Below are 57530 nucleotides of genomic sequence, written 5' to 3'. Positions count from 1 at the left end.
ACGCGGATATCCTGCGCCGCAAGAAGACTTAGAAGAGGAGACGGAAGAAGCACGGAGAGAACGGGGAGTAAAACAAGGCTCCCTCAACGGCTGGAGGTCTATGGCCCACCTTAGGAGGAGAAATGTCATGTTGAAAAGAAAACTGATCAGTGCCGTAATCGGAGTGGGCGCGCTCGTGGGCACGTCCAGCTTGGCCTATGCTGAGGAACCCTACATTCCGATCATTTCGAAGGGCTTTCAGCATCAGTTCTGGCAGGCCGTGAAATCCGGCGCGGAACAATCGGCGACGGCGAACAACGTCAGGATCACGTTCGAAGGCCCTGAAACCGAGGCCATGGTCGACAAGCAGATCGACATGCTTTCGGCCGCGCTCGCCAAGAAACCGCAGGCGCTCGGCATCGCCGCGCTCGACAGCAAGGCCGCCGTTCCGCTGCTCAAACGCGCGCAGTCCAGCAAGATCCCTGTGATCGCGTTCGACTCGGGCGTCGACAGCGATATTCCGCTCACGACCTGCGCCACGGATAACCTCGCCGCCGCCGCGCTCGCCGCCGACAAGATGGCAGAGATGATCGGCAATTCCGGCGAAGTCGGCGTGATCGTGCACGACCAGACGAGCCGCACGGGTATCGACCGCCGCGACGGCTTCGTCAACGAGATAAAGACGAAGCACACGGGCATCAAGATCGTTTCCGTGCAGTACGGCGCGGGCGACCACCTGAAGTCGGCGGAAATCGCCAAGGCCATGATTCAGGCGAACCCGAACCTCAAGGGCATTTTCGGCGCCAATGAAGGCTCGGCGGAAGGCGCGGCGATCGGCGTGAAGGAGTCGGGCAAGAAGCTGGTGCTGATTGGCTTCGACTCGGGCAAGGAGCAGAAGGAGGCCATCATGTCCGGCCTGATGGCGGGCGCGATTACGCAGAACCCGGTCGGTATCGGCAAGTGCGTCGTCGATTCCGCGGCGAAGGCGTTGAAGGGCGAATCACTGCCCAAGAAAATCGACACGGGCTTTTACTGGTACGACAAGACCAATATGAACGACCCGAAGATCGCGGCGGTGCTTTACAACTGATTGATATTGGTGTGAGTCATGTGCAGGGAGAAAGGAAGAGCCGAGGCTCTTCCTTTTCGTTTTACGCGTCTGCGGCGCACTTCACTCGGAAACCGCCGCCCCAGCCGGCGAGCGCCGGGGAGTACGCGAACCGTCTTTCGAAGCGAACACGTAGTAGGTCAGCGCTGTCGCGACGAGGCCAACCATCCACGAGACATCGGCGCCGCCGACGATCGACGCCAGCGGGCCGTGGAAAAAGCTCTCCGCCATGAACGGCACCTGCACCGCAATGCCGAAGAGATAAATCGCGATGGCCTTGAAGTTGAAGGAGCCATAGACGCCGCCGTGGCTGCTCACGATTTCCGCGACGCGATAGCGCCGGTGGTTGATCAGATAGAAGTCGACCAGATTGATCGCGACCCAGGGCGCGAGCACGATGCGCATGGCAAAGATCGCCGTCAGGAAGATCGCGATGAAATTGCTCGAGGCCCACAACGCCGTGACGGTAGAGGCGGCCAGCAGGGCAGTGGAAAAGACGACGCGCACCGTGCGGCCAGGCACCCAGTCGGGGCGGAAGGTCTGTGCGGCGGTAATGAACGACAGCACCCCGCCATACAGATTCATGCCGTTGTGGCCAATGATGTTGACCAGGAAGAGGAAGATCAGCACATAGCCGAACATGCCCGTTTGCGTGCGGATGGCTTGCATGGCGTCGATGGAATGACCGGTGCTGACCGCGAGCACGCCAAAGAGAAACGCGAAGATGGTGCCGAGCGAGGTGCCGAAATACGTGAACGCAAAGGTCTTCGCAAAGCCCGCCGAGGTCGGCAGGTAGCGCGAATAGTCGGACGTGTAGGGCGCGAAGCTGATTTGCCAGACGGCGCACAGCCCGAACATCGCGAACCAGTTCGACACGTCGAAATGACCCTGCTGCAGGATTTGCGCGTCAAGACCGGGGGCCATCATGATCATGCCGATCAGGAGCGCGCCGCCCATGAACCACGCGCCAATCTTGTTGAAGCGGTGAATGAAGTGATAGCCGATCACGCCGACGAGCGTCGCGAGAATCGCGCCGAGCACGGTGCCTACCGGCACGGGCACCGCGGGCGCGGCGGTGTGAAGCGTCTTGCCCGCGAGGATGATGTTCGAGACGAAGAAGCCGAGATAGATCAGCGTGGTGAAGCTGACCACGAGCAGCGAGCCATAGCGGCCGAATTGCGCGCGGCTTTGAATCATCTGCGGCACGCCGACGAGCGGGCCTTGCGCAGAGGTGAGGGCGTGAAAAATGGCGCCAAAGAATTGCCCGGCGACGATGGCGAGAATCGCGCTCATCACGTCGAGGTGAAAGACCAGGACCGAAGTCGCACCGGATATCACCGCAAGTGGCGCGACATTCGTGCAGAACCACAACGTGAACAAATCGACTGGCTTGCCATGCCGATGCTCGGGAGCGACATACTCGATCGAGTTGCTTTCAATGGTCAGAACGCTGTTGTCGTTCGCCGGGTTTTTCATAGTGTCTCCATCTTTATTGCACAGGCCGAGCCACGCCACGAAGGTGGCGCGTCATGGCCTTGAACGGCTTTGAAGCGGCTTTGGAACGGCTTTGAAGCGGTGCAGCGGGGAACGGATCAGCGCATCACGAACGGATCGCTGATCGGTTCGTCCGAGGTGCGCAGCCACACGGACTTCGTCGTCGTGTATTCGAGCGCGGCAGCCATGCCGCCCTCGCGGCCGTGCCCGGAAAGCCCGAAGCCGCCGAACGGCACGAGCGGCGACACCGCCCGATAGGTGTTGATCCAGACGATCCCCGAGCGCACGCGCCGCGAAACGCGATGTGCCCGCGTGAGGTTGGTGGTGAAGATGCCCGCCGCGAGTCCGTAGGCGGTGCTGTTCGCCTTCTCGATGGCTTCCTGTTCGGAAGCGAACGTATCCACCGAAAGCACGGGGCCGAACAACTCCGTCGTGATGCTGTCCGCGTTGCTCACGCCCGAGCAGTCCAGAATTGTCGGCGCGTAGTAGTAGCCGTCGCGCCCCAGCGCCTTGCCGCCCGCGAGCACCTTTGCCCCCTGGCTCACGGAACTCGCGACGATCTTCTCGATGTTGCGCAGTTGCCTTTCGGTGCAGAGCGGCCCGTATTCCGTCGTCATCTCGTTGGGCGAACCCACGCGAATGCGCGAGACGCGTTCGACAAGCAACGCGAGGAATTCGTCCTTGACGGATGCCTCGATCAAAAGACGCGAGCCCGCCACGCAGCTTTGGCCGCTTGCCGCAAAAATCGCCGCGACTTGCGCATTCACCGCGCTCTGGATATCGGTATCGGCGAACACGATGAATGGCGACTTGCCGCCCAGTTCGAGCGAGACCTTCGCAAGATTGTTCGAGGTGTTCCTGACGATATGCCGCGCGGTTTCGGGGCCGCCCGTGAAGGCCACCTTGTCCACCCTGGGATGGCTGCTGAGCACCGCGCCGCATTCCGGCCCGAAGCCGGTGATCACGTTGACGACGCCCGGCGGAAATCCGGCCTCGTGCACGAGCCGCGCGAATTCGAGCAACGGGCCGGGCGCTTCCTCGGAAGCCTTCAGAACGACCGTGCAACCGGCGGCGAGCGCCGGCCCGACCTTCACGGCGGAAAGAAACAACTGGCTGTTCCATGGAACGATGGCGGCGACCACGCCGACGGGCTGCCGTTCGAGCCAGACCTGCATGTCCGGCTTGTCGACGGGAATGTGGCTGCCTTCGATCTTGTCGGCAATCCCGGCGTAGTAGCGGTAGTACTCGGCCACATAAGCGATCTGGCTCGACGTCTCGCGAATGATCTTGCCGGTGTCGTTCGTTTCAATTTCAGCGAGTCGCGGCGCAGCCTTTTCGACGAGGCCGGCCAGCTTGTGCAGCAGCTTGCCGCGCGCCGAGGCCGTGAGGCCGGCCCACGCGGAATCGGTCAGCGCGCGGTTGGCCGCCTCGACGGCGCGGTTGACCTGCTCCGTGCGCGCTTCGGGCATTTGCGCCCACACGTTGCCCGTGGCCGGGTTCACGCTGTCGAACGTCGCGGCGCCCGGTTCGAACTGGCCGTCGATATACAGCTGAAAATGAAAGTCCATGGAATCGGCCCCTTACCTGAATGCAGGCATGACGTCGTTGATCATGCGCTCGAGTGACGCCTTCTTGCGCTCGAAGCTCATGCCCGTATCGATCCAGAACGAGTACTCGTCGAAGCCGAGTTTCTCGTAGGCCCGCAGACGCCCGATCACTTCCTCGGGCGTGCCGATGACGTTGTTCTTGCGCATCGCCTCGGGCGTATAGAACGGGTGAGCGGCGATCTCGTCCTTCGTGAGGGGCTTGATCATGCCGCGGCTCACGGGCCGCTCGTTCTTGAACCACGCACCGAAGTAGTTGTAGAACGTGTTCACTTCGTCGGCGGCGATCTGCGCGTCGTCCTCGCTGCTCGCCACGTACGTGTGGCGCAGCAGCATGATCTGCGGGCGCGGCACGTTGCTGAACTTCTCGCACGCGGCGTTGAAGTGGCCGACGAGCTTCTCGACCTCTTCGTCGCCGAAATGCAGCGGCGTGACTTGCACGTTGCAACCGTTGGACACGGCAAATTCGTGGCTGTTCGGATCGCGCGCGGCTACCCAGATCGGCGGATGTGGGCGCTGCAGCGGCAACGGCGACGACGTCGTCGAGGGGAATTTCCAGAACTCGCCTTCGTGCGCGTAATCACCTTCCCACAGCTTCTTCACGGCCGGAATGAGTTCGCGCATGCGCTGGCCCGCGCCCCACGCGTCGAGCCCCGGCATCAGGCGTTCGTACTCGAACGAGTATGCGCCTCGTGCAATGCCCAGATCCAGACGGCCGTTCGAGATGATGTCGGTCATCGCGGCTTCGCCGGCGAGCTTGATCGGGTGCCAGAAGGGCGCAATGACCGTGCCCGTGCCGAGCCTCACGTTCTTCGTCTTGTTGGCGAGGTCCGCGATGTTGAGGAACGGATTGGGCGCGATCGTGAAGTCCATGGCGTGGTGCTCGCCGGTCCAGATCGCATGCATGCCGCCGCGATCGGCGATCTGGCACAGCTCGATCATTTCGTCATACAACTGCTTCTGACTGGTCTGATCGGAGACGCGCTCCATGTGAACGAAAAGTGAGAATCGCATGATGGAACCTTTCAGGAATGAAGCGGGCGGACTGTGCCGTTGCTATGGTCGCCGAAGTACATCCCGTAGCTCTTCAGTTCGCTTTCCTTGCGGTAGCGCTGGAGCATGCTGGCAAGTGCGCTGTCCTGGAACGCTTGCGTTTGCACGTCTTCCAGACTAACGAATTGTGCCGAGGCGTCGCCCGCTGCGGCGAGTTCATCCGGCGCGCTGCACAGGAACGAGATGTACTGGTAATGGGTTTCGGTATTGTTGTAGACCGAATAGATGAAGCTTGCCGATGCATCGGGCTGGTACTTCGTGAAGATCTCGGCGAGCGCCTTGTCGGCGCCTTCCTTGCCGATCTCTTTCGAAGGCAGGCCCCATTTGCCGTCTGCGTTTTTCACGAGCAGCACCTTGTCCTCGCGCGCGATGATCGCGCTCACGATGACTTTCGGACCCGCGATGACTTCCGCCGATACCCTGGCCGGCGTGAAATAACCGCCGCGATAGTAGCCGAGGCCAGCGAACCCCGCGGAATGAAACGCCTCGACCCGGCCGACGATCAGCGCGTGGTCGCCCGCGTCGATCACGGCGTGCGTCGTGCAGTCGAACCAGGCGCTGACGTCGCCAATGAGCGGGTTGCGGTTGGCGCTCAATTGCCAGTTCACGTTGGCGAAGCGGTCGTCGCTCGGCCGCGCGAACGTGTTGGACAAATCCCTTTGTCCTTCCGCGAGGATGTTGATGGCGAAGTGGCCCGCAGTGGAAAACGTCTGGTAATTGCTCGACGTCTTCGCAATGCTCACCAGCAGCAGGGCGGGGTCGAGCGAAACGGACGAAAACGAATTGGCGGTGAAGCCGAGCGGCTTGCCGTCGTCCGTCGCGGTCGTCACGATCGTCACGCCCGTCATGAACGCGCCGAACGCGTCGCGCAGCTCGCGCGTGTTGATCTTCGCGGCTTGCGGGTGAACTACCTGGCTCGTGTCTTGGCTCATTTCACACTTCCACTTCGTGGTTTTCCGCCTGCGGCTCCGTCTGCAACCAGGCACGCAGCGCGCGATTGACTTCGTCGGGCGCGGTGAGGTTCACCATGTGGCGTTCGTTTTCGATCACCACGGCCGTGCCGTTGTGCGCGGCTTGCGCCATCTGTCTTGCCATCTGCGGCGTCGAGTTCGGATCGTCGGCGCCGGTCAGGACGAGAGCAGGGCAGCGAATCGTCTGCCAGCCGTCGGCGTACACGTCGTCGCCGCCCGCGAACGCCGTGTAGGCCGTCGCGTAGCCCGCAAGGTTCACCGACTTCAGCCACGACTCGACCTTTTGCGCCGCCACTTGCTGGGCTTCGTCCGCGTTGAACCAGCGTCGCAGCGGCGTATCCACGTCGATGGTGCCCGAGCGCAACTCGGCGGCGCGCTGCAGCACGGCTTCGCGCGCCGCTTCGGTACGCCGGTACACACCGTTCAGGACTGCCACACGCTTGACCAGATCGGGACGCGTGACCGCGACGCCAGCCGCGATCAACGAACCCATCGAGTGCCCCGCCAGATTGACGGGACCCACGTGCAGCGCCTCGACGAAACTGGTTGCCCACTCAACGAACTGCGGCAAGCCGGCACCCGCTTCGAGCGCATCGCTTCGACCGTGGCCCGGCATGTCGACCGAGATCACGCGGAATTCGGCCGAGAGGTCTTCGATCTGCGGATACCACGCGCTCGCCTGCATGCCCACGCCGTGAATCAGCACGAGCGGTTCGCCCGCGCCTTGCTCCAGATAGTGCGCGACGCGCTTATTTGACAGCTGCAGGGTTCTTGACGTCATTTCCGAGCTCTGCGAGGTCTTTGTAGCGATCGCCAATGCGGTGATGCGGACGGCCACCCGTTGCGGCGCCAATAGCGACCACGAGTTCGTCGGCGGCCGGTGCATCGGCAATCGAGAACTGGAGCGTGAGATAGTGCGAGCGGCGGCCTTCGTCGTTCTTGTCCATCATCGGGATGAGCAGCGGCGCATTGGCCGGGCCACGCGTGTTGTTGAACGCGAGATACGACTTCGCGCCCACCGCCGAGCGATAGATATTGCCGAAGTGCAGGGTGTGGATGAGCGCGGACGCATGCTCCAGTTCGCCCGCAAGACCGACGATGGCGCTCTTGCCGAACGCTTCGACCGCTTCGCCCGAACCGGCTTCGTCGAGGATGAGCTTCGTGAGGTGCTCGCTCAGTTGCGGCGCGATTGCGCGAATCTCGGGCGAGAGGTCTTCCACGTAACCGCGGCCCGCCCACGGGTTCTTGATCACCGCGACCGCGCCGATCATTTTCAGCGGCTTCGCAGCGGCCTTGTCGCCGTCTACGAAGACGTTCTCGACATGGAGGATGGATTTGCGAATCAGGCTCATGGCAACTTCCTTCGTACGTTGATTGTGTGAAGCATTTTGGTATACCATGTTACGGCATGCCATGAGTGTTAACCCGATAGCTCACGGTGAACCCCGTCTGCCAAGGGATTGCCGCTTTTTCTTGATGAATACGACGATGAAAAACGAGGAGGAGAGATGACTGCATACTGGATTGCACATGTCACCGTGCTGGACGCCGCGAAGTACAAGGACTACACGGACATCGCGCCGCTGGCGTTCAAGAAGTTCGGCGCCGTATTCCTCGCGCGCGGTGGTGCGGCGCAGGTGCTGGAAGGCGAGTCGTTCGCGCGGCACGTCGTGATCCAGTTCCCCGACATGCAAACGGCGCTCGACTGCTACCACTCGCCGGAGTATCAAGCGGCCAAGGCGAAGCGCGATGGCCATTGCGTGGCGCAGATCTCGATCGTCGAGGGGCTGGAGGACTGACCGGGCCGTTGCGGCGGGGCGCAAAAGGGGCAAAGCGCAGGCAGAAGGAAAGCTGGACGTCAGTTGCGTCATAATATGGCATTCCATGTCCGCGTCCTTGTGCGCGGGCTTTCGTCCTTCTCCTGTTGCCGCCTATGCAAGACCTCAAAATCGATCGCAATGCCAAGACCCTGCGTGAGCTCACGCTCGACAAACTGCGCGGCGCGATAGTCCAGGGGTATTTCCGGCCGGGCACGCGCCTCGTCGAACGCACGCTGTGCGACGAGCTTGGCGTGAGCCGCACGGTGGTGCGCGAGGTGCTTAGGCATCTCGAGACCGAGGGGCTCGTCGAGACCGTCGCGCGGCAGGGGCCGATCGTGGCGCGGCTCGATCCCACGCAAGTGGGCGAGATCTACGAGTTGCGCGGATTGCTCGAAGCCAATGCTGCCCGGGCCTGCGCCGAGAACGCCACGCCCGAAGTCGTGCAGCAGCTGCGCGCGATCCGCGCGATCATCGAGGATGCGTTCGAAAAGCGCGACCTGCCGCGCGTGGTGGAGCACACCGAGCGCTTCTATGAAACGCTGTTCGAAGCCGCCAACAAGCAGGTGTCGCTCACGGTCGTCAAAACGCTCAACGCGCGTATCAACCGCTTACGCGCGTTGACCATCGCGATGCCGGGGCGTGGCGGCGACTCCAATCGCGAAATGAACCTGCTGCTCGACGCCATCGAGCGGCGCGACGGCGAAGCGGCCTCCGCGGCGTCGTTCGCGCATATCAAGCGAGTCTCCGAGCTGGCGCTCTCGGCGCTTGCCCAGCAAAACGAAGGGCTCAGCGACGCCTGACCCTTTAGCTGACCCGCCAGCTAAAAAAGGCCGCCGGCACATGCCGGCGGCCTTTTCTTTTGTCTGCTCAATTCAGGTGATCGCGCGCGGCCCAAAGTGTGCCAGCGCGCCCGCGAGCGATCTCATGGTATTCCATAATACGCAATAGTTTGTTGTGGGCCATAAGATGGCATACCATAATCTCATCGAACGCGAACTCCGGCGATTTTCCGTATCGCCCGAGTTGCCGGATGGAGCCTGAATTCCATGAAGCCTGCTTTCGCCTCCGAACATGGCGTCTCGCGCGCGCAGCGCGGTCGAACCGCGGGCACGTGCTACAGCGTGTACGCGCCGCAATCGAGCGCCGCGTGCGAAACCGTGGTGCTGATCCATGGCGTCGGCATGAATCAGAGCGTGTGGGCGCCGCAGATCGATGCGTTGTCCGAATCGTTTCGCGTCGTCGCCTACGACATGCTGGGTCACGGCGAGAGCGCGCTGCCGAGCGCACAGCCCACGCTCGACGAATACGCCGCGCAGCTCGAGTCGCTGCTCGATGCCATCCAGGTCGAGCGCGCGCACGTGGTGGGGCATTCGATGGGCGCGCTCGTCGCGCTCGAATTCGCGCTGCTCAATGCGCCGCGCACGTTGAGCGTCGTTGCGCTGAACGCGGTGTACGACCGCACGCCGGCGCAGCGCGAAGCGGTGATGACGCGCGCGGCGAGTCTCGGCGAAGCGCCGGCCGCAAGCGGCGTGGACGCGACGCTCTCGCGCTGGTTCGGCCACCCGATCCCGGGGCATCTGACCCAGGCGGCGCAAGCGGTGCGTGCGCTGCTGCTCGCCGTCGATCCCGTGGGCTACGCGCGCACGTACCGTCTTTTCGCATCTTCCGACGCCGCGCACGTGGGCCGTCTCGCGAATCTGGAGGTACCCGCGCTCTTTCTCACCGGCGAGTGCGATCCGAATTCGAGCGCGCAGATGTCGCACGCAATGGCGTCCGTCGCGCCGCGCGCCCGCGCGGAAGTCATTGCGAACGCGCGCCACATGATGAACGTGACCGACCCGGAACGCGTCAACGCAAGCCTGCTCGCGTTCCTGGCCGTTGCGTCGGCGACGCAGGCAGCCAATACCGCAGCAAACACAGGAGAACGCCATGGCTGAGCCGATGACTGCCCAACCCGCGCAACCGGCTTTCGATATCGCCGAATTTCGCCGCGCGCTGGGCGCGTTCGTGACGGGCGTGACCGTCGTCACGACGATCCAGCCCGACGGATCGCCGCGCGGCTTCACGGCCAACTCGTTCACCTCGGTGTCGCTCGACCCGCCGCTCATTCTGGTGTGCATCGCCAAGACGGCGTCGAGCTATGCGGTGTTCTCGCAAACGGGCCGCTTCGCGGTGAGCGTGCTCGCCGAAGACCAGCAGCAGGTTTCGGGCGTGTTCGCCTCGAAGGCCGCCGACAAGTTTGGGCAAGTGCCCTGGAGCGCGCGCAAAACGGGTGCGCCCGTGATGGACGGCGCGGCGGCGAGCTTCGACTGCACGACGCATGAAGTCGTCGACGCAGGCGACCACATCATCCTGATCGGCCGCGTGGTGGACGTCGTGCAAACGAGTTCGACGCCGCTTGGCTACTGCCGCGGCGCGTACGTGAACTTCAGTCTCTCGCAGGATGCGCTGGCTGCAGCCGGCGTGCGCGCGAAAGTGGGCGCGATTCTCGAGCATCGCGACGGCCTCGTGCTCATCGACACGCCCGAAGGCGTGGCGTTGCCGACGGGCGTCAAGCTCGAACCGGCCAGCGACGCGGCGAGCCTGCGCGGCGTCCTCGCGAAGCTCGGCCTGCGCGCCCATCTCGACTTTCTGTTCGCCGTGTTCGAAGACGGCAGCGGCAAAGGGCCGAGCGAGCATATCTACTACCGCGGCCGCGTGATTCACAACGGCTCGCCCTGGCTCGACAGCAGCATCCGCATCGTGCCGCTCTCGCAGATTCCTTGGGACGAATTGAGCGACGACGCCGTGCGCTCGATGCTCGAACGGTATGTGCGCGAACGCAAGCAGGACGCATTCGGCATTTACGTGGGCGACAGCGAAGCCGGCACCGTGCAGCCGCTCGCCCTCGCGCATTGACGGCACGGCACCGAACACAACCATGAAGAAGCCGACGGGTCTTCCCGCAGCCGGCCTGACGAAGCGACAACCAACCGTATCCCCGGAGATAGCCATGAGCAGCAGAAGCACCTCGTTTTTCGCGCCGATGTTCATTGCGTGCGCAGCGACACTCGCAGCAGCACCCGCACTGGCCGCGGACCCCATCGTCTTCACGAGTTGGGGCGGCACCACGCAATCGTCGCAACAGAAGGATTGGGCGCAGCCGTTCACGCAGGCGAGCGGCATCACCGTGCTGATGGACGGCCCGACCGACTACGGCAAGCTCAAGGCGATGGTCGACAGCGGCAACGTGAGCTGGGACGTCGTGGACGTGGAGGGCGACTTCGCCTATGCCGCGCAGAAGGCCGGACTGATCGAGCCGATCGACTATTCGGTGGTGAAAAAAGACGAGCTGGACCCGCGCTTCGCGTCGCAGGCCGCGGTGGGCAGCTTCTATTACTCGTTCGTGCTCGGCTACAACAAGGCGAAATACACGGGCGCGCAGCCGCAAGCCTGGGCCGACCTGTTCGACACCAAGCGCTTCCCGGGCAAGCGCACGTTCTATAAGTGGTCGGCGCCGGGCGTGCTCGAAATCGCGCTGCTCGCCGACGGCGTGCCGCCCAACAAGCTCTATCCGCTCGACCTCGACCGCGCGTTCAAGAAGCTCGACACGATCAAGAGCGACATCGTGTGGTGGAGCGGCGGCGCGCAGTCGCAGCAGCTGCTCGCATCGGGCGAGGCGCCGATCGGCATGTTCTGGAACGGCCGCCTGCACGCGCTCGCGCAAACCGGCGTGCCCGTCGGCATTTCGTGGAACCAGAACCTCACCGCCGCCGACATGCTCGTGATCCCGAAGGGCGCGAAGCACCGCGACGCGGCGATGAAGTATCTCGCCGCAGCGACGAGCCCGCAGGCCCAGGCCAAATTCGCGGCCGATACCGGTTACGCGCCGATCAACGTGAAGTCGGCCGCGCTGATGTCGCCGGCCATGGCGAAGACGCTGCCCGATCAATACAAGGCATCGCAGATCAATCTCGACATGAAGTACTGGGCCGAGAACCGCGATGCGATTGCGAAGCGCTGGTACGCGTGGCAATCGAAGTAAGCGAGTCCCGTCGTCGCGAACCGGTTCAAAAGGAAACACCATGCCTAACGTATTGAGTACCGTCGCGCACCCGGCCGCGGCGGCCACGCGCAAACGGCGCGACTGGCGCAGCATGCGGCGGCTGGCGCCCGCCATGCTGCTGCTCGTGATCTTCTTCCTGCTGCCGGTGCTCTCGCTGCTGCTGCGCAGCGTGCTGGAGCCGACGCCGGGTCTGCACAACTACCAGCAGTTGCTCGGCTCGACCACGTATTTGCGCGTGTTCGGCAATACGTTCCTCGTGGCGACGGTCGTGACGCTCGTCACGCTGCTCGTCGGCTTTCCGATGGCGTGGCTGCTCGCCATCGCGCCGCGCAAGGTCAGCGCCGTGTTCTTCGCGATCCTGCTGCTGTCGATGTGGACCAACCTGCTCGCACGGACCTTCGCGTGGATGGTGCTGTTGCAGGAAACGGGGCCGATCAATCGCATGCTGATGGCGATCGGCGTGATCCATGAGCCTCTCTCGCTCGTCAACAATTTGACGGGAGTCACGATCGGCATGACCTACATCATGCTGCCGTTTCTCGTGATGCCGCTGCACGCCACCCTGCGCAGCATCGACCCTTCGACGCTGCGCGCCGCCGCCGTGTGCGGTGCGAGCCGCTGGCAGGCGTTCTGGCGCATTCTCGTGCCGCTCGCCATGCCGGGCGTCGCCTCGGGCGCGCTCATGGTGTTCGTGATGGCGCTGGGCTACTTCGTCACGCCCGCGCTGCTGGGCGGACCCTCGTACATGATGCTCGCGGAACTCATCGCGCAGCTCGTGCAGGAACTCTTGAACTGGGGCCTCGCCGGCGCCGCCGCATTCGTGCTGCTCGCCGTGACGCTCTCGCTCTATGCGCTGCAACTGCGCTTTACGCGCAACGCGCGCGCAAGTCTCGGAGGGCGCTGACATGTTGCTCGATTTCGATCGCCTGGGCGCGCTGCGCTGGATGTTGCTGGCCGTGGGCGGAGCCGTCGCGCTCTTTCTCCTGCTGCCCATTGTCTTTATCGTCGCGCTCTCGTTCGGCGACTCGCAGTGGCTCATCTTTCCAGCGCCGGGCTGGACGCTCGAGTGGTACCGGCAGCTCTTCACCGATGCGGGCTGGATCGACTCGTTGCTCACGAGCGCGAAGCTCGCCGTGATCGTCACGGTGCTCTCCGTCGCCATCGGTTTTCTCGCTTCGCTTGCGCTCGTACGCGGCAAGTTTCGCGGGCGCGGCGCGGTGCAGGCCTTCTTCATCACGCCGATGGTGCTGCCGGTCGTGGTCCTCGCCGTCGCGCTCTATGCGTTCTTCCTGCGCATCGGCATGAACGGCACGATGACGGGTTTCGTGATCGGCCACCTCATCATCGCCTTGCCGTTCTCGATCATCTCGATCAGCAATTCGCTCGCGAGCTTCGACACGTCGCTGGAGGACGCTGCGCTCATTTGCGGCGCCTCACCGCTGATGGTGAAGCTGAAGGTCACGCTGCCGGCCATCCGGCTCGGGCTCTACGCCGCGGCGATCTTTTCGTTCCTCGCATCGTGGGACGAGGTGGTCGTGTCGATCTTCATGTCGAGCCCGACGCTGCAGACGCTGCCCGTGCGGATCTGGTCCACGCTGCGCCAGGACCTCACGCCTGTCGTTGCAGCGGCGTCTTCGCTGCTCGTCGCGTTGACAACGTTATTGATGCTGGCGGGCGCTCTCGTGCGCCGCGGCCGCTAATCGAGGTGAACAAGCCATGACTGCTTTCCTGCAAATCCAGCGCCTGCGCAAGACCTACGACGACGTCGTCGCCATCGACCAGGTGTCGCTCGATGTGCGCAAGGGCGAATTCATGACCTTCCTCGGACCGTCGGGGTCGGGCAAGAGCACGACGCTCTATATCGTCGCGGGCTTTCAGGAGCCCACGGAAGGGCGCGTGCTGCTCGACGGCAAACCGCTGCTGGCGGTGGCGCCCAACAAGCGCAACATCGGCATGGTGTTTCAGCGCTATACGCTCTTTCCGCATCTCACGGTGGGCGAGAACGTGGCGTTTCCGCTGCGCGTGCGCCGCCGCCCCGAAGCCGAGGTCAAGGCGAAAGTGGAAAAGATGCTCAAGCTCGTGCATCTTTCCGAGTGCCGCGACCGCATGCCCGCACAGCTCTCGGGCGGGCAACAGCAACGCGTGGCGATTGCGCGCGCACTGGCCTACGATCCGCCCGTGCTGCTGATGGACGAACCGCTCTCGGCGCTCGACAAGAAGCTGCGCGAGGAAATCCAGCTCGAATTGCGCCGCATTCACCAGGAGACGGGCGTGACGATTCTCTACGTCACGCACGACCAGGAAGAAGCGCTGCGCCTCTCCGACCGCATCGCCGTGTTCAACAAAGGCCGCATCGAGCAGGTCGGCACGGGCGAGGAGCTTTACGCGAACCCGGCTTCGCGCTTTGTTGCGAGCTTCATCGGCAATTCGAATTTCCTGCCCGTGAAGGTGACGAAGACCAGCGAAGGCCGCATGAACGGCGTGTTCCCGAATGGCCATGAAATCGCATCGGACGCGTTCAATCCGTCACTCGCCGCCGGCGACGACGGCACGCTGATGATCCGCCCGGAGCAGATGCACCTCAGCTCGCTGCAAGGCGCAAACGGCACGACAGGCTTGCCCGTAACGGTGCGCGACGTCACCTATCTCGGCGATGCCATGCACTACGCGGTAGCCACGCCCTGGCAGCAGGAGATCTCGATTCGCATGCCGGCGGCGCATCGCCACGACGGCGGGATCACGATCGGCACGCAGGCGCTCGTCGACTGGGACGCGCGCGACGTGCGCCTGTTCGCGCAAGCGTGATGGCGGCTGTCATGAGTGACGCACTGCCATCGCTGCGGGTCGAACGCCCCACGGCCACCTTGCGGGAACTCGCGCTCGAAAAAATGCGCACGGCCATTCTGGAGGCGCACTTTCATCCAGGCGAGCGGCTGGTCGAGCGCTCGCTGTGCGAAATTCTCGGCGTGAGCCGCACCGTTGTGCGGGAAGTTTTGCGGCATCTGGAAACGGAGGGTCTCGTCGACTCGATTCCGAACCAGGGGCCGATCGTCGCCGTGCTCGACTTCGAGACGGCGGCGGAGATCTACGAAATACGCGCCCTCCTTGAAGGCGAAGCCGCCATGGCGTGCGCGCAGCATGCTGACGAGAGCATCGTCGCGGATCTCGCCGGCTTCATCGACCGGATTCACGCGGCCTTCGAAGCGCAGGACCATCATGCCGTGCGAGCACTCACCACGGCCTTCTACGAGCGCATGTTCATTGCCGGGCAAAAGCGCGTGGCCTGGGAGATCGTGCAGTCGTTGACGGCGCGCATCAACCGCTTGCGGGCCCTGACAATCGCTTCCGATGACCGCGGCCGCCAGGCTGTCGATGAAATGCACCGCATCCTGAGCGCCATTCAAGCCGGCAACGCGACCGGCGCACGCGAGGCCGCGATCGCGCACGTGGACAGAGTGGCCGAGATTGCGCGCCAGCTGCTGGCGGAGGGGCACGAGCACGCGTCGTGGCGCCAGGCAGGATAACGCAGCCTGGCTGTACTGACTATTGGCGTGCTCTGCCTGAGTGGGCCATCAACTTTTTATGCATCGAAGGAAAGTCACGTGGAATTGAAGACCCTGTTGAAAGACGCGGCGCTGTTGCGCCATCAAGCCTATATCGATGGGCAATGGTGCAAGGCCGACTCGGGCGCGAGCTTCGACGTGTTCGACCCGGCGACGGGCGCGTCGCTCGGCAGCGTGCCTTTGATGGGAGAAGCCGAAACGACGCGAGCCATTGAGGCGGCCAATGCCGCGTGGCCGGCGTGGCGCGTGCGCACGGCCAAGGAGCGTGCGGCAGTCATGCGCCGCTGGTACGACCTGATGATCGAGCACGCCGACGATCTCGCGCTGATCCTGACCGCGGAACAGGGCAAGCCGCTCGCGGAAGCGAAAGGCGAGATCGCCTACGGCGCGTCGTTCATCGAGTGGTTCGCCGAGGAAGGCAAACGCGTGGCGGGCGACACGCTAGCGACGCCCGCTTCGGACAAGCGGCTCGTTGTCATCAAGGAGCCGATCGGCGTTTGCGCCGCCATCACGCCGTGGAATTTCCCCACGGCCATGATTACCCGCAAGGTGGGCCCGGCGCTCGCGGCAGGCTGCCCGATCGTCGTGAAACCTGCAGAAGCCACGCCGTTCTCCGCGCTCGCATTGGCGGTGCTGGCGGAGCGGGCCGGCGTGCCCAGAGGCGTGCTCAACGTCGTCACTGGCGATCCCAAGGCGATTGGCGGCGCGATGACCAGCAGTCCCGTGGTTCGCAAGCTGTCGTTTACCGGTTCGACGGGCGTCGGGAGATTGCTGATGGCGCAAAGCGCGCCCACAGTGAAGAAGGTGACGCTCGAACTCGGCGGCAACGCGCCGTTCATCGTGTTCGACGACGCGGATCTCGATGCCGCGGTGGAAGGCGCCATCGCCTCGAAGTACCGCAACAACGGGCAAACGTGCGTCTGTACGAATCGCTTCTACGTGCATGAGCGCGTGTACGACGCGTTCGCCGCGAAGCTCGCGACAGCCGTTAAGGGGCTGAAGGTCGGGCACGGTACGGAGGGCGGCGTCACGCTCGGACCGCTCATCAACGAGGCAGCGGTCAGAAAGGTCCAAGCGCATATCGCCGATGCAGTGGGCAAAGGCGCGACGCTCGCCACGGGCGGCAAGCGCCACACGCTCGGCTACGGCTTCTTCGAGCCCACGGTGCTGACCGGCGTCACCGCGCAAATGGATGTAGCGAGAGAAGAGACGTTCGGCCCGCTCGCGCCGCTGTTCCGTTTCTCGAGCGACGAAGAAGTGGTGAAGCTCGCCAACGACACGGAGTTCGGCCTCGCCGCCTACTTCTACAGCCGCGATATCGGCCGTATCTGGCGCGTGGCCGAGCAACTCGAATACGGCATGGTGGGCATCAATACCGGATTGATCTCGAACGAGGTCGCGCCGTTCGGCGGCGTCAAGCAATCGGGTCTGGGCCGGGAGGGGTCGCACTACGGCATCGATGACTATCTCGTCATCAAGTACCTGTGCATGGCGGTTTGATCGCCGGATTCACACAAAAAAGAATGGGGACACGCCGCCATGAATACGTCGTCATCAAGCAGCGCCGAGGTCACGCTGGAACGCGCGCAAAGCGAAGCGGACTACCGCTTCGATCCCGCTTCCGTTGCGATACCCACTCGCGTGACGGTGCGAGTCGTCGCGATCTGCCTTGCGATGATCCTTGCCGAAGGCTATGACGTCGCGATTTACGGGGCGGTGCTGCCCATGCTCACGCACGGCACCGACTGGTCCTTGTCGGCGCTGCAACTCGGCGCGATCGCAAGCTGCTCGCTGGCGGGCATGATGATCGGCGCAATGGGTGCGGGCACGCTCAGCGACATGATCGGCCGGCGCCGCATGCTGCTCGGCAGTGCGGCGCTTTTCTCCGCGATGATGGCGGCCGCCGCGCTCGCGCCCACGCCAGCCTGGTTCGTCGTCGCGCGGATCGTGGGCGGACTCGGGCTTGGCGGCGTCGTGCCGACCGCGGCGGCGCTCACGGTCGAATACTCGCCGCCTGGGCGCCGTTCTTTCAACTATGCCTTGATTTACACGGGATATTCGCTGGGCGGCATTCTGGTCGCGCTGCTCGCGATGAACTGGTTGCCGACGCACGGCTGGCGGTTGCTGTTCGGCGTGGGCGCCGCGCCGCTCATCCTCGTGGCGCTCACGGCGCGCCATTTGCCGGAGTCGCTGGAGTTCCTGCTGGCGAGGAACCGCATCGCAGAGGCACGCGGCGTTGCACAAGCGCTCGGCATTCGACATTCGGCGCTAGAGAACGAAACCGGGGCGCGGGCCGTGCACGCTATGAATGCTGAAAAAGCCGCGCCGATTCGCGCGCTCTTCGACGCGTCCACCGTGCGCGCCACGCTGGCGTTCTGGATCGCGATGTTCATGGGCTTGCTCCTGCTCTACGGCCTGAGCACCTGGCTGCCGCAACTCATGCGCAAGGCCGGTTTCCCGCTCGGATCGAGCCTCGCATTGCTGGTGGTACTCAATTCGACCGCGGCTTTGGGCTCGCTGCTTGGTGGCGCGGTGGCCGACCGCCTGGGTTCGAAGTGCGTGGTCAACGTGCTTTATCTGCTCGCCGCAGCCAGCCTGTGCGCGCTGCCGTTCGCCCATGGCACGCTGCAAACCTATGTGCTCGTGGGCATTGCCGGGGTAGGCACGATCGGCAACACGATGCTGCTTGGCGCGTATATCACACGCTACTATCCGCCCCGCAACCGGGCGACGGGCATTGGCTGGGCGCTGGGAATAGGGCGTTTCGGCGCAATCGCCGGGCCGCTGATCGGCGGCGCGCTGGCACAGGCGGGCGCGCCGCTGCCGTGGAATTTCTACGCATTTGCGGGCGCGGGCCTCGCAGCGGCGTTTGCCGTGCTTGCCGTTCCCAGGCAGGTTGCAGATAGCGTGTAACTCGATGCTGAAATTGAAAAGCGGAGACCGGATTCCATATCCAGTCTCCGCTTTTCTACCGCTTCAATCGTGCGTGTTACGCCTTGCCTTATGCCGACGCCGTTCCGCTCGTCGCGGCAATCGCCCATTGCGGCGCATCCTGCAACGCAACGGGGCGCAGGAAGCGCTCGATGCCCGCATAACCGACCGAGGTGGTTTGCGGCTGCGTCGAAGCGGGCCACGGGCCGCCATGCTGCTGCGCATCGCACACGGCAACGCCCGTCGGCACGCCGCCGAACAGCACGCGACCTGCGATACGTTGCGCAGCGACTGCGAGCGCACGATTTTCCGGCGTATCGGCTTGCGCGCCCCACAGCGTGACCGTGAGCGAACCTTCGACCGCGGCGAGCACGTCGAGCGTCTGCGCTTCGTCACGCACCTTCACGATCAGCGCGGCCGGACCGAACATCTCTTCGTGCAGCGCTACGTTGGCGATGAACGTCTGCGCGTCGGTTTCGAACAGACGCGGCGCGGGCGCTGCGGATTGCTCGTCGTCTGCCGGTGCAGCGAGACGCACGCGCACGCCCGCCTGGCTCGCGATATGCGCAGCGGCGCTTTCGAAGCCGCGGCGCATGGCGGACGTGAGCATGGCATGCGGCTTTTGCGCGGACAACGCTTGCGCCAGCGCCTGTGCGAAGCGCTCGCCGTCGGCGTCGTCGCGCACGACGATCAACCCGGGGCTCGTGCAGAACTGGCCGCAGCCCATCGTGATCGAAGCGGCGAGGGTGGCGGCGGGCGTATCGACGCCTTCCGCAAGGGCTTGCGGCAGCACGACGAGCGGATTGATCGAGCCGAGTTCCCCATAAAACGGAATCGGCCGGCGACGCGCATTGGCCGCGCGCCACAGGGCCACGCCGCCCTGATACGAACCCGTGAACGCCACCGCCGCGACATCGGCGTGACCGACGAGATGCACGGCCGCTTCGCGCGACGCCTGATCGACGAACGCAATCACGCCTTCGGGCAGGCCTTGTTCGCGCAGCACACGCGCGGCGAGCGCATGCACGCGGCGCGACAGTTCGGGATGGCCCGAGTGCGGCTTGACGATCACCGTGCAACCCGCGGCGAGTGCCGAGGCCGTATCGCCGCCGAGCACCGAGAACGCGAACGGGAAATTGCTCGCCGAGAACATCGCCACCGGCCCGAGCGGCAGTTGCACGCGCGTGAGGTGCGGGCGGCCTGCTGGCGGCGCGCCGGGAACGGCCGCGTCGTCGACGTGGCGATTGGCGATGCCTGCTTCCACGCGCTCGGCAAAGCCGCGCAGTTGAAACGCGGTGCGCGCGAGTTCGCCATTCAAACGCGCGGCGCCAAGCGACGTTTCTTCGTCCGCAATGGCGACGAGCTGCGCGGCGTCGCGTTCGAGCGCGTCGGCGAGGCCGCGCAGCAGGGCGCTGCGCACGGCACGCGAAGCCGCGCCGTAAAGGGCCTGTGCTTCACGCGCGAGCGCGGCGGCTTCGTCGATACGCGCGAAAGACGCGTTGTTTTCTGTCTGCATTACGAATTCACTCCAGATTAAAAAAGACCGCGCTCGGCGAGATTGGTATAAAGGGCGCGCACGCCGAACGTCCACGGTTCGATTTCGGTGCAAAGGCGCACGGTGTTGACGATGGCGCCAAGCGGCGGCGCGCTGATCGTGACCCGGTCGCCGAGGTGATGCGTGAAGCCGCCGCCGGGCGCGTCGCGGTCCTTGATCGGCGAGAACATCGTGCCGAGGAACAGCATGAAACCGTCCGGATACTGATGGTGGCGGCCCCATGCCTGCGAAACGAGGTCGAGCGGATCGCGGCTGATTTCCTGCATGTGGCTCACGCCTTCGAGCAGGAAGTTGTCGTCGGCGCCTTCCACGCGAAGCGAGACGCTGGTGGTACGAACCGTGTCGAGCGTGAAGCCTTCATCGAACAGACGAATGAACGGTCCGATCGCGCACGAGCCGTTGTTGTCCTTGCATTTGCCGAGCAGCAGGGCCGAGCGGCCTTCGATGTCGCGCAGATTGACGTCGTTGCCGAGCGTCGCCCCGACCACCTCGCCGCGGCTGTTGACCGCGAGCACGACCTCGGGCTCGGGGTTATTCCACGCCGAGGCAGGATGCAGGCCGATATCGGCGCCGAAGCCCACGGAGGACATCGGCTGGGACTTCGAGAACACCTCGGCGTCCGGCCCAATACCGACTTCCATGTATTGCGACCACGCACCACGGCGCTGAAGTTCTTCCTTCAGCTTGATCGCGGCCTCGGACCCCGGCTTGATTTTCGAAAGATCGGCGCCGATCAGCTTCGTGATTTCGGTGCGCACGTCCTGGGCTTTGGCGGGATCGCCACCGGCCTGTTCTTCGATCACGCGTTCCAGAAGACTCACGGCGAACGTCACGCCACACGCCTTGATGGCCTGCAGATCACAGGGCGCGAGCAGCCAGGGGCGATCCGCGGGGCGATCGCCCGCGAAGCTGTGTTCGAGCAGGGCCTCGGCCGTGCCCAGCGGCTCGCCTGGCGTATGCCGCACGACATCGAGCAGATCGTCGTATTCGAACAAGTCGGCCGTGGTGGGGGCCACCTGCGAAATATCGAAGACCATGCCGCCGCGCACCACGACGACGCACGGCCCGTCACCCTCCGGCGTGGGCCGCCAGACACGGCCGACGAGCAGCGCGCTATCGAGATCGTGCGGGAGATAAGCGGATGTTGAGGACATGGCGGGCGTTCCGGATTGAGCGTGGCGACACGCATCGTAGGGCGGATGCGCGTGCGCGTCCAAAGGAACGCCTCTTTGTCCAACTGGCTGGACGATCGCCCGCCGCGGAAGAATGACCCGGCGGCGGCCCGTAATGCGGGTTAGAACAGGTGCTTGATGCCGGCCGACACCGCAACCTGATTCGAGGTTGTCGAGGGCGAGAGATAGCCGATGTCCGCGACTGCCTGGCGGCCCCACGAATCGACCCCGCTCGCATGCTGGTAGGCAGCCGTCACATACAGCTCGGTGGCTTTCGAGAGCGAGTAGCCGGTGCCCAGATTCCACTGCTCGTAGCGCGCGCCGCCTGTACCGTTCAAGTTGCCGCCGTTCGTGTAATCGAACGAGGTGCCGACGCGCAGGAAGGGCGTGACCTGGTAGCGCACGCTCGCCCCCACCGTATTGAACGAGGCCGTGCCATGGTAGTTCTGCGTGTTCAGCGCGGCAGTGGCGCCGAGATCGCGGTATTGCGTGTTCGACCAGGCGAGGCCCAGGATGGCGGAGCCGATCGTCCAGGTCGAGGCCACGGCGACCGTCTGTTGCGTGCGGGCGGACGCGAATCCCGAGATGGACGGGTTCGATGCCGGCGTCGTGGCGGACCCGGCGGAGCCGAGATTGTTGCCGGTGGCACTCGCATTCGCATTGGTGCCATAGAGCGAAGTGTTCGGATTGCGCGCGTTGATGATCGATGCCGCGACGGCAACGCTCGGCCCGGTATAGCTGAAGCCCGCGGACCAATACTGATTCTGCGTGAAGTTGCCGGCTATTCCGCCCAGGCTGTACAGCGCGCCGAACCGGAATCCTCCAAAGGAGTCCGAACTGTACTTGATCGCGTTGTTGATGCGGTGCGTGAAATTCAGATTGTCATAGTCGGCCGGATGGATCGCGAGGTTGCCGAAGTACCAGGCATAGAGCAGCGGCGACACATAATCCACCGCGGCGTCCGACTGACGCCCGAGCGATGCGGTACCGTAGTTGGGCGCGGTGACCCCGATCCAGGCCTGACGGCCGAACAGGGTGCCGCCCTGGCCGAGCGTGCCATTGCTGACGCTGAAGCCGCTTTCGAGCACGAACAGCGTCTTCACGCTGCCGCCCAGATCTTCGATGCCTTTCAGGCCCCAGCGGCTCGAACTCGGGCCCGAGGTGCCGCTGTCGAACTGGGCGACCTGCCCGCCGCCTGTGGGCTTGCCACCGGCAGGCGTTGCCGCCGTCTGAACGTTGTTCGTGTACGTCACGTTGCCCGTGACGATCCCGTAGAGCGTCACGCTGCTTTGGGCATAGGCGGCGACGGGCGACAGTGCGATGGTAGTGAGCGCGAGAAGTGTTTTTTTCATGGTTGTGGGCTTGTCAAGCCGTGGTCGAGGCTAAGGCATCGGAAACATCGAAAGAGTTAATGCGGGAAGTAGTCGGGCAGGCGATAGCCCCGGTAGGTCGGGTTGCGCAGGATTGCCGCGCGGAATTCATCTGAACGATAGGCCGCGACGATATCGGCCGTTTCCTGCGAATTACGGTTCGCCGATTTGACGACCACTTGATTCACGTAAGGTGAGCGCATTTGCTCGAGTGCCAGTGCTTCGGTCAGACGGTGCCCGCTGGAAATGGCGAAGTTGCCCTGGATGGCTGCGAAATCGACGTCTTCGAGCGCACGCGGCGCCTGTGCGGTTTCGAGCGGGACGATGCGAATGCCGGCGGGATTGGCGACCACGTCACGCTCCGAAACATCCACGGGATTGGGATTCTCGCGAATGCGGATCCAGCCAATCTCTTGAAGAATCTTGAGCGCGCGTTCGAGGTTGACGGGGTCGTTTGGCACAGCGATCGTTGCGCCGGCCTTCACCTCGGAGAGCGAATGGTGGCGGGTCGAGTAGAGGCCCATGGGGGGCGTCGGCACTTGCACGACGCTGACAAGGTCGGTGCCGTTCCGGTCGTTGTATGCCTTCAGATAGACGCTGTGCTGCATCACGTCGGCGGCGATTTCGCCGTGCCACACAGCCTGGTTCGCTTCAAGCCCAGTGCTGAAGTTCACGTACTGGATGGTGTAACCCTTGCGCTTGAGTTGTGGCTCGACGCCTTCCCGGAATTCGTCGGCATACGGTCCGGGAACAAAGCCGACTCGCAACACGTGCGCGGCATTTTCGGCGGCGTGGGTAGCCGGCGATGGCAGCGCAAACAGCGTGATAGTGGAGAATAACGTTTGGATAACTAATCGATGTCGCATGATGTGTGACTTGATGGTTTGGAAAGGCCGATTATGGTTGGGCCCTTTGCGGACGGCCAATATTTAATCGAGATTTACATATCGGCCACGCGCAGGGATTACGAGGCGGCGTGGTTATCTTTAGCGGGAATTAGAAGCGCAGGATTCGATGGTTTTCACGCTGCCGCGCGGCTTATAACATTGGCTTCTTTCTATCTATTGCCGAGGCAGCCACGCATGAACGCACGCCGCAACTTCATTCGAATCTCAGCCGGAGCCGCTGCGCTCGCCGCGTTGCCAGTGCTCGGCGCGCTTCCCGCGCGCGCGGCCAGCGCATCGCGTACGTTGCGCGTAGGCAATCAGAAAGGTTATCTGAGTCTGCTGAAAGGACGCGGAACGCTGGAGAAACGGCTTGCTCCCCTCGGCGTCGCGGTCACATGGACAGAGTTCGATGCAGGCCCGGTGCAACTCGAAGCCCTGAACGTAGGCTCGATCGACTTCGGCGACGTGGGCGAGGCGCCGCCCATCTTCGCGCAGGCGGCCGGTGCGCCGCTCGCTTATGTCGCGGCCACGGTGCCGCGGCCGCAGGCGGAAGCGGTGCTCGTGCCGCACGCCTCGGCCATTCGCAGCGTGACTGATCTCAAGGGCAAGACCATCGCGCCCAATCGCGGCAGCAACGTCCATTATTTCCTCGTCAAGCTGCTGCAGGCGCACAACATTCAGTATGGCGACGTGAAAGTCGTGTTCCTGGCGCCCGCGGACGCGCGCGCGGCGTTCGAGCGCGGCGCCATCGATGCGTGGGTAATCTGGGATCCGTTTCTCGCCGCCGCGCAAAAGACCCTCGATGCGCGCATTCTCGCCGATGCGAGCGGCGTGGTCGGCAACCGCGCCTACTATTTTTCGTCGCTCAGCTACGCAAAACAGAACCCGGATGTAATCAAGATCCTAATCGACGAATTGAGCCAGATCGATCAGTGGGGGCAGGCCAACCGCGCCGCGCTCGCCACGCAGCTTGCGCAAGTATGGGGCTTGCCGAACGACGTGGTCAGCGAGGCGATCGGGCGCGCGCAGTTCGGCACGGGGCCGATCACGAAAGCCATCCTCGCCGAGCAGCAGCAGATCGCCAATACCTTCTTCGACCTCAAGCTGATTCCGAAGCGCGTGAACGTGCTCGAAGCGGCAGCGCCAGGCATCGTTTAGCGTGACGATTTTTCATCAGCCCCGGCCGCTCCCGCGCGCCGGGGCTTTCTCACAGCTCACAAGCCCAGCGCGCGGCGCGCCGCCATGGTACGCAACAAGCTGTTGGACGGCGCGTGAATGCGCGCGCACTGCACGTTGCGGTGATGGCGCTCGAGCGGATTGTGCCGCGCGATCCCATGATTGCCTGCGAGTTCGAGCGCGATATCCACGGCCTGAATCGCATTGTCCACCACGTTATGTTTGACGACGGCGGACAACTCGGCGGGCGCCGTACCTGCGTCGATCGCGTCGGCATGGGTGCGCAGCAGCCAGTCGTTGCTCGCCAGCAGCATCTCGATGCGTCCCATGCTTTCCTGCACGATGGGAACGGTGGCGAGCGCCGCCCCGCCTAGCGCGGCAGGCTTGCGCCCGGTGAGGAAAGCAAGCAGCCAGTCGCGCGCGGCACGCGCCGCGCCGTCGTAGACCGTTCCGACCAGACTGAAGTACCACGCCGTGGCGTGCGGATCGCGCTGCACGCCGAGATGGGCCGGTCTCAAGCCGACGACATCGTCGACGGCAATCGCCACGTCCGTGAACACCACGTCGTGGCTTGCGCTCGCCCGCATGCCGAGCGGGTCCCAGGTCTCTACGATGCGCACGCCCGCCGCCTCGCGGGGGACGAGAAAATGGCCTAGACGCGGCTCGGGTTCGTCGGTGCGTGCAAGCACGTTGATCCACGTGAGCAGGGGTGCGCCCGTGACATAGAGTTTGTGTCCGGTGATGCGCCACGAGGCGCCTTCGCGGCGCGCGAGCGTGTCTGGCAGGCCGCCGTGCGAGGGCGAACCGAGCGCGGGCTCGACCTGGGCCGCGTTGACGAGCGCGCGGCCTTCCACGCTCGCCCGCGTGAGGCGCTGCGCGAGCGCTGCAGGCCAGTTTCCCGTTTGCTCGCGCGCGTCGTGCACGATCATGGCGTGCTGGCTGTAGTGCATCGAGAGAATGAGCGCGACCGATGGATCGCCATAGGCGATTTCGGCGACGATCGCACGCGCCACCGCGAGCCCCGCGCCGAAGCCACCGTCGCTGCGGGCAATATTCGCGCGCAGCAGGCCCGCTTCGCGCAATGCGCGGAACTGCTCGAGCGGCGCAGTGGCATTGCGGTCATGCTCGTCGGCCAGGGCGGCAAACGCGCGGCCGAGCAGCGACGCGCGCTCGATCAGCGCGGCGGCCTGGTCCTCGTCGCGCGCGAGCGCGGCGTCCGGAGTGAATGCGTTCACGGTGCTCTCCCTGGGCAATTAGCGTTCGCCGCCCGGCGCACGCGGGTCTTGCGTGGTGCCATGGCGCACGAGGCGTCCGAAGAACGGGTGACCGGGGTCGTTGAACCCCGGTGTCGAGGGATGGCCGCTTGCCACGAGCGAATCGACAAATGCTTCGTCATCCTCATCGAGACGATACTGTAGCGCGGGCAGATAGTCGCGCCATTGCGCTTCGGTGCGCGGTCCAGCGATCGCCGAAGTGATATAGCGGCTATTGAGCACCCAGGCCAGCGCGAATTGCGCGGCGGTGAGGCTGCGCTCCTTTGCATGCGCCTCTACGCGCCGCGCAAGCTCGATCGTTTCGGCGCGCCATTCGGTCTCGCTCAGCCGGCGGTCTTGCCGTCCCGCGCGCGTGTCGGCTCCGGGCTGGGCACCGGGCTCGTACTTGCCGGTCAGCACGCCACGCGCGAGCGGGCTGTATGAGATCACGCCAAGTCCGTAGTGCCAGGCGGCGCTCAACTGCTCCGCCTCGACCTGGCGATTGGCCAGGTTGTAGAGCGGCTGGCTCGCAACGGGCCGCGGCACGCCCAGCAGATCGGCCACGCGGCTGAACTCGGCAATGCGCCAGGCGCGATGATTCGACAGCCCGTAGTGTCTCAGCTTGCCTGCCGCGATCAGATCGCCCAGCGCACGCACGGTTTCCTCGACTGGTGTGTGGTGGTCCTCGCGATGCAGATACACGAGGTCCAGATAATCGGTATCGAGCCGCCCGAGACTCGCTTCGACCGCGCGGATCACGTGCTTGCGCGACGCGCCGGCCGCGTTGATCTCGCGTGGGTTGCCAACGGGGTTGCCGAACTTCGTGGCGAGCACCCAGCGGTCGCGTTGCCGCGCGATATGGCGGCCCACCACGCGCTCCGACTCGCCCTGGTGGTAGACGTCGGCGGTATCGATCGAATTCACGCCTTGCTCCTGCGCGGCTTCGATGATGCGTTCGGCCGTGGCGTCGTCGGTTGGTCCGCCGAACATCATCGTGCCGAGCGTCAGCGTGGAGATTTTCAGGCCGCTATGGCCCAGTTGCCGGTAGTCCATGGATTTTCCTTGAGTCATTCAAACAGTGCGACGTGAGCGCGCTCACCGCGACAGCCAGACATCGGCGAAACTCGCGGCCGTGCCGTCGGGTGAAATGGCGTGGTCGCGCACACGCTTCGAGGCGAGCGTCACCCACTGCGGCGACACGAGATTCAGGTCCGGCAGATCGTGCTCCAGAATGCGCTGGATCTGCACGAACTGCTGCTTGCGCTTCGTTTCATCGCTTTCCCGCGCAGCCTGCGCAAACAGGCCGTCGACTTGCGGGTTGCTGTAGTGCGAGCCGTTGGTGAAGGGCACGCCGGGGCGAAAGTTGTCGGTCGTGTACAAACGCGCTACGCCCACCACCGGATCGAACAGATTGCTCATGCCATTCACGGTGAAATCGAATTGCCGGTCGGTATAGACGCGCTTCAAATACGCCGCGAGATCCTGATTGCGGATCGTCACAGCGATCCCCACGCGGGCGAGCGCCGACTTGATGTATTCGCCCGTGCGGGCGGGCAGGTCGCCGATGGGCAGCGGGTCGAGCGTGAGCGCAAAGCGTGTGCCGTCCGCCTTGCGCGGATAACCGGCCTCGTCGAGCAGACGGTTGGCGCGCGCGATGTCGAACGGGTAGGGCGCGGGTGCCGCGTCATAGTAGGGGTTCGACGGCATCAGCGGGCTCGCGGTGGGCGTCGCGTAGCCGTAGTAGATGACCCTGCGGATCACTTCGCGATCGATCGCCGAGGCAATCGCCTGACGCACCTTCAAGGACTTGAGCACCGGATTGTCGAGATTGAACTCGATGCGCGCCACGCCCGCCTGAAACTCGTAGCCGCGTGTCTCGATGCCGAGCTTCGGATTGGCCTTGAGGCGGTCGAGGTCGGCGAGCGGCACGGGCGTATCGCCGCCGAGATCGACCGAGCCGTCCTCGAACGCCACCGCGCGCGCGGCGGGGTCGGCGATGATCTTCACGATGATGCGGTCCAGATACGGCTTGCCGGCGGTCCAGTAGTCGTCATTGCGCGCATATTCGATGTAGCTGCCGCGCACCCACTTGACGAAGCGAAACGGTCCGGTGCCGATCGGCGCGTTGTTGGCCGGATTCGCGAGCACGTCCTTGCCTTCATAGAGGTGCTTCGGCAGGATCGGCGTTTCCGAAGCCGAGAACGCACGTATCAGCCATGGCGTCGGCTCGCTGAGCGTCAGCACGACCGTATAGGGGTCCGGCGTGGCGATCGCGGTGACGTTCGCGAAGGTGGTGCGCGCTCGCGGATGCACGCGGCGCAGCGTTTCGATCGACCATGCAACGTCGGCCGAGGTAAACGGCGCGCCGTCGTGCCATTTCACGCCGTGCCGCAGATGAAACACATAGCGGCGGCCGCCGTCCTCGATCTCCCATGAGGTGGCGAGCAGCGGCTTGGGCTTCAGATCGAAGTCGTAGTCGAGCAAGCCTTCAATCACTTTCGGGCTGACCTTGAGGACATTCACTGCCGTCGTTGCGACATCCACGAGCGCAGTAGGCTCCGGCGTCACCACGAAATTGAGCGTGCCGCCGCGCGTTTGCGCGTGCGCGGCAACGTGAGCGGCCACGCTCGCCATGACGAGGAGCATGAGAACGACACGGCGTGGCGCCGTGCGCAGGAGGTGAGCGATCATCGGTTCGGCAACAGGCGATAAGAGGAAATGGACGCTGGCAGGCAGCGCCGCTTTGGTTATCCTGCGAGCACGCCGGCACGCTCCGCGCGGCGGGCCAGCGCCGCCTCGAGCGGCGCCGGATCGACCCATTGCGCGAAGTCGAAATCGTCCGCGATAAAGCCCTGCTCAAAGAGAAAGCGCTTGAAGTGCGCGAGCGCGTCGAGCGCTGCGGCATCGAGTCCGATCGCGAGTTGCCGGTGCAGGCCCGCGCCATACGCGCGTGTCACCCAGTGCTCGGCGCTGCGCACTTCGCGGGCGACATAGCGCGTGACTTCGCCGGGATGCGCGCCAGCCCACGCGGCCGCGTCGAGCGTGCGAACCAGCACGCGTTCGACGAGATCGGGGCGTTCGCGCAGCAGGTGCGCATCGACCGTGAGCGGGCGCGGCGTACCGTTGTTGGCGTGCGCCCGCCGGTCGGGATGCGCACTGATGTCGACCAGCACGCGCGCGCCGAGCACGTTGGCGATATCGAGGCCGGTCGCGCCTTTGACGAACACTACGTCGGCCTCGCCGCGCAGCAGCGCCGCCGCCTCGCGGGAAAACTCGTGAGCGCGCTGCGCATCGAGCCATTCGCCGAGCGGTGCCGAGTCGTCCGGTTTTGCGTGGGCGAGGCCACGGGGTGCATGCGGCAGATCCACGAGTTCGACCTCGGCTGACGAGACGCCGATGGCTTCGAGCAGCGTATGAAAGCCACGCAAAGCCGTGGCACGATGGAAATCGACGACGCCAGCGGCGGCATTGATCGGTAATCCGAAGCGGCGCCCCGCGAGCGAAGCGCGCGTGGGCGTGAGGTGCGAATCGAGCGTGATGAGCGCCTGGAACTCATCGACCCAGCTCAAACCGATGAGCCGCGTATCGCTGCCTTGCGCCCGCGCCCATAGCGCCGGTATGTTGCCGCCCTGGCGAAACGACCACGGCTGCGTATGCGTGAAGTGCGAGCGGCGAATGGCCGGGTCGTCGGCGTCCTGCAATGCCTTCACTTCGATGCCGTCGGCAGCGAATTCTTCCTGCAGCAATCCTTGCTGGGCGGCAATGCCGAATGGCGTCGGCGCAGGGCAACGGGTGTACCAGAGCAGCGTCATCAAGATTCCTCGGTGGCGAACAAGGCGCATTGCGCACGATCTCTGCGCGGGCGGCATGGAACAATCGATTATCGGCAAGCGCTTGCGGCGAGGTCAAAGAACGAATCGTGAAATAGGTTCGTGCGCGGAAGTGATTTACTTTGGCCGCAACCCCGTGCTGCCCGATTGCGCGAACCGCCGGCCAACGCAGAGATGCGAATAACAAAATGCGAATTCCGTGGTTAGTCGCGGGCAATGCGCTCCCTATACTTTTCCTTTTGACAAGCCGCCCCGTGGCCGCCCGGGAATCAAACAATTCGCGGGCCTGACAAAAAGGAAAACTCAATGTCCGCTCTTCCCACTCAACTTCCGGTGCGCGCTCGCGCGGCCAGTCTGTCGTTGCAGGATGCGCTCGCCGACTTGCCTGCGCTCGCGAATGAAATCGGCCAAGAGGCGGCTGCGCGCGAAGGGCGTCGCGAATTGCCTTTCGAGGGCTTCGACGCATTCCGGCGCTCGGGGCTGGGACGCCTCCGGCTGCCGGTCGAATGGGGCGGCCTGGGTGGCTCGCTCGTGGACGAATTCGACGTGATCGCCACGCTGGCCGCGGCCGACAGCAATCTCGCCCACGCGCTGCGGATTCACTACGACCAGACCGAAGCGCTGCTGCTGTCGGCTCGCACGCCGTTCAACGATCTGCAGATCCAGCGTGTGATCGACGGCGCGATTTTCGGCGGCGCCTCGACCGAACTGGGGACGTCGCGTCCGGGCGAATACACCACGGCGCTCCGGCGCGACGGCGAGCATTACCGGCTCGACGGCCGCAAGTACTATTCGACCGGCACGGCCTTTTCCGACTACGCGCGCCTGAGCGTGCTGAACGACGAGGGGCAACCGGTGGTGGCGATCGTGCCGGTGCGGCGCGAAGGACTCACGGTCCTCGACGACTGGGACGGCATGGGGCAGCGCATGACGGCGAGCGGCAGTCTCGTGTTCGAGAACCTGCTGGTGCGTGCGGAAGAAATCACCGAACGCGGCTTGGCCACGCTCGCCGGCCGTCATGGCGGCGCGCTGCGGCAACTCCACCTGGTGGCGGTGGCCGCCGGCATCGTTCGCAACGTGGTCGCGGACGCGAAGCGCTACGTGGTGGAGCATGGGCGCCCCGTACTGCACAGCACGGCGCCCTCCGCACGCGAGGATGCCTTCATTCAGCAGGTCGTCGGCACGCTCTCCGCGCACAGCCATGCGATCGACGCGCTGGTGCGCGAGAACGCCCGCACGCTCGATCGATCGGCGCAGGCGATCCGCGCGGGTGCGCCGGACGCCGATCAGCTCGTGCTGGAAGGCGCACTGGCGACGGCGCGCACGCAACTCGTGGTGAGCAAGCTGGCGCTCGAAGCCGCCGAGCGCCTGTTCGAAGCCGGCGGAGCTTCGGCCACTTCGCGCGCGCACAATTTCGACCGGCACTGGCGCAACCTGCGCACGATCTTCAGTCACAACCCGCTGCTGCACAAAGCGCGCGTCGTGGGCGACTATGCCCTGAACGGCGTGACGACCCACCTCACCGAAGGCCGCGTTTTTTGAAACCCACGATCGAGGGAGTGTCCAAAGAATGAGCCGAATTTCGTCGCGCCGCCTGCATCTGAACGTCAATATCCTGCATTCGGGCTTCGTGCCATCGGCGTGGCGTCTCGCCGATGCCGATCCCCGCGCATTCGTGGACGTGGCGCACTATGTGCGGGTCGCGCAACTCGCTGAAAGCGCGAAATTCGATGCGGTCTTTCTTGCCGACAACGCGGCGATCATCGACCAGATCGACTTCCGTCCGATCACGGCGCTCGAGCCCACGGTACTGCTCGCTAGCATTGCGGCGGCGACCACGCTCATCGGCGTGATTGGCACGGCTTCCACGAGCTACAACGAGCCGTACAACATCGCGCGTCGCTTCGCCACGCTCGATCATGTCAGCCGTGGCCGTGCGGGCTGGAACGTCGTGACGACGGCCGATTTGCCGTCGGCGCGCAATTTCGGCCACGCTACGGTGCCCGATCACGCACAGCGCTATGCGCGGGCCGCGGAGTTCACGGAACTCGTCAAGGCCCTCTGGGACAGCTGGGACGACGACGCCTTTATCGGCGACAAGGCGAGCGGCCGTTTCATCGACGTGACGAAGGTGCGGCCCGTTGCGCACGAAGGGCGCTTTTTCAGGGTGCAGGGGCCGCTGAATCTTCCGCGTACACCTCAAGGTCATCCTGTGCTCGTGCAGGCCGGTGGGTCGGGGGATGGCCGCGATCTCGCGGCGCGTCATGCCGAGGCCGTATTCTCCGCTTCGCAATCGTTCGAGGAATCGGTGGCGTACCGGCGCGACCTCAATGCGCGCGCCGCAGCATACGGGCGCCCGCAGGGCGTGAAGGTGCTCGCGGGCCTCACGACGATCATCGGCGCAACCGAAGCCGAGGCGCTGCGGCGGCGCGACGAACTCGTCGAGCAGATTCCCTGGCGCTACAGCCTCACGCGTCTGGCCGGCACACTGGGCCTTTCACCCGATCAGCTCGACCTCGACGCGCGCCTGCCGGATAACCTCGCGCTACCCAACGGCGGCAATGGCAATCACACGTTCTTCCATGCCACGATCGCCGAGGCGCGGCGAGGCGGCCACACGGTGCGCGAGTTGATCCGCGCGCTCGCGGGCGGCGGCGGTCATCGCGTGATCGTCGGCACACCTGAGCAGATCGCCAACGATATCGAGCACTGGTTCAAGGGCGAGGCCGCCGACGGCTTCAACCTCATGCCGGACGCGCTGCCGGACGGGCTGGAGGCGTTCGTTGACGGCGTAGTGCCGATCCTGCAACGGCGTGGGCTCTTTCGAACCGAATACGAAGGCAATACCTTACGCTCGCATCTGGGGCTCGAGCGGCCTGCCGTGGGCGTGGCGGCGATTGGCGAGGAGCTTCAGCGCGTCTGACGTGGGGCTTGCGCGGCGCGCTTCGGGCGCCGCGAGTATGCCACTCAGCGGCGCAGGCCGGCCTCGCGCAGCAAAGGCAGCACGCGTTCGCCAAAAAAGTCGAGGTCGGGCTGAAAATCGTAAAAGCTCAGTTGCACGCCGTCGACGCCTGCCGCGTGAAGCTCGATGATCTTGTCGGCCACCTCTTCAGGCGAGCCCACGATCGCGATGTTGCCGCCCACCGCGCGTGAGGCGGCCTTCGCACGATCTTCGAAACCGCCGCGCCAGGCATGTGCGTCGCTGTCGAAACGGTGAAAACTTCCCTCGTCGGCATGTGCGACGATGGCATCGTGATAGGCGCGTGCCTCGGCGGACGTCTCGCGGCAGATCACCATCGGGTTGATGAGCGTGCGCACCTCGCGCCCATACGCGCGCGCCGCGGCCTTCACGCGCGCGGTGTGCGCGGGCAGCGCTTCCAGCGCGCGATCGATCTGCGGTCCCGCCGGGCTCGTGATGAACACCACGTCGGAGTAGCGCGCGGCGAAGTCGATCCCCGCGTCGGAGCCCGTCGCGTTGATGAGCAGCGGGCGCCCATAGCGCGGCTTGGGCGTGACGTACGCGCCTTGCAGGCGCCAGCTCGAAATTTCAGGCTCGAAACTGAAGTTGTCCGGTTGCGCCCACAACTGCTGCACGGCGTCGAGAAATTCGGCCGCCATCTCATAGCGCCGGTCGTGCTCGATGCGGTTCCAGCCAAACATTTCGTGTTCGACGGCGCGGTGCCCCGTCACCACGTTGACGCCCCAGCGTCCGCGCGAGATGTGGTCGAGTGTAGCCGTGAACTTCGCGAAATGCAGCGGGTGCCACGGCCCGTAGAGCACATGGGTCGTGGCGGCCAGGATGATGCGCTCGGTGCGCGCGGTCAGCGCCGCCAGCGTCATGAACGAGTCGAGCGCATGGCCGTCGAACACGCCGCCATAGCCGCCTTTCGGCAGCCATTGCGACAGGGCGAAAACGAGATCGAATCCGAGCGCTTCGCACTTCTGCACGAGCGCGGCGTTGTAGTCGAACGACCAGTCCGTACCGCGCGGCAGCGTCGATGCGCTCCAGCCGCCAGCCTGGATCGGCAGGAACAGCCCCAGCATGAGCGGCTGCGCGAATGCACGCGCCACGGGACTATCGGAGAAGGCGGCGGGGGAGGCTACAGGCACGAAGGGCGTCGACGCCACGGAGGAAGTGCGCGGCTCGGCCACGGGAATTTCGCTCAAGACAGACACCTTGGAGGTCGTTGCGGCGCGGGGCGCCGTGCTAGTCGATTGGTCGATCCATTGATTAAACACGTGCCGCTCGCGAATAACAAAGAAGCTTTTCTGCTTTCCAATTGCGTTGTCGCGCTGCTGCTTCGGCGCGGCGGGTCATATGGATAGCAGCATCGCTTGGTTAGCGCGCGAAGAGGCCGTTGCTACGATTGCAGCACTGTCGCCACGGCGCGAATTTCCCGGCTCGCGCAGATCGCAACGTTTAGCCTCTCGTAGCTTCACTGATATCGGAACGCATCAGCATGTCACGTTTGACCCGTCGTGAGTTTCTCATTGCAAGCGGCGCGGCCGCCGCCGCCGCGGGGTTGCCCGTGCTTGCGCGCGCCCAGGACGCCATCGCGCGCAAGCGCGGTGGCACGTTGAACGTGCTGATCAATCCCGAGCCGCCCGTGCTGGTATCGATCTTCCAGACCACGGGACCGGCGCTCGCCGCAAGCTCGAAGGTGCTGGAAGGACTCCTTGCTTATGACTTCGACCTGAAGCCACAACCGCAACTGGCCACCGCCTGGAGCGTGAGCCCCGACGGTCTGCGCTACACCTTCAGGCTGCGTCAGAACGTGCGCTGGCACGATGGCCAGCCGTTCACTTCCGCGGACGTGGCGTTTTCGGTCGATTTGCTCAAAGCGATACATCCGCGCGGACGCAGTACCTTTGCTAACGTGACGCAAGTGCAGACGCCCGACGCGAGCACGGCCATCATCGAATTGTCGAAGCCCGCGCCGTTTCTGCTCAAGGCGCTCTCGGCGGGCGAGTCGCCGATCGTGCCGAAGCATCTGTACGCCACGGGTGACCCGCTCACGAACCCGCACAACAACGCGCCGATTGGCACCGGGCCGTTCCGCTTCAAGTCGTGGACGCGCGGCGCGAGCATTGTCTACGAGCGCAATCCCGACTACTGGGACGCTGGCAAGCCGTATGTCGATGCGCTCGTCTACAAGGTCATTCCCGATCCGGCCGCGCGCTCGGCGGCGTTCGAAACCGGCGCGCTCGATCTGGGCGGCGAGAACCCCGTGCCGCTGACCGACTTGCCGCGCCTCACGCAATTACCGCAGCTCGTGACGGAAACGCGTGGCTACCGCTTCCTCGAGCCTTTGGCCGAGATCGATTTCAATCTCGATCATCCGGTGTTGAAGGACCCACGCGTGCGCCAGGCCATCGCGCACGCCATCAATGCGCAGGTCGTGCAGAAGACCGTGGCCTACGGTTATGCGGACGTCTCGCCCACGCCCATCACGCCCGCCTCGCCGTATCACGATGCGCAGATCACGCCCTATGCGTTCGATCCGCATGCGGCCGAGGCGCTGCTCGACGCCGCGGGCAAGCCGCGCGGCGCGGATGGCGTGCGCTTCAAGCTGACGCACGATTACCTGCCGTATGGCGACATGTACCAGCGCCAGGCCGGCTACGTGAAATCGGCGCTCGCGCGCGTGGGGATCGACGTCACGGTGCGCTCGCAGGATCTGCCGTCTTTTCTCAAGCGTGTCTACGCCGACCGCCAGTTCGATTTCACGAGCATCGGCGTCAACACGCTGTTCGATCCGGCCGTGGGCGTGCAGCGCCTGTACTGGTCGAAGAATATCCGCCCCGGCGTGCCGTTCTCGAATGCGCCGCATTACAGCAGCGCGGAAGCGGACCGTCTGCTCGAAGCGGCGTCGGTCGAAATCGACGAAAGCCGCCGCGTGAGCCTCTACAAGCAGTTCCAGCAAACCGTTTACCGCGATCTGCCGATCCTCAATCTCGTCGCGCCGCGCATGGTCACGCTCGCCAACCGGCGCGTGCACGATCACACGGTGAGCGCGCAGGGCCTGGAAGGCAACTTCGCCGATGTGTGGCTGAGTGCCTGAGCGCGTGCCAAACGCGCATCGCACCCTCGACGGAGCCCAACGATGAGCCGAAGCGCCCGCTGGCAAACGATCCTGCGCCGCACCGCCTGGCAGGCGGTGCCTACGGTGCTGGGCATCGCGATCCTCAACTTCTTCCTGCTCAAGCTGATGCCGGGCGACGCCGCCGACGTGATCGCCGGCGAAGCCGGCTCCGCGACGACGGAAACGATGACGATGCTGCGCGCGAAGTTCGGGCTCGACCAGCCCTTGCTGGTGCAGATCGGGACGTACCTGAAGCATCTCGCGCATTTCAGCCTTGGCTACTCGCCGCGTTACGACATGCCCGTGATGCAGCTCATTCTTTCGCGCTTGCCCAACACTTTGCTGCTGATGGGCGTGGCGCTGTCGCTCGCGCTCGTCGTCGGCGTGGCGCTCGGCGCCGTGATGGCGCACTGGGCCGGCAAGTGGCCCGACCGCGTGCTGTCGGTGTTCGCGCTGCTGTTCTATTCGACGCCTGGATTCTGGATCGGCCTGCTCGCCATCATTCTGTTCGCGGTCCGGCTAGGGTGGCTGCCGAGCGGCGGCAACATCACGATCGGGGCGGACCTGCACGGCTTCGCCTACGTCGCCGATGTCGCGAGGCACGTGTTGCTGCCCGCGGCGACGCTCGCCACCTTCTTCGTCGCGATCTACGCGCGCATTACGCGTGCCGCGATGATCGAAGTGCAGCGCCAGGACTTCGTGCGCACGGCGCACGCGAAAGGTCTGCATCCGTGGCGCGTGACCTTGCGGCACGTGCTGCGTAACGCGCTGATGCCGCTCACCACGCTCGTGGGGCTGCATTTCGGCACGCTGCTTGGCGGCGCGGCGGTAACGGAGACGGTATTCAGCTGGCCGGGGCTGGGCCGCCTTGCACTCGACGCGGTGCTGGCGCGCGACTTCAGCGTGCTGCTAGGCGTGCTGCTGCTGTCGTCGCTGCTCGTGATCGTCGCGAACGTCGTGGTCGATCTGCTGCAAGCATGGCTCGATCCGCGCATAGGCTAACGGAGGAACCGCAATGAGTTTCGAATCGCCGGATCTGCCGGTTGACGCACGACGTGCGGCCGCGCGCCAGGGTTCGCCGTGGCGGCGACAGTTGGCGTTCGCGCTGCTTGGCCGCCGCGGCGCCGAGCGCGACAGCGCGCCCGCGCGCCGTGCCGGGCACGCTTTCTGGCGCGCGTTGCTGCGCAACCCTTCGGCCTGCGCTGGCCTTGTGCTGCTCGCGGCATTTGTCGTGCTCGCCGTGCTCGCGCCGCGGCTCTACCCGGGCGATCCGCTCGACATGGTGGGCGGCCCGTTCGAATGGCCGGGCAGCGACCCGCAATTCTGGCTGGGCACCGATTCGCTCGGGCGCGACGTCGCAGCCGGCATCGCGCATGGCGCGCGCGTTTCGCTGCTGATCGGCGCGGCCTCGGCAGGCATCGGACTCGTGATCGGCACGCTCGTGGGCGCCACCGGCGGCTATTTCGGAGGCCTGATCGACGACACGCTGGTGCGTCTCACCGAGCTGTTCCAGACCGTGCCGTCCTTTCTGCTGGTGATCGTGCTCGTAGCGATCGGGCGGCCCAACGTGGTGGTGATCGCGCTCGCCATTGGCGTTGCCTCGTGGCCGACAGTCGCGCGGATCGTGCGCGCGGAATTCCGCACGCTGCGGCGCTCTGACTTCGTGCTTGCGGCGCGCAGCCAGGGATTCAGCAACACGCGCATCATCTTCGGCGAAATCCTGCCCAATGCGCTGCCGCCCGTGATCGTCACGGCTTCGGTGATGGTGGCGAGCGCGATCCTCATCGAATCGTCGTTGTCGTTCCTCGGCATGGGCGACCCCAATGTGATGAGCTGGGGGGCGATGATCGGCGCCGGTCGCGATTCGCTGCGCACGGCGTGGTATCTCACGGCGATTCCCGGCGCGGCCATCGTCCTCGCGGTGCTCGCCCTCAATCTGCTCGGCGACGGCCTGACCGAAGCCCTCAATCCGCGGCAGCGGCAACGACCGTAAAGGTGCCACGTGAGCCAACTGCTGGAAGTACGCGATTTGCGCGTGAGTTTTGGGGCGCACGATGCGGTGCGCGGCGTGAGCTTCGACATCGCGGCGGGAGAGATACTCGCGTTGGTGGGCGAGTCGGGCAGCGGCAAGTCCGCCACGGCGCTCTCGCTCATGCAGCTCGTTCCCGAGCCAGGACGCGTCACGGGTAGCGTGCGCTTCGAAGGACGCGAGCTGCTGGGCTTGCCGCGCGGGGCGGTGCGCGATCTGCGCGGCAAACAGATCTCGATGATCTTTCAGGAGCCGATGACCTCGCTGAACCCCGTGCTCAGCGTGGGCGCGCAGATCGTGGAGACGCTGCGTCAGCACGAGGCGCTGTCGCGCCGGGCCGCTCGCGCGCGTGCCGTCGAGCTGCTCGATCTCGTGCGCATTGCCGAGCCGCAGCGCCGCTTCGACGACTATCCGCACGAGCTATCGGGCGGCCAGCGGCAGCGCGTGATGATTGCGATGGCCGTGGCGTGCCGCCCGCGTCTGCTGATCGCCGACGAACCCACGACCGCACTCGACGTGACGATCCAGGCGCGCATCCTCGAACTGCTCGACGCGCTGCGCCGGGAGCTGTCGATGTCGCTCCTGCTGATCACGCACGACCTGGGCGTCGTGGCCGATCATGCGGACCGCGTGGCGGTAATGCTGGCCGGGCGCAAGGTAGAAGAAGCGCCGACGGCGGATCTCTTCGCGCGCCCGCGCCACGCGTACACGCGAGGGCTCCTCGGCGCTTCGCTCAATCTCGCCGACGATCTGCACTACCGCTCGTGGACCTTGCCGGAAATCCGCCACACGGCACCGGCCGGTCGCGTGGATCGCACCGACGAGGAGGCGGGCTTCGTGGTGGTGCCGCGCAAGGTGCCCGAGTGTACGGCATCGGGCCTTCAGACGACGGACGCCGCGCCGCTGCTCGCCGTGCGCGACCTGCGCGTGGCGTACGCGCAGCGCCATGGCGCGCCGGCACTTCACGCCGTCGACGGTGTCTCGTTCGAGATTGGCCGGGGCGAGTCGGTCGGGCTCGTGGGCGAGTCGGGCTGCGGCAAGTCCACGCTTTCGCGTGCGATCATGCGCCTCGTGCCGGTTGCGGGCGGATCGATCGCGCTTGACGGCACGGAACTCGTCCCGCTCCGCGAGCGCGCGTTGCGGCCGTTACGGCGCAAGGTGCAGATGGTCTTTCAGGATCCCTATGCGTCGCTGAACCCGCGTCGCACCGTGGGTGACATTCTCGAAACCGTGCTGGCTGTGAATGGGGTTGGCGAAGCGGCGGCGCGCCGCGTGCGTGTGCGCTCGGTACTCGAACGCGTGGGCCTTCCCGCGGCGGCGCTCGCGCGCTTTCCGCATGAATTCTCGGGCGGCCAGCGTCAGCGCATCGGTATTGCGCGCGCGCTCGTGCTCGAACCCGCATTGCTGATCTGCGACGAGCCGGTGTCGGCGCTGGATGTCTCGATCCAGGCGCAAATTCTCAATCTGCTCGTCGAACTCAAGCGCGAGCTGGGGCTTTCCATGCTCTTCATTTCGCACGATCTTTCGGTCGTGCGCTACATCGCCGACCGTGTGCACGTGATGCAACAGGGCAAGATCGTCGAGAGCGGCGACCATCAGGACATCTGGCGCGCACCGTGCCATCCGTATACGCGTGCGCTGCTCGCTGCGATTCCAGGGCGCGAGCTGGAGGCCGAAGCGGCCTGAAGCGCGGGGTAGTGGGGCAGCGATCAGCTGCGATTCCGGTTTGGGTGCTTCAATGTGTATTGCACCGCCTTTGCCGGTTGACCGAGGCGATTCACGATGCCGAGCTCCGATCCACTACCGATGCTGGCCCCTATGACGAACCGTACCGAAATCAAGGCCCTCGTATTCGACGTCTTCGGCACCGTCGTGGACTGGCGACGCGGCGTCGCGAGGGAAGCCGCCGCTTTTCTGCAACGCCACGCGCCTCATCTCGACGCTTTCGAGTTCGCCGACACCTGGCGCCGCGAGTATTCGCCTGCCATGGAGGAAATCCGCAGCGGCCGCCAGCCCAACGTGCGCCTCGACGTGCTGCATCGCGAGAATCTCGTGAAGGTGCTGGCGCGCAGCGGTATTGCCGCAGCGACGGACGCCGAGATCGACGAACTCAACCTGGCCTGGCATCGCCTCGATCCATGGCCCGACTCGGTCGAGGCGCTGAATCGTCTGAAACGCCGCTTCATCATCGCTCCCTTGTCGAACGGCAACATCCGGCTCATGGTGGACATTGCGAGGCGCGCCGGCCTGCCATGGGATGCCATTCTCGGCGCCGAAGTGGTGCGCGCTTACAAGCCGTCGCCGCAGGTGTACACGGAAACGGCGGACATTCTGGGTCTCGCGCCCGCCGAAGTATGCCTCGTCGCGGCGCATAACGGCGACCTGGCCGCGGCGCGCCGGCTTGGCCTTTCGACGGCCTTCGTCGTGCGGCGGACCGAGCACGGTCCCGATCAGAAAACAGACCTGAAAGCGGAGCAGGCCTGGGATTTCGTGGTGAACGATTTAAACGAGCTTGCGAGTCAGCTCGATGCCTCGATAGATTGAGGTTTTAAAGGGCATTGTCAAAGCACACGGGCAGGCGGACACCGAGGCGTCTGCCTGCCCGTACTCAGATCGCCGCTGGCGCGGCGTTCACGTTGCGAGCGATCGTCGCGTTAGAAGCGATGGCGGATACCCACGGTCGCCACGGCTTGCGAGTTCGAATCCGAAGCAGAAACACCCATGATGTCCGCGTGAATCTTGCCCTCGCCATCCACGACACGCTGATACGCGGCTTCGGCGTACAGGTCGGTGCGCTTCGAAAGCGCGTAGTCGCCTTGCAGCGTGAACTGATGGAACTTCGGATTCACGCCGTCCAGGCTCGCGTTCGTGTACGTATAAGCGCCAGACACCGTGATTGCGGGCGTGAACGCATAGCGGCCATTGAGTTCAAAGTTGCTGAAGCGCGCGCTGTTGCCGGCGAACGACGTCGTCGCACCCGCGTTCGAAGAGTTGATGGCCGTGAGGTTGCTCAGCTGCGCTTGCGTGAACACGAAGCTCACGTTGGCTGCGCCGAAAGCGTAGTTCAATCCGGCGCCATACGTGCGCTGACGCGATGCGGTGAAGGTGGCGTCGTCGCTGACCGCGCCGCTGCTATTGATCGTCGAACCCGAGTTGTTCAGCTGAAGATAGCCCGCACCCGCCTTGAGGCCGCCGAACGAGTATGTGGCGCCGACGCTGTATGCGCGGTTGTTCGCGAAGCCGCCCGCGGCGTTCGAGAAGCCGTACAGCGCATTGAACTTGAGGCCGCCGTAGTTCACGCTCTGGTACTTGAGCGAATTGCTCACGCGGAACGAGTTGTTGAGGTTGTCGTTGTCGTACGGGTGCGCGGCGAGCGTGCCGCCGTACTGCGTGCCGTTCAGCGACAGTCCGCCCAGGTTGTCGACCACGCTGTCGTACTGACGACCCAGCGTGACCGCGCCGGCGCGGTCACTCGAAAGACCGATGAACGCCTGGCGGCCGAACATGCGGCTGCCTTGCTTCGCCGCGCCCGTCGAAATGCTGAAGCCGTTCTCGAGCACGAAAATCGTCTTGAGGCCGCCGCCCAGGTCTTCGCTACCGCGCAGGCCCCAACGGCTGCCGTTGAGCGCGCCGCTCGACTGTTGCACGTTCGAGCTGCCCGACTGGTTGCTCGTGTACAGGACGCCCGCGTCGATCAAACCGTAAAGCGTGACCGAGCTTTGTGCGTGTGCGACGCTCGCGAAAGAGGCTGCGGCGACTGCGAGGGCGGAAAGGGTGTACTTTTTCATCGTAACTCCATTGCTTTGTTATTCACTCGAAAGCGAGCGAGCGCGGAGCATAACGCGATATCCGGAATGATTTTCAGGAGTTGTGGCATGCATGCCACGATTATTGGCTAACATTGCCTTACCTGTTCCAGACTATTACATCGGCAGCCTGGAAGATCGAAATATCCGGTAAAACAAGGAACTTTATGCACGCCCATGCGCTGGCCCAAACGCGCTATTTATCGCATTTTTATCGTAATTTCTGGAAAGATTTTGCGATCCATATTCCTGATTATTACCGTGAATGAATAACGCGAAGAAATACGCGTTGTTCCACGTTTCAAATCGACCGCACCGTTCGTTATCGTGGTTCCCGGCGACATGGTGCGACGGAACTGCGCGGGAGCAGCTGAGGTAAAATACGGCCTTGATTCCTCATCCATGCATTCGCGCGCGAGCGCCCCCGCGTTCCCATGACTGACACCATCGTCGCGCTGCTCGCCCAGGCGAAGCAGCATTTCACCGCCGGCCGCATCGACGCCGCGGAGCACGACCTGCAATCGATCCTGCAAGCGCATCCTGATCACGCGGGCGCACTGGAAGCGATGTCATTTGTCTACGCAACGCGCGAGGATTACGCGGGCGCCGCCGAATTCGCCTGGCGCGCGGCACAACCGGCCGCAACGCCTCAGGAGCAGTTGCAGCAGGCCGCACGCATTTGCCAGCTCGCGCAGCGTCACGCCCAGGCCGTCGCGCTCTACGAACGCCAGCTGGCGCTCGCGCCCGATCACGTCGAAGCGCTGCATGGCGCGGCCATGTCGCTCATCCAGCTGGAGGAGGCCGAGGCCGCACTCGCGTATCTCGGGCGTCTGGCGCGCCGGCATCCACGTTCGGCGGAAGTGCACTACAACCGCGGCACGCTGCTCGGCGAGCTGGGCCGGTACGACGAGGAACTCGACGCGTATCGCCGGGCAATCGAACTCAAGCCGAATTTCGTCGCCGCCTACGTGAACCTGGGCGTCGCGTTGCGCGACCTGCATCGCTTCGACGACGCGCTGCGCCACTTCAAGAAGGCCTTGTCGATCGACACGAACGACGCCGGTGCGCGCACCAATCGCGCACAGACCAATCTACTGCTCGGCGAATTCGAGCACGGCTGGCGCGAATACGAATGGCGCTGGCGCGACGGTACGATGAAACACGATTTCCCCGACGCGACGCTGTGGAAGGGCCAGCCGCTCGCGGGCAAGACCGTGCTCGTGCACGCGGAACAGGGTCTCGGCGACACACTGCAGTTCGTGCGCTTCGTCGACCGCCTGCATGCGAAGGGCGCGAACGTGATCGTGCGCGTGCAGGACGCGCTGCTGCCGTTGCTGCGGAACGTAGCGGGTGCATCGAGCGTCATCGGCGACTCGTCGGAACTGCCTGCGTTCGACTACCACGTGCCGATGTTGAGCCTGCCGCACGCCCTCGCGCTGCGCGAAGCGGATTTCGCGACTTCGGGCGCGTATCTCGACGCGGACGCCGACGCTGCCGCGCGCGCGTCGTGGTCCGATGTGATCGGCGCCGATGAGAATGGCGACCGGCGGCTGCGTGTGGGCCTGGTCTGGTCGGGCAGCACGACGCACGTGAACGATCGCAATCGCTCGATGCCGCTTGCGGAACTCCTGCCGCTGTTCGACGCCGATATGCGCTTCGTGTCGCTGCAAAAAGAGCTGCGCGAGCGCGACCGCGCGTGCATGGACGAACTCGTGCAGCGCGGCCGGCTGATCGACGCCGGCACGCGCCTGACGACGTTTTCGGCAACGGCTGCGCTCGTCGCGCAACTCGATCTCGTGATCGCCGTCGATACGGCGGTCGCGCATCTGGCGGGCGCGCTCGGCAAGCCCGTGTGGATTGCGCTGCCGTTCACACCGGACTGGCGCTGGCAGCTGAATCGCGACGACAGTCCGTGGTACGCCAACGCGCGTCTGTTCCGCCAAACGCGCCGCGGCGAGTGGGCCGACGTGGTGAGCGCATTGCGCACGGCGCTCGATGCGCGGATCGCCGCGCGTTAGACAACCGACGAACGATCGCAACAGAACGGCTGCCGCGTGCCGCGACCAGCCTGTTGGCAATCGCCCAACATCGCCCGGCCAGGTGATGGTCGCGCCCAGACTCGCATCGCTGCGATGCACGTGGGGAAGGGCGCCGCGCGGATCGCTCCCGGATGGCATGACATCTGCATAACGTGCTGCAGGCGGCTTGCCGCTTGACCGTTCCGGCATCCGTCGTGCTCAGGGAAACCCCGTCGGCGACGGTTGCTACCAACGCTGAGCGCCCAAGGACACATGGAGCGCGCGAGCGCTGCGGATGCAATCGGGAGGCTGACGTGGACCCAACCTGGCTGGGTATGGCTGCCGGCACGATCGTGCTTGCGATCGCTGCGGCCGGCGTGACGGCGCACTACCTCCGTGAGCGCCGCCGCGCCGATTTCCTGCGCAATTTCGATCACCACGCATGGTGGCAGCGGACCCACGGTGCAGCCTGCGCTTCGGGTGGATTCGACACAGGCCGCTGGGCAGTGCAAACAAAAACGTGGCGGACACAACGAACGGGGAATCAGGCCTCCATCAAGTAATGGAGGCCAGCGGGGGCGCGGGAAAAGTTGCGGGAGCGTATTGAACCTGCGCATCGGTTCAAGCTAGTTGCATCCTACGTGGCAATCGTTAGAGGAACCTCATCATGAAATCCCTTGCTCAAACCTTCGTTATCCTTACCGTTCTGTCTGCTCCGGCGGTCTCGTTTGCACAATCGAACAGCGCCGTGACGCCTGAGCAGGTCCGCGCCGAGCTTATCCAGCTCGAACAGGCGGGCTACCGCCCAGGTGACGGCGACAATACCAACTACCCAGCCGACATCCAGGCTGCCGAAGCACGCGTGGCCGCGCAGAACGGCGGAAGCGGTTACGGCGGGATGGCAGGCAGTACGTCGTCCTCTGGCGCGCCCGCCGCCGGTGACAGCATGAAGCCGGTTTACTTCGGTCAGTAAGCCAGGGCGTTGACGAGCCCCTACCTTCCCATCGACGAATCGAGGGGCTCTTTTCGGGCATCAGCCGAGAAATGAGGGCCAGACTTACGAGCGCATTGCATGAAACCTGAAAAATTGCCAGGATTTTATGTCGACCGGGCATGCGGTATGCTGTGCACCTCTGAAAACGTTGAGCCATCGCTCATTTGACTGACATGTGGTCCATGACGCCATCACTGCGCTATTTGAGCGTTTTCGCAATCTGTGCGTTGTTCACAGCGTGCGGACAAATGGCGTCCCGGCAAGCCGCGTGCAGCGGCGAATCCTGTCATATGCGCCACGAGGCAGTCCAATCCGGCGAGGCATCCTGGTATGCGGAGAAGTTCCAGGGCCATGAGACCGCGAACGGGGAACGCTTCAACACCGGCGCATTCACGGCTGCCCATCGAACCTTGCCGCTCGGCAGCTATGTGCGCGTCAGATCGGTGGCAACCGGGAAGTCGGTCGTGGTGCGCATCAACGATCGCGGCCCCTATGTGAGAGGCCGGATCATCGATCTCTCGTATGCCGCGGCGAAAGCGCTGGGGCTGACCGACGCACGGTCGATGCGGGTGCAGATCGAACGTATAGGGAACACGCCGAACGCACAGACGGCGTCGGATGACGACGGAATCCTGACGACAGGAAGATGACGTGAGGGGGCCGTCACATCCTCGCCTTCACCCTTCTACATGGACAAGCCCGCTGCCTCACCCAGTGGTTTGAGCGGCGCTTGCGCTGCCCCGCCTGAAATGACCCGGCTTCAGCGCCACGACGGCCACGAGACTGAGCGCGATGCCGATCATCACATAGAGTACCGGCGCCAGCGGCGATCCCGTGAGCACGATGAGCCAGGTCACGAAAGTCTGCGCAAAGCCGCCAAAGATCAGGACGACGACGTTATTGACCACCGCGAGCGAGGTCGCGCGCGTGCGCTTGGGGAACATCTCGGCAAGCGTCGTGCAATAGACGCCGAGGAAGGTCGCACTCACCACGCCGATCACGATCTGCGCGACGAGCAGCCGGGAGACGGACGGCGCCGCCACGATCCACGCATAGAGCGGATAGATCGCCACCAGGTAGGCGCCCAGCGAGCCGACCAGCAGCGTCTTGCGGTCGTCGCGGTCGGATAGCGCGCCCGCGATCGGCGTGACGATCAGCATGACGATGGCCGCGATCATTTGCACCATGAAGCTTTCCGAAACGGGCAGCTTGAGCACCTGTTTCGCATACGTGACGGTGTAGCCGAACGTGACGTAGAACGTGACGGTGCTCGCCACCACCATGCCCATCCCGATCAGATAGTCGGACAGTCCGCGCTTGACGGCGGCCGCTTCCGTCGCGCGGGTGTGCGGCGTTGCGTGGATGCGCGCGTAGGTTTCGTTTGCGTGGCGGCGCAGGTAGATGGTCAGCGGCGCGATGAGCAGGCCCACCGCGAACGGGATGCGCCACGCGCCCGCGAGTTGCTGCTCGGGCGTGAACACCTGTGTGACCACCATGCCGAGTGCGGCGCCCAGCATCGTCGACATGAGTTGTCCGCTCATCTGCCACGAGCCGTAGAAGCCGGTGCGATTTGGCGGCGCCAGTTCGATCAGGAACGCCGTCGATGTGCCGAATTCACCGCCGATCGAAAAGCCTTGCAGCAGCCGGGCCACGAGCATCAGGACCGGCGCGGCGAGGCCGGCCGTTGCATACGTCGGCGCGAAGGTCATGATCGCGGCGGCCAGCGCCATGATGCCCATGCCGAGCGTCATGGCCGCCTTGCGGCCGTACGTGTCGCCGTAAAGACCGAGCAGCACGCCGCCTACGGGACGCATGAAAAAACCCGCGCCGAAGAGGGCCGTGGTCAGCAGGATGGCGTTCAGATCCGCGCCCGCTGCGCCGTGCGAGGCCGGAAAGAACAACTTGCTGATGATCGGCGTCATCGCGGCGAAGATGGTGAAGTCGAACCACTCCATCGCATTGGCCAGCACGGCGGCCACGATGACAGGCTTGATGCCAGGTTGAGTGCCCATCGGCTATCCCCGGGTTTTAGTTGAAGGGAGGTCCAGCGTCGGTCGGTCAGGGGCGGGTGCCGGCTCGGGAAACACAGGTTCGCCGAGATTGAGCATCAGCCGGTTCGCCCACGCGAAGATGGCAATCGAATGGATCAGGTCGAGAATTTCGGCATCCGTAAGACCCGCCTCACGCAATTCGCGCAACTGGGCCGCCTCGATCTCGTCGGGGTGCTCGGTCAGCGCGGCCGAGAAGCGGGCAATCGCCTCTTCGCGCTTTGTCGTGCCCGCGCTGTGCGGATCGGCGAACACCTGCCGGATCACGTCGTTGCGCTTGGCGAGCTGCTCGAAACGCTGGGCGTGCACCGATGCGCAATACACGCAGCCGTTGAGCCGTGAAACCACGGTGGTCGAGAGTTCCCGTTCCGCGCGAGGCAAGCCGCCGGGCGCGTACATGATTGCGTTGAACGCGGCGGAGCGCTGCCGCAGGATTTCCGGCTGATGGACGAGAAACCGGTAGTAGTCCGATACTTTTGCCTTGGGGTGGCTTTCCTCGAGAACGGCAATTTGACCCGCGGTGGCCTGGTCGAGATCGACGACGTCGAGCCACGCGTCCCATTCGAGTGATTCGTTCGTGAAGCCGTGCGATCGGATGATGTCGCTCATGATGCGCGCTCCAGCTGCTTGAGGGCTTGCAGACCCGCGACGAGGCGCGTCTGGTACGACAGAAAGGCAATCAGCTGGGCGAGCGCCACCACGGCCGGCGTCGTCAGGCCGGCGGCGGGCAGCGTCTGCAGCGCGGCCTTGTCGCCGGCAACCGGATTTTCGATCAGCGTGCGCGTGAACGCGAGGATCGCGCGCAGGCGCGGCGCAGCGAGATCCTCGGTCGCGCCCGTTTCCACGGCGGCGAGCGTCGCTGCATCGACATCGTGCGCGGCCAGTTCGGTGCGGTAGTGGGCAGCGAGCGCCGGTGAGGGCGCGAGGCGGCTCGCATAGAGCGCGACGAGTAGCCGCTCGATCAACGTGAGGCCTTCCAGCGTGGGGTCGAACAGCGCGTCGTAGCTGCCTTGCGTCGCTTCCACCACTTTGGCGCGCTGGTGCCGCAATGTGCGGGTGGCCGAGTCGGGCGCCAGGTCGGCAACGCGATCGACGATGTCGTCAGTGTCGTATGTCATGGTCAATTCCGGAGAACGGCAGATTCACGCGCTCATTTCGCTTCGCGCTCGGCGAGTGCCGGAGGCGATGGCGCGGGCGTCCATTCGTCGCCTTCGATTTCCGGCTCGGCGAAGGCCGCCATGTTGGCGTAGTGCAATTCGACATCCTCTCGATAGAACGTGGCGGCAAGCCCTTGTGCGAGCCGCTTCGCGCCGTCGCTGACCGCCGGAATATCGCCCGACAGCGCGCCGTGCGAGAGCGTCGCGGGCGCGCAAAAGCAGTGAATGCGCTCGAGCCCCGGGCACGCGCCGGGCGTCTTTTCCTGGAATTCGAACACCGGTCCGAGGTCGGGCGAATCGGCAAGCTCGATGTCGTCGTCGCCGGCTGGCGCCGCGTAGCGGTCTTTCCACGCACGAACGTGGCGGGCAAACGGCGCGAACTCGGGGCGGCTCGTCAGATCGATGCGAAAGCCCGTTGCGAACACCAGGAAGTCCAGTGCGAAGTCGCCTTTCGGTGTGCTGACGTGCAGTTCGTCGTCGACCTGTTCGACACCGGTTATCGGCGCACCGAGGTTGAAGCGGGCGTTGGCGTGGCGCGACACGCGCAGCGTACTGCCGCGCGGCGGCGGCACCTGCTGCACGTTGATGTAGTGGCGGATGCGCCACTTCCAGTCGTCGGAGAGCGCGACATGGCCATGTGTGAGGCCCGGGTTGCCCGCGCCCTTGCCCTTGTTGATGCGCGGGATGTCCGCGCGACGGATCAGCAGATCGACCGAGGCCGCACCCGCTTCGAGCGCGGTGGCCGCACTGTCCATCGCCGAGGCCCCCGCGCCGATGACGCCGACGCGCTTGCCGCGCAGCGTGCCATAGTCCATGACGTCGGACGAATGGGCGTAGAAGCGGCGCGGCAGATCGCGCACGAAGGCCGGCACGGCAGGACCGCCCAGGCCGTCGCGGCCCGTCGCGAGGACGACGTGGCGCGCATGGATGGTCTCGCCGCCGGCAGCGCTCGTGAGGGACAGCGCGACGCTGCCGTTTGCGCACGGTGTGATGGCGGTGACGCGGTGTTCGTTGCGCACGTCGATGTCGAGCACATCGCGGTACCAGCGCAGATAGTCCATCCATTGCAGACGCGGAATCTTGTCGAGCGCGTCCCACGCCTGCCCGCCGAACTGCGCTTCGAACCACGCGCGGAACGTGAGCGAGGGCAGGCCGAGCGCGGGGCCGGTCAGCTGCTTCGGAGAACGTAATGTTTCCATGCGCGCGGTGGTGGCCCATGGACCTTCGAAACCGCGCGGCGACTGATCGTAAATGACGGCGTCGATGCCGAGATGGTCGAGCGCGGCGGCCAGCGCAAGCCCCGCCATACCGCCGCCCACGATCGCTACGTTGATCAAGGAGCGGCCATCGAGAGTGCGTTCGGGAATCCAGCGCTTCGCGGGCAGTTCGAGCCACGCGAGATCCTCGCGCAGACGGGCTTCGAGCGCGGCGAGACCTGCGGACGATGGGGTGGTCGGATTCATTACGGCAACGATTCCTTGGTGGCGGGCAGATCGCCATACAGCGACTGCAGGACCTGGGCGTGTTCGGCGCTCGCACGCAGCGCGAAATCGGGCAGCACAGCGCGAGCTGCGTCCGCGAGCGCGTCGATGAGCGTCACGGCCGAGGGGGGCAACGCGATGGCATCGCGCGAGATCACGCCGAAGAAATACGGAATGTCGGCGTCGATCGGGCGGATCGCGACACCGGCCAGCGGGATGCCGTAGGCGGTGACGGGTTCGAGCACCGAGATGCCGAGACCGGCGCGAACCGCGGTCAGCGCGTTCATCGACGAATTCGTCTCGATCAGCCCCGCAGGGGAAACGTCTGCTTGTGCGAACGCATGATCGAGCCGGCGGCGCAGGCGATACGGGTTCTGCATCGTGACGATGCGCCGGCCCTCGCAGGCCGACAGCGGCAGCCGCTCGGAGCGGGCTAGCGGATCATCGTCGCGCAGCGCCGCAACGCACGCGGATTGCCCGATCCAGTGCACGACCACGCCGCGATGCTCAAGCGGCAGGCTCGCCACGCCGATGTCGGCCGCGCCGGTGAGGACATCGTGCACGACCTGTTCGGGGGGCAGGCTGCGCAACTGGATCGTCTGCGCGGTGTCACCGACATCGGTGCGCGCGAGCGCGACGGGTACGAGGCCGGCGGCGAGGGCAGAAGTCGCGGCAATGCGCAGCGGCCGGCTTTCGCCGCGGCCGATTTCGCCGGCGCGCTTGCGGATCTGTTGCACGCCCGTCAGCACGTGCTCGACGTCCTCATAGAGCAGGATGCCTTGCTCGGTCGGCGTGACGCGTGGGCCATTGCGCGTGAACAGCGCATAGCCGACCTCGGTTTCGAGCTCCTGGATCAGCCGCGTGATCGCTGGCTGCGAGCGCCCCAGCAGGCGGCCGGCGGCGGTGACGCTGCCGGTCGTGATCACTGCGGCGAAGGCTTCGAGCTGGCGTAGTTCCATCTTCCGGTTGATGTTGGGTGCACGAGAATGCGTAAAACACATTCTGACGCTGTAAGAATACGTTTTTCAAATAATTGATCTTTATATCGTTATTCCGGAAGAGGGGTTTCCCCTAACGACATTGTTCCTGTCGTGGCGTGGGCGGCAAGACTCGGCACCGGTTCTCAACGTGTGCCCGGATGAAGAAGCGGTGGTATCGGCACGATGGTCTTCGCTGAACGCGCGTCCTGCAGTCTTTGAGACGAAGACGGGGTGATCAAGGCTGCATCGATCATGCGCCTGTCACGTTTTGGCAGAACCTTCGGGAGACCGCCATGAAGATCGTGTTGCTGGTGGCTTGCTCAATGATCAGTTCAAGCGCATTTGCGGAATGCGCGACCAACAACCGTGGACAAACTGCAACGTGGGCATACCGCGTGGCGGTTGCCCCGGCAACCGTGCGTCCTTGCCGTGTACAGCAAAACGCGGCTCGGCGGGATATCGGACCAAAGTCTCATTGTTTTTGCCCTGGACGGCTACCACACTTGACGACTACGAGCGCCGTGACAGGACGGCGCCGATACCAACGCGCCGGGCAGCGCTGGTGGCGCTTCGAGCGCGCCGTATGCGCGGCACCTCAGCCAGCGACCCAAAGATCATTCCGATCTTCGCGCGAATCATCGGGGCACGTTGTATCGAAGAAGTCATAACCGGCGCGGGCAATCGTCCGGGAGCGGCAAGTCGGCTGGCCCCGTCATGCTTGAGCCGGCGCCGTGTCCAGCGCAGTGTGCAGATCCTTGCTGATCCAATTCGCGAACAGTGAGAGCGGGCAACGCAGAGGTGACCATGGCGCGCGCGTACCGGGGCGATGCGCAGGTCCGGCGCGTTGCGGGAGGCCATTCATGAGCGGACCGTTCTTTCCGGAGCATCGACCGTTACCCCGGGTTGCGGCACGCCGGGACCGCCTGCCGCTAATCTTCGTCGTCATTGCGCTGACGCTCTTCGCCGGCTGCAAGAAGGCATCGGGGCCGCCGGCGCTCGGCGCACCGGAAGTCACGGTGATGACGGTCACGGCTCAGGACACCCCGGTTCAGCTCGAGTTCACCGCACAGACGCAGAGTTCGCGTGAAGTCGAAATTCGTGCGCGCGTGGACGGCTTTCTCGACCGGCGGACCTATTCCGAAGGCGACAAGGTGAAGGCCGGCCAGACGATGTTCCTGATGGATCCGAAGCCATTTCAGGCCGCGCTGCAGACGGCGCGGGGCGAGCTTGCGCAGCAGCAGGCGCGGCTCACGGTAGCGCAGCAGAATCTTGCCCGCGTCAAGCCGCTCGCCGCGCAACAGGCATTGAGCCAGAAGGACCTCGACGACGCGATCGGCAACGAGAAGCAGGCCCAGGCCGCGGTGATTTCCGCCCAAGGGCAGGTCGAGACAGCGGAACTCAATCTCGGCTACACGACGATCAAGTCGCCGCTGGATGGACTCGCGAGCTATGCAAGACAGCAGGACGGCAGCTATCTGATCGCCAATTCATCCGGTCTCCTTACGTTTGTCTATCAGCTCGATCCGATCTGGGTGAACTTCAGCATTTCCGAAAACGAAATGCTCCACTTTCAGGACGAGATTTCGGCAGGCAAGCTGATCTTCCCGCCGAATAGCGAATTCGTCGTGGTCGTGCTACTTGCGGACGGCACGGAATTTCCGCAGCACGGCGCCATCAGTTTTGCGAATCCGGCGTTCAGCACCGACACGGGCACGTTCCTCGTGCGGGCCTCCCTTGCGAACCCTAAGGGCACGTTGCGGCCGGGCCAGTTCGTGCGTGCGCGCGTGACGGGCGCCACGCGGCCGAATGCCGTCCTCGTGCCGCAACGGGCCGTGCTGCAGGGCGCGAAGAGCCACTTCGTCTGGGTCGTGGACAATGAGTCGAAGGCGAAGCAGCGCGTGGTGGAAGTCGGCGACTGGAGCGGCGACAACTGGTTCATCAACGATGGCCTGAAGGCCGGCGAGCGCATCGTGGTAGACGGCGCGATCCGCGTCGTGCCCGACGTGCCGCTCAAGATTGCCGGAACGCTTCCTTCGACGCAGACCGGCGGCAAGGCAGTCGTCGAGAAGGGCGGGGCGTCAGCGCCGCAGGCGAGTGCGGGCACGCGCGCGACGGCGCCTGCCGCAAGCAGCGGCGCGTCGCAGTAAGGGGCGACTCGATGAACATCTCGCACTTCTGCATCGATCGCCCCATCTTCGCGTCCGTCATCTCGATCGTGATCACGCTCGGCGGCGCATTGACGATGCTCGCGCTTCCCATCGCCCAGTATCCGGACGTCACGCCGCCGCAGGTCACGGTCTCCGCGACCTACCCGGGGGCCAGCGCGGACGTCGTGGCGAACAACGTGGCCGCGCCGATCGAGCAACAGGTCAACGGCGCGGACAACATGATCTACATGTATTCGTCCGGTTCGTCCACGGGCAACTACACGCTCAACGTGTTCTTCGGGATCGGCACCAATCCGGAACTCGCCCAGGTCGACGTGCAGAACCGCGTGAACCTCGCGCTGCCGCAACTGCCGCAGCAGGTGCAGTCGCAGGGCGTCCAGGTCCAGAAGAAGTCGAACGCTTTCATGATGGTGATCGCGATCTACTCCCCGGACGACCGCTTCGACCCGACCTATATCGCGAACTACGCAAACGTCTACGTGCTCGATACGCTCAAGCGGATTCCAGGCGCGAACCAGTCGTCGATATTTGGCACTCCGGATTATGCGATGCGGATCTGGTTGAAGCCCGATCGCATGGCGCAGCTCGGCATTACCGCCGGCGACGTGCAAAACGCCGTGCGCGCGCAAAACCAGCAATTCGCGGTCGGCACCGTCGGCCAGGCGCCAACCGGCAACCCGGTCGAGCAGTCGTTCGCAGTGACGACAACCGGGCGGCTCGCGACGGCCGCCGAATTCGACAACATCATCATCCGCGCAGCGAGCAACGGCGCGGCGATCGTCCGCCTGAAAGACATTGGCCGGGCCGAACTGGGTCAAAAGAGCTATTCGAATCGCACCACCTTCCAGGGCAAGCCCGCGACGATCATCGCGGTCTACCAGCAGCCGGGTGCGAACGCGCTCGACGTTTCGAAGCAGGTACACGAGACACTTGCGCAACTCAAAACGTCGTTTCCTGAAGGGCTCGACTATCAGATCGCGTTGGACACGACGGATTTCACGCGTGCTTCGATCGCAGACGTGATCCATACGTTCTTCGAAGCGCTCGTGCTGGTGGTGATCGTCGTGTACGTGTTTCTGCAGAGCCTGCGTGCGACGCTCATTCCGGTGCTGGCCGTCCCGGTGTCGATCGTCGGCACGGCGATGGGGATGGCGGCGCTGGGCTTTTCGATCAACATGCTGACGTTGTTCGGCATGGTGCTCGCCATCGGCATCGTCGTGGACGACGCGATCGTCGTGATCGAGAACGTCGAGCGCAACATGACGGTATTCAAGCTCAGTCCGAAAGACGCGGCCAAGCGGGCGATGGACGAGGTGTCGGGCCCGGTCATCGCGATCGTGCTCGTCATGTGTGCCGTGTTCGTGCCGGTTGCGTTCCTGGGCGGGATCACCGGACAGTTGTACAAGCAGTTCGCAATCACGATCGCGATCTCGGTGGTGTTCTCGGGCATCGTGGCGCTCACGCTGTCTCCGGCACTGGCCGCCATTCTGCTCAAGCCCACGCACCATGAGAAAAAGGGCTTCTTCCGGTGGTTCGACAACCAGTTCGCGCGGATGACCGCCGGCTACGGGCGCGCCGTGCAGTTCATCATCCGGCGTTACGTGTTGGGCCTGCTCGTTTTCGGCGCCGTGATCGCGCTTGCGGTCCTCATGGGCAAGTCGATCCCCGGCGCTTTCCTGCCACCCGAGGACCAGGGTTATCTGCTTGGCGCGATCATCATGCCGGACGCCGCGAGCCTCGATCGCACCGCGGCCGTGGGCGACAAGGTCACCGACCATTTCATGAAGCAGGCCGCGGTCAGCAGCATCACGATCGTGAACGGCTACAGCTTGCTCGACAGCCAGAACAAGAACAACGCGGGCACGTTCTTCGTCGGCCTGAAAGGATTCGACGAACGGTACAAGTTCTCGAACATCCGGGAGCAAAACGCGCGTGCCGTGCTGATCAAGGCTTACGAAACGCTCTCGAAGATTCAGGAGGGCATCGTCGTACCGGTGAATCCACCGTCCATTCCTGGTCTCGGTACCACGGGCGGCAGCGAAATGTGGATCGAAAGCCACGGAGACGGCTCCATTCAGCAACTCGCTGGCGTCGTGCAGGACTTCATGACGAAGGCGAAGGCGCGCCCCGAACTGACCGGTGTGACCACGACGTTCAACGCAAGCTCGCAGCAGTTGCTCGTGAACGTCGACCGCGACCAGGCGGAGACACTCGGCGTGCCGGTCGAAGAGGTGTACAGCGCGATGCAGACGATGTTCGGCTCGCTCTACGTCTCGCAGTTCAACAAGGACGCGCGGCTCTGGCAGGTGATCGTTCAGGCCGATCCGCGCTACCGGCTCACGCCCGCCGACCTCGACCAGATTTACGTGCGCAGCCGCTCGAACAACATGGTGCCGATCAAGGCGGTGATGACTTACAAGTACGTCACGGGACCCGATCTGATCACGCGCTTCAACAACTTCCCGGCGGTGAAAATTACCGCGAATGCGGCGCCGGGCTACAGTTCGGGCCAGGTGATCGACACCTTGAAGGAACTCGCCGCGCAGATGCCGCCGGGCTACGCCGTCGGGTGGAGCGGCGAGGCGTTCGAAGAGATCAAGTCGGGCTCGACCGGGGGGCTCGTGTTCGTGTTCGGGATCGTCATGGTGTTCCTGATCCTCGCCGCGCAATACGAGAAGTGGTCGCTGCCACTCGGCGTACTCATGGCGGTGCCGTTCGCGCTGTTCGGCGCGCTGCTCGCGATCCTGCTGCGCGGCCTGAACAACGACGTGTACTTCCAGATCGGGCTCACCATGCTGATCGCGCTCGCCGCGAAGAACGCGATCCTGATCTTCGAGTTCGCCGTCCTGAACCGGGAGACGGGCAAGACGCCGTACGACGCCGCGCTCGTCGCCGCGGAAGAGCGCCTGCGGCCGATCGTGATGACGTCGCTTGCGTTCATCCTCGGCTGCGTGCCGCTCGCCATAGCACTCGGCGCCTCGCAAAACAGCCGCCATTCGATCGGCACCGGCGTGATCGGCGGGATGCTGGGTGCGACCGCGATCGCCGTGTTCTTCATTCCGATGTTCTACTGGGGGATCGAGTCGCTGGGTTCGCGCAAGGGCGGCGGCAAGGAAACGCCCAAGCCGGATAGCGAAGCGCCACCACCAGCCTCGGGCGGCCCTGGCTCGCCGACCGTCACGCCGTCCGCGCGGCATGAGGGCGACTGACATGCGTGCCGCAGCCTTCACGCGCGTCGCCGCGCCAGTCCTGCTCATCGGCTTGCTGAACGGCTGTCTGCTCGGCCCCAACTACGAGCGGCCGAAAGTGGAGGTGCCGGCAACGTACCGGTTTGCTTACCCGGACGTGGCCGACGTCGCCAACACCATGTGGTGGGCGCAGTTCGACGACCCGGTGCTGAACGACCTGGTGAAGACCGCGCTGGAAAACAACCTCAACGTGAAACAGGCGGCTGCGCGTGTCGACGAGTTCATGGGACAGTTCGTGAGCACGCGCTCGGCACTGTTCCCGCAGGCGAGTGCCAGTTTCAGCGCGACGCGCGAGCGCGCATCGCAGAACGGGCCGACGCCGATACCGGCCGGCGTCTCGCCGGTCTTCAACGAGTTCCAGCCGAATCTGTCTGCCTTCTGGACCATCGATCTGTTTGGCCAGGTGCGGCGCGAAACCGAAGCGGCACGTGCCAACGTGAACGCGGCCGAGCAGAGCCGCCGCGCGACGATCCTGACGCTCGTCGCATCGGTTGCATCGTCCTATATCACGCTGCGCAGCCTCGACGCGCAGCTCGAAATCGCGAAGAGCACAACGGAGAGTCGCGCCGATTCCGTGCATGTGTTCACGCTGCGCCAGCAGTTCGGGCAGACCTCGGATATGGAACTTGCCCAGAGCCAGTCCGACTATGCGGCGACGAAGGCGACCATCCCGCAATTCGAGCAGCAGATCGCCCAGCAGGAAGACGCGATTGCGGTGCTGCTCGGCAGCAATCCCGAGCCGATCCTGCGCGGTCGCGCACTGGTGGATCTCTCGACGCCGGCCGTGCCTGCGGGCATGCCGTCCGACCTGCTCGAACGCCGCCCGGACCTGCTGCAGGCCGAGCAGAATCTGGTTGCGCAAAATGCGCTAATCGGTGCGGCGCGCGCGCTGTATTTCCCGCAGATCTCGCTCACGGGGCTTTTCGGATCAGTGAGTACGCAGTTCTCCAGTCTTTTCACCGGACCTGCTCGGGTATGGGCGTTCGCCGGCTCGGCAACGATGCCGCTCTTTACGGGCGGCAACATCTACGGTCAGAACAAGCAGGCCGACGCGCGTCAACAGGAGGCGCTGTTCGCCTACGAAAATGCGATAAGGGTCGCGTTCCAGCAGGTCGACGACGCGCTGATCTCGACGCAGAAGTCGCGTGAGCAGCTTGAGATTCAGAACGATCAGGTCGCCTCGCTGCGCAAGTATCTGCGGCTCGCGCGGCTACGCTACGAGGGCGGTTATACGAGCTACCTGGAGGTGCTCGATGCCGAGCGCAATCTGTTCAACGCGGAACTGCAGCAGACGCAGACCCGGGCCGCGACGCTGACGAACCTCGTCAATCTCTACATGGCGATGGGCGGCGGGTGGGTCGTGCAGGCGGAGCAGATGAGCGTGCCGCAACCGGCAAGCGGACCGCCTCCTGCACAGCCCGCTACGGCGGAACCCGTTGCGCAGGTGCCGCAATGATCCTCGGGGGGCTTGATGCGAGCGCCGGTCCGTCGCTACGCTGAGGGAGGCGGATCGCGAGGAGATTGGTGCTGGAGACATGGTTATCTTTTATTTAACATAATGCAAATTATCGCAGTTTTACTTTGTACGGGCTAAGTTGTAGTGTCCGCTTTTAGCCAAGTTCAGATGTCCGCTTTTTGGACGATCGTAAGCTAACAGATCGCTGGGAATCCAGTGTTTGGGAGCTTTAATGGCGGCAACAGAACGGA

General features: G+C 64.6%; 48 protein-coding genes and 1 pseudogene (1 of these 49 running past the window's edge). 28 read left to right on the top strand and 21 right to left on the bottom strand.

Annotated features, from left to right (window positions below):
- Positions 1-32, top strand: the 3' end of a protein-coding gene (locus tag AB3X99_RS34660; RefSeq protein ID WP_069267992.1) for an ABC transporter permease. Its footprint begins 994 nt before the window's first position; 32 of the gene's 1026 nt are visible here — the last part of the coding sequence; the start codon falls outside the window, past its left edge; it ends in the stop codon at positions 30-32.
- 95 nt (positions 33-127) lie between these two features.
- Positions 128-1069, top strand: a complete 942-nt coding sequence (locus AB3X99_RS34655) for an ABC transporter substrate-binding protein (protein ID WP_368619559.1) — start codon at positions 128-130, stop codon at positions 1067-1069.
- An 81-nt stretch (positions 1070-1150) separates the two neighbouring features.
- Here the strand turns inward: AB3X99_RS34655 and AB3X99_RS34650 are convergent, their stop codons facing one another.
- From AB3X99_RS34650 to AB3X99_RS34625, 6 genes are all read right to left on the bottom strand, one after another.
- Positions 1151-2563, bottom strand: coding sequence for a cytosine permease (locus tag AB3X99_RS34650; protein ID WP_368619558.1), 1413 nt, complete (start codon positions 2561-2563; stop codon positions 1151-1153).
- Positions 2564-2679: 116 nt separating this feature from the next.
- Positions 2680-4149, bottom strand: coding sequence for an aldehyde dehydrogenase (locus AB3X99_RS34645; RefSeq protein ID WP_342946181.1), 1470 nt, complete (start codon positions 4147-4149; stop codon positions 2680-2682).
- A 12-nt stretch (positions 4150-4161) separates the two neighbouring features.
- Positions 4162-5199, bottom strand: coding sequence for an LLM class flavin-dependent oxidoreductase (locus tag AB3X99_RS34640; RefSeq protein WP_368619557.1), 1038 nt, complete (start codon positions 5197-5199; stop codon positions 4162-4164).
- Between the two features lie 11 nt (positions 5200-5210).
- Complete coding sequence (locus tag AB3X99_RS34635; RefSeq protein ID WP_368619556.1) at positions 5211-6170, bottom strand: flavin reductase; 960 nt, start codon at positions 6168-6170, stop codon at positions 5211-5213.
- 1 nt (position 6171) lies between these two features.
- On the bottom strand, positions 6172-6990 hold the full coding sequence (locus AB3X99_RS34630; protein ID WP_342946178.1) for an alpha/beta hydrolase: 819 nt from the start codon (positions 6988-6990) through the stop codon (positions 6172-6174).
- Positions 6959-7561: an amino acid synthesis family protein gene (locus AB3X99_RS34625; protein ID WP_069267999.1), complete on the bottom strand. Its 603-nt coding sequence runs from the start codon at positions 7559-7561 to the stop codon at positions 6959-6961. Before AB3X99_RS34625 ends, AB3X99_RS34630 begins: the two co-directional genes overlap by 32 nt.
- 156 nt (positions 7562-7717) lie before the next feature.
- On the opposite strand from AB3X99_RS34625, the gene AB3X99_RS34620 reads away from it, so the two are divergent.
- The 11 genes from AB3X99_RS34620 (at position 7718) to AB3X99_RS34570 (ending at position 18550) form a co-directional block, all read left to right on the top strand.
- Complete coding sequence (locus tag AB3X99_RS34620; RefSeq protein ID WP_368619555.1) at positions 7718-8008, top strand: DUF1330 domain-containing protein; 291 nt, start codon at positions 7718-7720, stop codon at positions 8006-8008.
- A 134-nt stretch (positions 8009-8142) separates the two neighbouring features.
- A complete protein-coding gene (locus AB3X99_RS34615; RefSeq protein ID WP_368619554.1) occupies positions 8143-8829 on the top strand; it encodes a GntR family transcriptional regulator in 687 nt (228 codons plus the stop codon).
- A 246-nt stretch (positions 8830-9075) separates the two neighbouring features.
- Positions 9076-9966 carry an alpha/beta fold hydrolase gene (locus AB3X99_RS34610; protein WP_342946177.1) on the top strand — a complete coding sequence of 297 codons (891 nt, stop codon included), beginning with the start codon at positions 9076-9078 and terminating at the stop codon, positions 9964-9966.
- The gene (locus AB3X99_RS34605) at positions 9959-10927 is read left to right on the top strand and encodes a flavin reductase (protein ID WP_368619553.1); all 969 of its coding nucleotides are present in this window, start codon (positions 9959-9961) and stop codon (positions 10925-10927) included. The genes AB3X99_RS34610 and AB3X99_RS34605 overlap by 8 nt, the downstream gene beginning before the upstream one ends.
- A gap of 94 nt (positions 10928-11021) precedes the next feature.
- Positions 11022-12053 carry an ABC transporter substrate-binding protein gene (locus AB3X99_RS34600; protein WP_368619552.1) on the top strand — a complete coding sequence of 344 codons (1032 nt, stop codon included), beginning with the start codon at positions 11022-11024 and terminating at the stop codon, positions 12051-12053.
- A gap of 40 nt (positions 12054-12093) precedes the next feature.
- Complete coding sequence (locus AB3X99_RS34595) at positions 12094-12978, top strand: ABC transporter permease (protein WP_368619551.1); 885 nt, start codon at positions 12094-12096, stop codon at positions 12976-12978.
- 1 nt (position 12979) lies between these two features.
- Positions 12980-13774, top strand: coding sequence for an ABC transporter permease (locus AB3X99_RS34590; RefSeq protein WP_368605815.1), 795 nt, complete (start codon positions 12980-12982; stop codon positions 13772-13774).
- A gap of 16 nt (positions 13775-13790) precedes the next feature.
- Positions 13791-14879 carry an ABC transporter ATP-binding protein gene (locus AB3X99_RS34585; RefSeq protein WP_368619550.1) on the top strand — a complete coding sequence of 363 codons (1089 nt, stop codon included), beginning with the start codon at positions 13791-13793 and terminating at the stop codon, positions 14877-14879.
- An 11-nt stretch (positions 14880-14890) separates the two neighbouring features.
- Complete coding sequence (locus AB3X99_RS34580) at positions 14891-15598, top strand: GntR family transcriptional regulator (protein ID WP_368619549.1); 708 nt, start codon at positions 14891-14893, stop codon at positions 15596-15598.
- A gap of 78 nt (positions 15599-15676) precedes the next feature.
- On the top strand, positions 15677-17137 hold the full coding sequence (locus tag AB3X99_RS34575; RefSeq protein ID WP_368619548.1) for an NAD-dependent succinate-semialdehyde dehydrogenase: 1461 nt from the start codon (positions 15677-15679) through the stop codon (positions 17135-17137).
- Between the two features lie 39 nt (positions 17138-17176).
- A complete protein-coding gene (locus AB3X99_RS34570) occupies positions 17177-18550 on the top strand; it encodes an MFS transporter (protein WP_368619547.1) in 1374 nt (457 codons plus the stop codon).
- A gap of 88 nt (positions 18551-18638) precedes the next feature.
- On the opposite strand, the gene AB3X99_RS34565 is transcribed toward AB3X99_RS34570, so the two are convergent.
- From AB3X99_RS34565 to AB3X99_RS34550, 4 genes are all read right to left on the bottom strand, one after another.
- Positions 18639-20084, bottom strand: a complete 1446-nt coding sequence (locus tag AB3X99_RS34565) for an aldehyde dehydrogenase (NADP(+)) (RefSeq protein WP_368619546.1) — start codon at positions 20082-20084, stop codon at positions 18639-18641.
- Between the two features lie 17 nt (positions 20085-20101).
- The gene (locus AB3X99_RS34560; protein WP_368605810.1) at positions 20102-21277 is read right to left on the bottom strand and encodes a fumarylacetoacetate hydrolase family protein; all 1176 of its coding nucleotides are present in this window, start codon (positions 21275-21277) and stop codon (positions 20102-20104) included.
- 140 nt (positions 21278-21417) lie between these two features.
- The gene (locus AB3X99_RS34555) at positions 21418-22647 is read right to left on the bottom strand and encodes a porin (RefSeq protein ID WP_368619545.1); all 1230 of its coding nucleotides are present in this window, start codon (positions 22645-22647) and stop codon (positions 21418-21420) included.
- Between the two features lie 56 nt (positions 22648-22703).
- Entirely contained in the window at positions 22704-23591 is an 888-nt protein-coding gene (locus tag AB3X99_RS34550; protein WP_342946166.1) for a MetQ/NlpA family ABC transporter substrate-binding protein, read from the bottom strand.
- Between the two features lie 156 nt (positions 23592-23747).
- On the opposite strand from AB3X99_RS34550, the gene AB3X99_RS34545 reads away from it, so the two are divergent.
- Positions 23748-24710, top strand: a complete 963-nt coding sequence (locus tag AB3X99_RS34545; RefSeq protein ID WP_368619544.1) for a sulfonate ABC transporter substrate-binding protein — start codon at positions 23748-23750, stop codon at positions 24708-24710.
- Between the two features lie 56 nt (positions 24711-24766).
- Here AB3X99_RS34545 and AB3X99_RS34540 read toward each other — a convergent pair whose 3' ends face one another.
- The 4 genes from AB3X99_RS34540 to AB3X99_RS34525 are packed head-to-tail and all read right to left on the bottom strand — an operon-like array spanning position 24767 to position 29793.
- Positions 24767-25963, bottom strand: a complete 1197-nt coding sequence (locus AB3X99_RS34540) for an acyl-CoA dehydrogenase family protein (RefSeq protein WP_368619543.1) — start codon at positions 25961-25963, stop codon at positions 24767-24769.
- Positions 25964-25981: 18 nt separating this feature from the next.
- Positions 25982-27034, bottom strand: a complete 1053-nt coding sequence (locus tag AB3X99_RS34535) for an aldo/keto reductase (RefSeq protein WP_069268014.1) — start codon at positions 27032-27034, stop codon at positions 25982-25984.
- A gap of 42 nt (positions 27035-27076) precedes the next feature.
- Positions 27077-28672, bottom strand: coding sequence for an ABC transporter substrate-binding protein (locus AB3X99_RS34530; protein WP_368619542.1), 1596 nt, complete (start codon positions 28670-28672; stop codon positions 27077-27079).
- 56 nt (positions 28673-28728) lie between these two features.
- Complete coding sequence (locus AB3X99_RS34525) at positions 28729-29793, bottom strand: ABC transporter substrate-binding protein (protein ID WP_368619541.1); 1065 nt, start codon at positions 29791-29793, stop codon at positions 28729-28731.
- 324 nt (positions 29794-30117) lie between these two features.
- Between AB3X99_RS34525 and AB3X99_RS34520 the strand changes: the two genes are divergently transcribed.
- Positions 30118-31353: an acyl-CoA dehydrogenase family protein gene (locus tag AB3X99_RS34520; RefSeq protein WP_368619540.1), complete on the top strand. Its 1236-nt coding sequence runs from the start codon at positions 30118-30120 to the stop codon at positions 31351-31353.
- A gap of 28 nt (positions 31354-31381) precedes the next feature.
- Positions 31382-32734, top strand: coding sequence for an LLM class flavin-dependent oxidoreductase (locus AB3X99_RS34515; RefSeq protein ID WP_069268018.1), 1353 nt, complete (start codon positions 31382-31384; stop codon positions 32732-32734).
- A 44-nt stretch (positions 32735-32778) separates the two neighbouring features.
- Here AB3X99_RS34515 and AB3X99_RS34510 read toward each other — a convergent pair whose 3' ends face one another.
- Entirely contained in the window at positions 32779-33969 is a 1191-nt protein-coding gene (locus AB3X99_RS34510) for an LLM class flavin-dependent oxidoreductase (protein ID WP_256094982.1), read from the bottom strand.
- A gap of 302 nt (positions 33970-34271) precedes the next feature.
- On the opposite strand from AB3X99_RS34510, the gene AB3X99_RS34505 reads away from it, so the two are divergent.
- The 5 genes from AB3X99_RS34505 (at position 34272) to AB3X99_RS34485 (ending at position 40467) form a co-directional block, all read left to right on the top strand.
- Positions 34272-35873, top strand: coding sequence for an ABC transporter substrate-binding protein (locus AB3X99_RS34505; protein WP_069268020.1), 1602 nt, complete (start codon positions 34272-34274; stop codon positions 35871-35873).
- A gap of 42 nt (positions 35874-35915) precedes the next feature.
- A complete protein-coding gene (locus tag AB3X99_RS34500) occupies positions 35916-36896 on the top strand; it encodes an ABC transporter permease (RefSeq protein WP_368619539.1) in 981 nt (326 codons plus the stop codon).
- 13 nt (positions 36897-36909) lie between these two features.
- Positions 36910-37887, top strand: a complete 978-nt coding sequence (locus tag AB3X99_RS34495; protein WP_368619538.1) for an ABC transporter permease — start codon at positions 36910-36912, stop codon at positions 37885-37887.
- A gap of 9 nt (positions 37888-37896) precedes the next feature.
- Positions 37897-39609 carry an ABC transporter ATP-binding protein gene (locus AB3X99_RS34490; RefSeq protein WP_368619537.1) on the top strand — a complete coding sequence of 571 codons (1713 nt, stop codon included), beginning with the start codon at positions 37897-37899 and terminating at the stop codon, positions 39607-39609.
- A 132-nt stretch (positions 39610-39741) separates the two neighbouring features.
- Entirely contained in the window at positions 39742-40467 is a 726-nt protein-coding gene (locus AB3X99_RS34485; protein ID WP_368619536.1) for a haloacid dehalogenase type II, read from the top strand.
- A 110-nt stretch (positions 40468-40577) separates the two neighbouring features.
- Here the strand turns inward: AB3X99_RS34485 and AB3X99_RS34480 are convergent, their stop codons facing one another.
- Positions 40578-41711, bottom strand: a complete 1134-nt coding sequence (locus AB3X99_RS34480) for a porin (protein WP_368619535.1) — start codon at positions 41709-41711, stop codon at positions 40578-40580.
- A 452-nt stretch (positions 41712-42163) separates the two neighbouring features.
- Between AB3X99_RS34480 and AB3X99_RS34475 the strand changes: the two genes are divergently transcribed.
- From AB3X99_RS34475 to AB3X99_RS34460, 4 genes and pseudogenes are all read left to right on the top strand, one after another.
- Positions 42164-43747: a tetratricopeptide repeat protein gene (locus tag AB3X99_RS34475; protein WP_368619534.1), complete on the top strand. Its 1584-nt coding sequence runs from the start codon at positions 42164-42166 to the stop codon at positions 43745-43747.
- A gap of 314 nt (positions 43748-44061) precedes the next feature.
- Positions 44062-44310 carry a hypothetical protein gene (locus AB3X99_RS34470; RefSeq protein WP_368619533.1) on the top strand — a complete coding sequence of 83 codons (249 nt, stop codon included), beginning with the start codon at positions 44062-44064 and terminating at the stop codon, positions 44308-44310.
- Between the two features lie 104 nt (positions 44311-44414).
- The gene (locus tag AB3X99_RS34465; RefSeq protein WP_368619532.1) at positions 44415-44720 is read left to right on the top strand and encodes a DUF4148 domain-containing protein; all 306 of its coding nucleotides are present in this window, start codon (positions 44415-44417) and stop codon (positions 44718-44720) included.
- A gap of 329 nt (positions 44721-45049) precedes the next feature.
- Positions 45050-45391 (top strand): annotated as a pseudogene (locus tag AB3X99_RS34460) (septal ring lytic transglycosylase RlpA family protein); the annotation flags it as partial.
- A 57-nt stretch (positions 45392-45448) separates the two neighbouring features.
- On the opposite strand, the gene AB3X99_RS34455 reads toward AB3X99_RS34460, so the two are convergent.
- The 5 genes from AB3X99_RS34455 to AB3X99_RS34435 are packed head-to-tail and all read right to left on the bottom strand — an operon-like array spanning position 45449 to position 50386.
- Positions 45449-46753 carry an MFS transporter gene (locus AB3X99_RS34455; protein ID WP_368619531.1) on the bottom strand — a complete coding sequence of 435 codons (1305 nt, stop codon included), beginning with the start codon at positions 46751-46753 and terminating at the stop codon, positions 45449-45451.
- Positions 46754-46756: 3 nt separating this feature from the next.
- On the bottom strand, positions 46757-47398 hold the full coding sequence (locus tag AB3X99_RS34450; protein ID WP_368605796.1) for a peroxidase-related enzyme: 642 nt from the start codon (positions 47396-47398) through the stop codon (positions 46757-46759).
- Positions 47395-47907 carry a CMD domain-containing protein gene (locus tag AB3X99_RS34445; protein ID WP_368619530.1) on the bottom strand — a complete coding sequence of 171 codons (513 nt, stop codon included), beginning with the start codon at positions 47905-47907 and terminating at the stop codon, positions 47395-47397. Before AB3X99_RS34445 ends, AB3X99_RS34450 begins: the two co-directional genes overlap by 4 nt.
- Positions 47908-47939: 32 nt before the next feature.
- Positions 47940-49409 carry an NAD(P)/FAD-dependent oxidoreductase gene (locus tag AB3X99_RS34440; RefSeq protein ID WP_342946149.1) on the bottom strand — a complete coding sequence of 490 codons (1470 nt, stop codon included), beginning with the start codon at positions 49407-49409 and terminating at the stop codon, positions 47940-47942.
- The gene (locus AB3X99_RS34435; RefSeq protein ID WP_368619529.1) at positions 49409-50386 is read right to left on the bottom strand and encodes a LysR family transcriptional regulator; all 978 of its coding nucleotides are present in this window, start codon (positions 50384-50386) and stop codon (positions 49409-49411) included. Before AB3X99_RS34435 ends, AB3X99_RS34440 begins: the two co-directional genes overlap by 1 nt.
- Positions 50387-51267: 881 nt before the next feature.
- On the opposite strand from AB3X99_RS34435, the gene AB3X99_RS34430 reads away from it, so the two are divergent.
- The 3 genes from AB3X99_RS34430 to AB3X99_RS34420 are packed head-to-tail and all read left to right on the top strand — an operon-like array spanning position 51268 to position 57279.
- Complete coding sequence (locus tag AB3X99_RS34430; RefSeq protein WP_083245551.1) at positions 51268-52554, top strand: efflux RND transporter periplasmic adaptor subunit; 1287 nt, start codon at positions 51268-51270, stop codon at positions 52552-52554.
- 11 nt (positions 52555-52565) lie between these two features.
- On the top strand, positions 52566-55784 hold the full coding sequence (locus tag AB3X99_RS34425; protein WP_368619528.1) for an efflux RND transporter permease subunit: 3219 nt from the start codon (positions 52566-52568) through the stop codon (positions 55782-55784).
- A 1-nt stretch (position 55785) separates the two neighbouring features.
- Positions 55786-57279: an efflux transporter outer membrane subunit gene (locus AB3X99_RS34420; RefSeq protein WP_069268035.1), complete on the top strand. Its 1494-nt coding sequence runs from the start codon at positions 55786-55788 to the stop codon at positions 57277-57279.
- The last annotated feature ends 251 nt before the right edge of the window (positions 57280-57530 follow it).

Origin of the sequence: Paraburkholderia sp. BR10882, from assembly GCF_040948855.1 — a bacterium.
Taxonomy (GTDB): domain Bacteria; phylum Pseudomonadota; class Gammaproteobacteria; order Burkholderiales; family Burkholderiaceae; genus Paraburkholderia; species Paraburkholderia nodosa_A.
The sequence above is the reverse complement of the archived record's forward strand: the minus strand, read 5'-3'. Positions and strand labels throughout refer to the sequence as shown.

What these genes read in the sequence shown, in the direction of transcription:
- AB3X99_RS34655 (WP_368619559.1), top strand. Translation starts at nt 128, where the DNA reads ATGTTGAAAAGAAAACTGATCAGTGCCGTAATCGGAGTGGGCGCGCTC.
- AB3X99_RS34650 (WP_368619558.1), bottom strand. Translation starts at nt 2,563, where the DNA reads ATGAAAAACCCGGCGAACGACAACAGCGTTCTGACCATTGAAAGCAAC.
- AB3X99_RS34645 (WP_342946181.1), bottom strand. Translation starts at nt 4,149, where the DNA reads ATGGACTTTCATTTTCAGCTGTATATCGACGGCCAGTTCGAACCGGGC.
- AB3X99_RS34640 (WP_368619557.1), bottom strand. Translation starts at nt 5,199, where the DNA reads ATGCGATTCTCACTTTTCGTTCACATGGAGCGCGTCTCCGATCAGACC.
- AB3X99_RS34635 (WP_368619556.1), bottom strand. Translation starts at nt 6,170, where the DNA reads ATGAGCCAAGACACGAGCCAGGTAGTTCACCCGCAAGCCGCGAAGATC.
- AB3X99_RS34630 (WP_342946178.1), bottom strand. Translation starts at nt 6,990, where the DNA reads ATGACGTCAAGAACCCTGCAGCTGTCAAATAAGCGCGTCGCGCACTAT.
- AB3X99_RS34625 (WP_069267999.1), bottom strand. Translation starts at nt 7,561, where the DNA reads ATGAGCCTGATTCGCAAATCCATCCTCCATGTCGAGAACGTCTTCGTA.
- AB3X99_RS34620 (WP_368619555.1), top strand. Translation starts at nt 7,718, where the DNA reads ATGACTGCATACTGGATTGCACATGTCACCGTGCTGGACGCCGCGAAG.
- AB3X99_RS34615 (WP_368619554.1), top strand. Translation starts at nt 8,143, where the DNA reads ATGCAAGACCTCAAAATCGATCGCAATGCCAAGACCCTGCGTGAGCTC.
- AB3X99_RS34610 (WP_342946177.1), top strand. Translation starts at nt 9,076, where the DNA reads ATGAAGCCTGCTTTCGCCTCCGAACATGGCGTCTCGCGCGCGCAGCGC.
- AB3X99_RS34605 (WP_368619553.1), top strand. Translation starts at nt 9,959, where the DNA reads ATGGCTGAGCCGATGACTGCCCAACCCGCGCAACCGGCTTTCGATATC.
- AB3X99_RS34600 (WP_368619552.1), top strand. Translation starts at nt 11,022, where the DNA reads ATGAGCAGCAGAAGCACCTCGTTTTTCGCGCCGATGTTCATTGCGTGC.
- AB3X99_RS34595 (WP_368619551.1), top strand. Translation starts at nt 12,094, where the DNA reads ATGCCTAACGTATTGAGTACCGTCGCGCACCCGGCCGCGGCGGCCACG.
- AB3X99_RS34590 (WP_368605815.1), top strand. Translation starts at nt 12,980, where the DNA reads ATGTTGCTCGATTTCGATCGCCTGGGCGCGCTGCGCTGGATGTTGCTG.
- AB3X99_RS34585 (WP_368619550.1), top strand. Translation starts at nt 13,791, where the DNA reads ATGACTGCTTTCCTGCAAATCCAGCGCCTGCGCAAGACCTACGACGAC.
- AB3X99_RS34580 (WP_368619549.1), top strand. Translation starts at nt 14,891, where the DNA reads ATGAGTGACGCACTGCCATCGCTGCGGGTCGAACGCCCCACGGCCACC.
- AB3X99_RS34570 (WP_368619547.1), top strand. Translation starts at nt 17,177, where the DNA reads ATGAATACGTCGTCATCAAGCAGCGCCGAGGTCACGCTGGAACGCGCG.
- AB3X99_RS34565 (WP_368619546.1), bottom strand. Translation starts at nt 20,084, where the DNA reads ATGCAGACAGAAAACAACGCGTCTTTCGCGCGTATCGACGAAGCCGCC.
- AB3X99_RS34560 (WP_368605810.1), bottom strand. Translation starts at nt 21,277, where the DNA reads ATGTCCTCAACATCCGCTTATCTCCCGCACGATCTCGATAGCGCGCTG.
- AB3X99_RS34555 (WP_368619545.1), bottom strand. Translation starts at nt 22,647, where the DNA reads ATGAAAAAAACACTTCTCGCGCTCACTACCATCGCACTGTCGCCCGTC.
- AB3X99_RS34545 (WP_368619544.1), top strand. Translation starts at nt 23,748, where the DNA reads ATGAACGCACGCCGCAACTTCATTCGAATCTCAGCCGGAGCCGCTGCG.
- AB3X99_RS34535 (WP_069268014.1), bottom strand. Translation starts at nt 27,034, where the DNA reads ATGGACTACCGGCAACTGGGCCATAGCGGCCTGAAAATCTCCACGCTG.
- AB3X99_RS34530 (WP_368619542.1), bottom strand. Translation starts at nt 28,672, where the DNA reads ATGATCGCTCACCTCCTGCGCACGGCGCCACGCCGTGTCGTTCTCATG.
- AB3X99_RS34525 (WP_368619541.1), bottom strand. Translation starts at nt 29,793, where the DNA reads ATGACGCTGCTCTGGTACACCCGTTGCCCTGCGCCGACGCCATTCGGC.
- AB3X99_RS34520 (WP_368619540.1), top strand. Translation starts at nt 30,118, where the DNA reads ATGTCCGCTCTTCCCACTCAACTTCCGGTGCGCGCTCGCGCGGCCAGT.
- AB3X99_RS34515 (WP_069268018.1), top strand. Translation starts at nt 31,382, where the DNA reads ATGAGCCGAATTTCGTCGCGCCGCCTGCATCTGAACGTCAATATCCTG.
- AB3X99_RS34505 (WP_069268020.1), top strand. Translation starts at nt 34,272, where the DNA reads ATGTCACGTTTGACCCGTCGTGAGTTTCTCATTGCAAGCGGCGCGGCC.
- AB3X99_RS34500 (WP_368619539.1), top strand. Translation starts at nt 35,916, where the DNA reads ATGAGCCGAAGCGCCCGCTGGCAAACGATCCTGCGCCGCACCGCCTGG.
- AB3X99_RS34495 (WP_368619538.1), top strand. Translation starts at nt 36,910, where the DNA reads ATGAGTTTCGAATCGCCGGATCTGCCGGTTGACGCACGACGTGCGGCC.
- AB3X99_RS34485 (WP_368619536.1), top strand. Translation starts at nt 39,742, where the DNA reads ATGACGAACCGTACCGAAATCAAGGCCCTCGTATTCGACGTCTTCGGC.
- AB3X99_RS34480 (WP_368619535.1), bottom strand. Translation starts at nt 41,711, where the DNA reads ATGAAAAAGTACACCCTTTCCGCCCTCGCAGTCGCCGCAGCCTCTTTC.
- AB3X99_RS34475 (WP_368619534.1), top strand. Translation starts at nt 42,164, where the DNA reads ATGACTGACACCATCGTCGCGCTGCTCGCCCAGGCGAAGCAGCATTTC.
- AB3X99_RS34465 (WP_368619532.1), top strand. Translation starts at nt 44,415, where the DNA reads ATGAAATCCCTTGCTCAAACCTTCGTTATCCTTACCGTTCTGTCTGCT.
- AB3X99_RS34455 (WP_368619531.1), bottom strand. Translation starts at nt 46,753, where the DNA reads ATGGGCACTCAACCTGGCATCAAGCCTGTCATCGTGGCCGCCGTGCTG.
- AB3X99_RS34450 (WP_368605796.1), bottom strand. Translation starts at nt 47,398, where the DNA reads ATGAGCGACATCATCCGATCGCACGGCTTCACGAACGAATCACTCGAA.
- AB3X99_RS34445 (WP_368619530.1), bottom strand. Translation starts at nt 47,907, where the DNA reads ATGACATACGACACTGACGACATCGTCGATCGCGTTGCCGACCTGGCG.
- AB3X99_RS34440 (WP_342946149.1), bottom strand. Translation starts at nt 49,409, where the DNA reads ATGAATCCGACCACCCCATCGTCCGCAGGTCTCGCCGCGCTCGAAGCC.
- AB3X99_RS34435 (WP_368619529.1), bottom strand. Translation starts at nt 50,386, where the DNA reads ATGGAACTACGCCAGCTCGAAGCCTTCGCCGCAGTGATCACGACCGGC.
- AB3X99_RS34430 (WP_083245551.1), top strand. Translation starts at nt 51,268, where the DNA reads ATGAGCGGACCGTTCTTTCCGGAGCATCGACCGTTACCCCGGGTTGCG.
- AB3X99_RS34425 (WP_368619528.1), top strand. Translation starts at nt 52,566, where the DNA reads ATGAACATCTCGCACTTCTGCATCGATCGCCCCATCTTCGCGTCCGTC.
- AB3X99_RS34420 (WP_069268035.1), top strand. Translation starts at nt 55,786, where the DNA reads ATGCGTGCCGCAGCCTTCACGCGCGTCGCCGCGCCAGTCCTGCTCATC.